This is a genomic window from Actinoplanes sp. KI2 (assembly GCF_025630775.1).
Lineage (GTDB): Bacteria > Actinomycetota > Actinomycetes > Mycobacteriales > Micromonosporaceae > Actinoplanes.
The window spans coordinates 56,613-114,283 of the sequence record NZ_JAOSZE010000028.1 but is presented as its reverse complement, the minus strand read 5'-3'; the positions used below and the strand labels follow the sequence as shown (position 1 = coordinate 114,283).

Sequence of the window (57,671 nt, the reverse complement as noted above, 5' to 3'; positions counted from 1 at the left end):
CACCCTGGTCGCCCGGGCGAGCTCGCCGATCCGCCATTCCTGCTGCTCGGTCATCTGTTCCCTCCCTTCGCGGTGCGTCTCGAACGCTAGGTCCTGACGTCGGGTCAGGTTCAAGGCCAACTTTCTTCGATTTCCGGGCAACCTTCCGGCCGCCTCGAACCACTAGATCACGTACACGTCGATCTGGAGGAGAGCACGCATGAAGCACGCGAAGGCCGGCCGCCTCGGCGGCCGGCGGGCGGCGCTGGCCGGCGGTTTCGCGATCGCCGTGGCGGCTGCGGCCGGGATCACGGCAAGCGCGTTTGCCGGCAGCAGCGGCTCAGTCTCAGCTGGCGGCTCGTTTTCCGGACCGCCTGCGGCTTCGGCGTCGCCCGCCGCCTCGTTGTCCACGGCTTCGGCGTCGCCCGCCGCCTCGTTGTCCACGGCTTCGGCGTCGCCCGCCGCTTCTTCGTCTCCCAGCGCCACCGCGACTGCGGCGCCCACCGCCGTCGCGACCGTCTGGCCGAAGGCGACCGGCACCACCACGCTGACGGCGACCAGGAAGGTCAGCGGGACGTTCGACGGCGCGAACACGGAGTTCATCGGCGGGGGAAACCTCGGCGACGGCAGCCAGGACGAAAACCAGGACCCCCTGTTCGAGTTGTCCGACGGCGCCACGCTGGCCGACGTCATCATCGGCGCGCCGGCCGCGGACGGCGTGCACTGCCTCGGCAGCTGCACGCTGCGCAACGTGTGGTGGCTGGACGTGGGCGAGGACGCCGCGACCTTCAAGGGCACCTCGGCGTCGCAGACCATGACGGTCGTCGGCGGCGGCGCGATGCACGCGTCGGACAAGGTGTTCCAGCACAACGGCCCCGGCACGTTCATCATCAAGGACTTCCAGGCCACCGACGTCGGCAAGCTCTACCGGTCGTGCGGCAACTGCAAGACGCAGTTCGCCCGGCACGTCCAGGTGTCGAACGTGACCGTCACCGCGCCGCTGAAGACCCTGGTCGGCATCAACCCGAACCTCGGCGACACCGCGACGATCACCGGCGCCACCCTCGTCGGCGGTACCGCGAAGAACGTGTGTGCCCTGTTCAAGGGCGTGACGAGCGGCGAGCCCACGCAGACGAGCAACGTCCCGGACGGCGTCGCCTGCCTGGCCACCGGCATCACGTTCGAGTAGACCGGCCGTGGGGCGCGGCGGCGCCCCACGACCCCGGCCCGCCGGCCCAGAGCCATCAGCCCAGCTCTGGGCCGGCGGGCCGAACCGAGCGAGCGGGCTACCGCGTGCCGAACCCAAGCGAGCGGGCTGCAGCGTGCCGAAGCCAAGCGAGCGGGCTGCAGCGTGCCGTTACAGGCGGAGGGCGCCTGGCGCCGTCGCCGGTACCACGGGATGCGCCGGGGCGACCGCGTCCACCCGCCGATACGGTTCGCCAATTTTCGGTCGCGGATCGTTCTCGCCCGCGTTCGGCCACATGCCGATCGCCCGCTCGGCGAGCGCCGTGATGGTGAGCGACGGATTCACGCCGAGGTTGGCCGCCACCGCCGAACCGTCGACGACATGCACCCCCGGATGCCCGTAGAGCCGGTGATACGGATCGATCACGCCGTGCTCGGGATCGGCCCCGATCGCGCACCCGCCGATGAAGTGACCGGTAGCCGGCCGCCCGATCAGCTCGGTCATCGACCCGAGCGGCACCCCGTCAATCTTGTCGGCCACCCGCCGAGCCACGTCGTGCGCCGCCGGCACCCAGACCGGATTCGGCTCGCCGATCCCTTCCCGGCTGCGGAGCCGCCCCCGCTTCCGATACAAAGTGATCGAGTTGTCCAGCGGTTGCATCCCGAGCAGCACAATGGTCTGTTCCGACCAATGCCGCGGCGACAGAACAAGCCGCAGGTCCTTACCCGATCGCAGCAGCTGCTTCGCCCCCGCGACCAATCGTGACCGCCCACCCGTGTCATCCACGAGCACGGTGCCGAGCAACGCCAGCAGGTTGCTGCCACGGCCATAACGCACCGGCTCGACGTGCGTGCTCGCATCCGGATGAATCGACGAGGTGATCGCCACTCCGCGGCTGTAGTCCCGATCCCGGCGCCGGGTTCGCGCCCCGAGGATCGATTCCGAGTTGGTCCGGCTGAGTTCCCCGAGCCGCTCGGAAATGCTCGGCAGGCTGCCCCGGTCCCGCAGGCGATGCAGCAACCGCTGGGTGCCGAGCGCCCCCGCCGCGAAAATGACCTGCCCGGCGCTGAGCTGACCCTTCGCGATCCCACCCGTCTTGCGGGTACGCACGGAGAAGCCCCCGCCGTCCAGCGGCCGCACATCGGTCACCGTGGTGAGCGGTTTGACCACGGCGCCGGCCCGTTCCGCGAGATACAGATAGTTCTTGACCAGCGTGTTCTTCGCCCCCACCCGGCATCCCGTCATGCACGAGCCGCAGAGGGTGCAGGCCCGCCGCTCCGGCCCGACCCCGCCGAAGTACGGATCGGCGATCGCCCGTCCCGCGCCGCCTTCGGTTCGCTCTCCGCTTTCCGAGTCGGCAAGCGCGGCTGTCTTTTTCTGATCACTTGCGGTGTCGGCGGCGAAGAGCACCCCCACCGGCGTACGGCGGTAGGTGTGGCCCACGCCCAGGTCGTCGGCCACCTCGCGCAGGGCGCGATCGGCGGCGGTCTCGACCGGGTTGGTCGTCACGCCCAGCATCCGCTTGGCCTGGTCGTAGGCGCCGGCGAGCTCGGCCTTCCAGTCGGTGATCGCCGACCATTGGGGATCGGCGAAGAACGCGTCCGGCGGCTCGTACAGGGTGTTGGCGTAGCCGAGCGAGCCGCCGCCCACCCCCGCGCCCGACATGATGAGCGCGTGTTTGAGCAGGGTCAGGCGGAGGATGCCGAAGCAGCCGAGCGCCGGGGCGTACACGTAGCGGCGCAGCCGCCACGAGGTCTGAGCGAACTCGTCGTCGGCAAAACGGCGCCCGGCCTCCAGCACCGCGACCCGATAACCCTTCTCGGTCAGGCGTAGCGCACTGACGCTGCCGCCGAAGCCCGAGCCGATGATGACGACGTCAAAGTCATACGTCATGGCGTACGGTGGCACCGTTGTTGGCGACATGTCAATAAGTGGAGGAGCGGTGAACCATCATCGACGCGGCACCGGCAGCCCGATCGTGCTGATCCATGGCATCGGCAGCCGCTGGCAGGTCTGGAACCCGATCCTCGCCCGGCTCGCCGAGCACCACGAGGTGATCGCCCTCGACCTGCCCGGCTTCGGCGCCAGCGCCCCCGACGACGCAATTGCCGACATAAGCGATGCCGGATTCGCCGTCCCCTCTGACGCTGGCATGGCTGTCACCTCCGACCCCGGCATGGCTGTCACCTCCGACCCCGGCATGGCTGTCACCTCCGACCCCGGCATGGCTGTCACCTCCGACCCCGGCATGGCTGTCACCTCCGACCCCGGCATGGCTGTCACCACCGACGGCGGCATGGCTGCTGCTTCCGGCGCCGGCATCGCCGGTGCCGACGGGCGGCCGGAGCGAGTCTCCGGCGGTGGGCTGAGCGGGACGGGATCGGTTCCGCAGCTGGCTGATCGGGTGGGCGAGTTCCTGACCGAGCTGGGCGTGGAGCGACCGACGATCGGCGGCAGCTCGCTGGGTGGCGGGGTCGCGCTCGAACTGGCTCGCCGTGGCGTGGCAAGGTCGGTGGTCGCGTTCTCGCCGGTCGGCTTCTTCGGTGCGGTTGGTGCCGCCTGGTGCCGTACCGTCGTGTCGGCCGCACGTGCCGGCGGCACGACGCTGAGCCCGGCCCTTCCGCGTCTCTTCGCCACCCGCGCCGGGCGGGTGGCGTTGTGCGGAGTCTTCTACGGTCACCCCGCCGCCCTCGCGCCGGAGGACTGCCTCGCCGACGCCCGCGCGTTGGTGACCGCGCCCGGCTTCGCGACGGCCCGGCGTCGGCTGGGGGAGTGGCGGGTGACCTCGGCGATCACCGGCGTGCCGATCACGATCGCGTGGGGCGACCGCGATCTCGTCCTGCCCAGGCGGCAGGCGCGCCGGGCACGACAGGTGCTCCCGAACGCGAGGCACGTTCGGCTGCCCGGTTGCGGACACCTGCCGTTCGCGGACGACCCGGAGGCGTGCGCGCGCCTGCTCCTGGAAGCGGCCTGACCCCGCCCGGGGCGCTATTGGCAGGGTGCCAACAGGCTGCTACGTTCGGCGCAAGAATCGTGCCGCCGCCCTGGCGCGCGGAGAGGGGGACGCGATGAGCCAGCCCCGCGACACCGCTCTGAATGAGCCAGTTGCCGTCGACAGCCGGCAGACATGACACAACCTCGGGTAGTGATCATCGGAGCCGGGTTCGGGGGAATTGCGGCGGCCGACGCGCTCCTCAAGGCCGGCTATCGCGATGTCGTGGTGCTGGAGAAGGCCTCCCGGATCGGCGGCGTGTGGCGGGACAACGCGTATCCGGGATGCGCCTGCGACATTCCGGCGCCGCTCTACTCGTACTCGTTCGCGCTGAATCCGGAATGGTCGCGTCGCTTCCCGCCGCACGGCGAGATCCTCGAGTATCTGCGGCGGACCGCGGATCGGCTCGGCGTCAGCGAGAAGGTGCGGCTCGGCGTCGAGGTCACCGAGGCCTGCTGGGACGAAAAGGACGGTTGCTGGCGGCTGCGTACAAATACCGGCGAGGAAATCGAGGCCGATGTGCTGGTGCCGGCCGTCGGCCAGTTGAGCCGGCCCGTCGTGCCGTCGTTGCCGGGCGCCGAAACCTTCGCCGGTCCCACCCTGCACACCGCCCAATGGGATTCGAGCCGGCCGGTCGAAGGCAAACGGGTCGCGGTCGTCGGCACCGGGGCGAGCGCCATTCAACTCGTCCCGGCGATAGCCGGCTCCGCCGAAAGCGTCACCGTTTTCCAGCGCAGCGCGCCGTGGACGCTGCCGAAACCCAATCGGCGGTACGGGGCCGGGCGGCGCGCTGCGTACCGGATGATGCCGCGCCTGATGCGCCTGCCGCGCGCCGGCACCTGGGCAATGACGGTGGTCACCGGGAAGGCGGTGACCGGGAATCGAGCGGCCGGCCTGCTGTTGCGTGGGATATCCACGGCGCAACGGCGATGGCAGGTGCGGGATCGCGCGCTCCGGGCGCGGGTCACGCCGGCCGAGCCGATGGGCTGCAAACGGGTTCTGTTCACCAGCGACTGGCTACCGACCCTCGCGCGCGAGGACGTTCGTCTGGTCACCGAGAAAATCGTCGAGGTGACCGCCGACGGCATTCGCACCGCCGACGGCGAACTGCACGGCTGCGACCTCATCGTGTACGCGACGGGCTTCGCGGCCACCGAGTTCCTGGCGCCGATGCGCATCACGGGGCGGGGCGGCAGCTTATTGCAGGACGAGTGGCGCGACGGGGCGTACGCGTATCTGGGTGTCGCCGTTCCGGGCTTTCCCAACCTGTTCCTGATGTACGGCCCGAACACGAACACGGGAAACACCTCGGTTATCTACTTCCACGAGTCCCAGGCCCGGTATCTGGCGCAGGCGGTGCGCCGGATCGCCGAGACCGGCAGGCCGTTGGAGGTGCGGCGGGAACGGGCGCTGGCGTACGACGACGAGATGCAGCGGCGGCTGGCCGGCAGCGTGTGGACCGGCTGCCAGAGCTGGTACCGGACCGCGACCGGCCGGGTCGTCACGAACTGGCCGGGAATGGCGTCCGAATACCGCCGCCGCACCGCCCGGCTCGACGTCGCTGACTACGCTCCGATAACGAACGAGTCCGTTCCGTATTGACGGCTGTTAGCGTGACAGCCATGCGACGGGGAGCCGCGGTGCTGCTGTTGCTGGTCTGCGCGCTGGTCGCGGCCTGCTCCGGCGACGAGGATTGGCTGACCGCCCAACTGGTCGACGGCAGGGTGGTGCTGACCATCGGCGGCCAATGCGACGAGGACAGCTATCTGAGTCGGGTGGACGTCGCCGTTTCGGGAGTCGCGCCGAGGCAGACACTGTGGGCCGCCTCGGCCGGCACGAAACCGGCCGCGGCGACCCCGACGGTGACCGTGGGGGTCAGCCCGCCGGGCTTCCGGGAATTGACCCGGCTCGACACTCTCACCTGGCCCATCAGCGTCGACGTGTGGACCAATTTCCGCTACGTCGTCGACATTCCCTACGACGACCTTTCGGCCGGGCACGTCGTGAAGTACTCACCTCAACCGGTCTTCAACGAGTTGTCCCCGGTGCATCCGGCCCGCTGCTAGCCCTCCGCGGTGGCGACGTACCGCCCGCCCGGGCGAGTGCCGAAGGTGACGCTTTCCCCGGAGCCGGAGCCGGAGCCGGAGCCGGAGCCGGACCCGGAGCCGGAGCCGGGCCCGGACCCGGAGCCGGACCAGGGCGCGGGCCCGGAGCCGGAGCCGGTGGCCGCGACCGTGCGATGCGAATCGGCGTCGGTCAATCGGAAAGCCGCACCGAACAACGGGCTGCGCAGCGTGACTCGGCCGGCCCGACCGGCGGTCACCGTGATTTCGCGGGCCGCGCCGGCCGCCCACGCGATGTCGACGGTCAGATCGCCGCGGGCGCGCAATCCGCTCACCCGCCCGTCCGGCCACCGCGCCGGCAGCGCGGGCAGGATGTGCACCTCGTCGCCGTGACTCTGCAGCAGCATCTCGATGATGCCGGAGGTTGCGCCGAAATTGCCGTCGATCTGGAACGGCGGGTGGGTGTCCCAGAGATTGGCGAGCGTGCTCGTCCTCAGCTGTTCGCTGAGCATCTGGTGAGCGTGGTCGCCGTCGAGCAGCCGCGCCCAGAAGTTGATTTTCCAGGCCTTGCTCCAGCCGGTGCCGCCGTCGCCGCGGGCCCGCAGAGAAACCTCGGCGGCCGCGGCGAGTGCGGGCGTCGTGGCCGGCGAGATCTGGCGGCCGGGATGCAGCGCGAACAGATGCGAGACGTGGCGGTGGTCGTCGGCCGGGTCGTCCCAGTCGCCCTTCCATTCCTGCAACTGACCCCACGAGCCGATCCGGGTGCCGGGGTCCAGGCGGTGCAGGGCGGCGGCCACCTCTTTGCCGAATCGGGTGTCCCCGACGAGCGCGGCCGCCTCGACCACGCTGGTGAACAGATCGAAGACGATCTGCTGGGACATCGAGGCGCCGGCCGTGAAGTCGCCGTGCTCGGGCGAGTAGCTGGGGGAGGCGACCAGGGTGCCGTCGCGCGGGTCGACGATGAGCACGTCCAGCCAGAAACGGGTCACCTCACGCATGACCGGGTAGGCGCGTTCCCGCAGGAAACGGTGGTCCAGCGTGAACCGGTAATGGTCGTAGAGGTGCCGGCAGAGCCAGGCGGGCGCCTCCGGGAACCAGAACGCGGTCGGCCAGTCGTGGACGCCGGTGAACCCGTACGGGTTGGTCTCGTTGTGCAGTACGAAGCCCGGTGCGCCGAACATCTGCCGGGCGGTCACCGCGCCCGGCTCGCGTTCCGCGTCGATGAACGCGAACAGCGGCCCGGCGGTGTCGCCCAGGTTCGCCGGATCGGCGAGCCAGTAGTTCATCTGGACGTTGATGTTGGTGTGGTAATCGGCGCTCCACGGCGCGGCGTCGTATCGGTTCCACACGCCCTGCAGGTTGGCCGGCAGTTGCGCATCCTCCCGGGAGGAGCTGGAGGAGCGGGAGGAACCGATCAGCAGGTACCGCCCGTATTGGAAGAACAGCGCCTCGAGCGCCCGGTCCGCCGGGCTGCCCGCCCCCTGATAGCCGGCAAGCAACTCGTCGGTCGGCGCGTCCGGCATGCGCTGGCCGAGGTCCAGACTCACCCGGCCGAACAATGCCCGATGGTCGCGGACGTGGGCGGCCAGCAGTTTCTCGTACGGCTGGGCGGCCGCCCGGTCGAGATCGGCGGTGACTCGGCGATGCGGGTCGGTTCCGCGGTACTGCGGGTATCTGCCGGAGTAGTCGGTGCCGGCCGCGATCAGGATCGTCGCCGCGTCGGCGCCGGCGACGCTGACCGAGCCGTCCGGGTTGTCGGTCCGGGTGCCGCCCCGGGTCAGGACCTGGATCTGACCCTCGAAGCGAAGACCGTTGTCGGTGAGCGCGCCCGCCACGGAGATGCGGCCGTTCGCGGCGGTCGTCATCGCGGTGCGGTTGGCGGGTACCACGATGCCGGCGGTGAAGTTCACCTCGCCCGGGCGGGAGGCGCCGAGCCGGACGACGATCACCCGGTCCGGGTGGCTGACGAAGTGCTCGCGAACGTGCCGTACGCCATCGGCGAGGTAGGAAACCCGGGCCACCGCCGTGGTCAGATCGAGCTCGCGCCGATACCCGGTTGCGGTCGCCTCCGGCATGGCGAGCGTGAGATCTCCGAAGCTCTGATAGCTGCCGTAGCCGTACCGGGCCTGCCCGAGCGCCGCCGCGACCTCTTCCGGCGGCACCCGCTCCCGCTCGTTGATCTGCCGCTGCATCTGGGCGATCGCACCCGGTCGCGGCGTCCGCCAGTTCCCGAAGTCGTAGCCCTCCGACCCGGGTCCGCCCGTCCACAGTGTCTTCTCGTTGAACTGGATCGTTTCCGACCCGATCTGACCGAACACCATCGCGCCGAGCGTTCCGTTGCCGATCGGAAGTGCCTGACTCTCCCAGTCCGTGGCCGGCTCGTCGTACCAGAGCGTGAGGCCCGGCGCGGCATTCTCCGCGGCCTCGGCCCAGCCGGGCGACCCGGCCGCGACCCCTGCGACCGCCGCGCCCGTACCCGCCAGCACCGCCCGCCGCGAAACCGTCCGGTCAGTCAGTGGTTGCACGTCCCCTCCTCGCATGGATCGGCAGACATCGATATCCATGGAGGGTATGGCGACGCAGCGGCCAAGGAAAGGCCTTTCCTCGAGCTGGCGGCCGTGCCCACCCTCGATCACCGCGAGGTGGTCGCGGTGATCGAGGGACTGTCGTCAGGGGACGTCTACGAGCAGGCCGGGGCGACGAAGTACGGGTGAGTGCCCCGAGTGAAGCGGCACCCGAACTCGGGCGACGCCACCACCTTCGGGTTGAGGATGGCGTCCCCGGCCGGCCGGTGACCGGTGTGGATCCAGGTCGTCAGGTCGTCGAAGCCCTCGGTCAGTTCCTGCTGGTTGAAGTCGCAGTGTCCGACACCGCGGATGGCGCGGGAAACGAACAGGCTCGACTGGCGGTGGACGGCGACGCGCTGGGCGTACACCTGCTCCATGGAGAACGGCACGAAGAGGTCGCCGACGTCGTGCAGCGACAGGACCGGGATGCGCGGGTTGCCGTCGACGCGCGGGATGCCGGACAGGCCCGGGTCCGCGTCGGCGGTGTGCCGGACGCGCAGGACCGACGCGTTCAGCTGCCATTCGGCCGCGGTCGGCCACCACCGGTCGGTGCTGCGGTAGAGCGTGAACCGGTTGTCGGTCACGTTCCCGGGTGCGATGTTCGACGTGCCGCCGGTCAGGCCGGGGTAGAGGCCGAACAGGAACGGCAGGTCGTTCAGCGGAGCCAGCGACGTCGCGGTGTTCCAGTAGGCGAACGCGCCGTCGAAGCCGGGCCGCGGGCCGCCGGTGCGGCGCTCGACCACATCGGACCAGGTTTGACCGGCCGCGGTCAGCGCGGGCGGCTGGCCGGTCTTGACGCCGAGCGCGGGCAGGATCGCGGCGACCTTGGCCCGCCACTGGTCCTGGTAGTCGGCCGGCGGGTTGAGCGGGAAGTCGATCGGCACCTTGGCCAGCGCGGCGGCGGTGACGTTCGCGTCCAGGAAGTAATCGAACAGCCGCACGTCGCCGAGCACGCCGCAGTAGGGCATCGCGCCCGCGAACGTCCGGGGATAGGTTTCGATCGCGACCGCGGTGATCTGGCCGCCCATCGACTCGCCGCTCATGATGACGCTCTTCGGCGCGTGACCGGTCGCCTGGCGGAAAAGACCGATCGTCGCGTACGAGTCACGGACGCCCTGCCCCACGTCGTATCCGTTGGTCGCGTAGCTCGAGGCGGCCCAGGCGTAGCCCGCGTCGATGTAGTGCGCCCGCAGCTCGGGGCTGTTCACGAAGACGGTCTTGCCGGCGCCGCGGTAGCCGTGCGCCCAGACGACCAGGGTCCCGTTCCAGTTGGCCGGAACCTCGATCCGGTACGCCGCGCCCGCGCTGATCCCGGTGTAGGCCCGGGCGTTCGGCAGGGCGACGAACGGCGTCCCGTTGGTGTCACAATTCGGATCGAAAACCGTGTAGCCCGGCTGCGTGCTGCTCGGCACCGGAGCGACGCAGGTCGGAGTATCTGCAGCAAATGACGGTTCGCCCACCGCGGCGAGCGGGAGCACCAGAGTCAGGACGAGAGCAGCACGCTTCCAGCTGGTTATCATCGCGTTACCTCCCGGTAACATCCAAAGCTTGCCATTAATGACTGTCAAGGCTCCGAACGGCTTGAGCGGCAATACGGCCACAGGGCGGCCACAACGCTGTTGAAGTCCCCACCGATGTCGTGTACTACCTCGTCAGGCCCAACGGCCGGACGGAACGGGATCGCGATGACACCCGATGGTGAGACGGCGGCGGGAGGGCCGGTGAACGTGGCGCACTGGGCCGAGACGCTGGCGTTCGTCGACGAGCGTCGCCGGGCGGTGCTCGACCGTGATCCGACCGGCCGGGACGGCGTCGATCTGCTCGAGATCGAGCTGGTGCGAGCGTGTCTGACCGCGGCGCTCGGCGATCACCGGCTGCGCGACGAAGCGTTGGCGTCGGCGGGTGCGGCCGCCACGGCCGCGGCCATCGCGTGGGTACGCGACCGCGGGCGGGTCGAGCTTCCCGTGCCCGGCGGTGCGCGGCTCGTCCCGGCTCGCGGCGTCTCGATCGGCCCGAGCACCTGGCTGGCGGCCGTCGGGGCGTGCCGGGTGCTGCGCGACGAGGCCGGACTCACCGCGCTCGGCCATCCGCCGCTGCTCGAACTGCTCGGCGAGATCGCCGACGACTTCTGGACACCGGTCGGCCGGGCGCTGACCGGGCCGACCGCGGAATCGATCGCAACCGCTCGCGCGGCGGTGGCCGAGCACGGCGCGACGGCGGCCGAACCGGAGTTCGTCTCCCTTCGCGTACGGCCGCTGCTGGAGATCTTGAACGCCGGAGACCAGGCGGCGTTCGACGCCGCGCTCGCCGCGGCCGTGCGGTGTCACGACGAGTTCTACCTGTACGACGAGTGGGAGTACGACTCGCTGGGCCTGCTCGCGCTCCCCGTGCTCGGCCTGGCCGCGCACGGCCACGATCGCGGGTTCCACATCGGGCACGCTTCCGATCGGTTGCCGCCGGATCTGATCCGTGGCGGACTCCGCGCGCTCGGCCCGGTGCGATACCACTTCCCGCCGGCCCGCCTGCACCGCCGCGAAGAGGCCCAGTGGTTCCTCGATCTGGAGGGCTTTCCGCGCCAGGGCCGCGGTCACGATCGCCGGGAGGAGGCGGGCAGGATGATGGGGACCTACACGGCGCGCAACGGACCCGGCATCCTGGACGCCATTCTCGTGGCCGACGAGGAGTTCGCGCCCGGGCTGGAGGACCTGCTGGACGTGGGCGAGCTCGTCCTGGTCGCCGACCTCCTGGCCGGCCGAGGCGGGGACGATCGGCGGCGGCGGGCCTGGCTCACCGAGGCCGCGGACTGTCTCGCCGCCGCTCGCGACCGATCGGAACCGCGCTTCGTGCACGAGCGGGGCTGGGCCGCGTACCGCGCGGAACCGAGCCGATTCGATCCCGACCGACTCGCCGCCGTGGAGAGCGCGTGGCGCGAGATGGCCGACTCGGCGGCCGATGTGTCCACCACCGTGCTGCGGCTGCGGCTCGAGCCGATGCTGCAAGCGATCGCGTCCGATCGCACGGGGGTGGCGCTGCGCGAGCTACGCCCGCGGGACGACGACTACGCCAAGACGTTCGCCGCGGCCGTTGTCGATCGGGCGCGGCGACACTACGAGTCGCTGTGGGCGGGACCGCTCGATTTCCGGCACCCCGACTCCGGCGCCCACGTCGAGATCCACGTGGCGCCGCTCGGTGACGACCAGGAGCTGTTCCCGGGCGGACGCGGCGAGATCGCCGGTCTGCTGCTGCCGGGCCGGGTCTGGGCGTCCTGGCGCTACGTCACCCCGGGCCGCACGGCCGGCCTGTCCTACGACGGCCTGGCCTGGTGCGACGACCATTGGGCCTGGTTCCCCAAGCCCTACCGCCTGCTCCCCGGCTAGGTGGCCGGCGAAGACTGAGCGGGCGGCGAGGGCGGGGCCGCCGTGCTCTCCCGCACCACCGGCGCGGGCGGCGAGGGCGGGGCCGCCGTGCTCTCCCGCACCACCAGCGTGGTCGGCACCAGAACCGTCCCCGGCTCGGCCCGCTCGTCCCGGATCTGTGCGAGCAACCCGTGCACACACCGCCGCCCCACCTCGGCGAAATCCTGGTGCACGGTCGTGAGCGGCGGCAGGTACGACGTAGCGTCCGGGATGTCGTCGAAACCGACCACGCTCACCTCGGACGGCACCCGCCGCCCCGTCTCGTGCAGCGCCCGCAACACCCCCAGCGCCATCTGGTCGTTGGCCGCGAAGATCGCCGTGCACGTGGGCTCCGAGGCGAGCCGGAGACCGGCGCGATAGCCGGAGGCGGCCGACCAGTCGCCCCGCTCGACCGGCGGCACGACACGCCCCGCCTCCTCGAGCGTGGTCCGCCAGGCCTGGGCCCGCCGCTCCGACGAGAACGACTCGGCCGGGCCGGTGACGTGCCAGACCGTCTCGTGTCCGAGGTCCAGCAGATGCCGTACGGCCTGCCGGGCCCCGTCCGCCTGATCGGTGTCGACCACCGGATACCGATCGCCGGCGTCCGAGTCGACCACCACCACCTGTACGCCCGGGGGCAGGGTCAGATCGACCGCGTCGAGCAGGTGCACCTCCATGATCACGATGATGCCGTCGACGGCCAGCTCGCCGAGGCGGGTGAACGCCCCGAGCACGCCGTCCTGGGTCGGCGCCGCCACCGGGAACAGCGTGATCGCGTACCCCTCCTGGGCGGCCTGGGTGGCGATCGCCTCGACCGTCCGGCTGTTGCCGGTGGTGGACAACGTAAACAAAATGACGCCAATAGTATGAAATGTGCCCCGTTTCAGGGCACGTGCGGCGCTGTTCGGTCGGTACCCGAGCTCGCGCATCGCCGCGAGCACCTGCCGGCGGGTCGACTCGACCACGCCGGGGTGCCCGGTGGAGACCCGGGAAACGGTCTGCGAAGACACTCCGGCCAGGCGTGCGACGTCGGCCATCGACGCTCCGCGGGTGCGGCGCGGCGATGCAGAGTCGCTCCTTGACGATCCGTGCACGTGGTGAAACTATCACCACGATGTTTACGTAAACATCACAGGGGCCAACGCCATGAAACACAAAGCAACACGAGCGAACGGGGCGCCCCATCGGTACCGATGTTTGCGTAAACATTCTCGTGCGATCGGAAGGGTGAGGGCATGGCAGTTCCTCAGGTCGTGGCGCCGCCGGGCGTCCGCCGGCGCCGTCGCTCGTGGAAGGGCTGGCAGTTCGTCGGGCCGTTCATGCTGGTCTTCGCCCTGGTGTTCCTCGCGCCGATCGGGTACTCGATCTACCTGAGCCTGTTCAAGAACCGGCTGATCGGCGGGAACTCGTTCGTCGGGCTGGACAACTACCGGCAGGCGCTGCACGACTCCGAGTTCTGGTCGGCGTTCGGCCGGGTGGCGCTGTTCCTGGTGGTCCAGGTGCCGATCATGCTGCTGCTCGCGCTGCTGGTGGCGCTCGCCATCGACAGCGGCCGGCTGCACGGCAAGGCGTTCTTCCGGGTGACGATCTTCCTGCCGTACGCGGTGCCGGCCGTCGTCGCGACGCTGATGTGGGGCTTCATGTACGGCTCCCAGTTCGGCCTGGTCGGCAACATCAACGACGCGCTGAACGTCTCGCTGCCCGACCCGCTCGGCTCGCACCTGGTGCTCGCGTCCATCGGCAACATCGTGACCTGGGAGTTCGTCGGCTACAACATGCTGATCTTCTACTCCGCGCTGCGCGTCGTGCCGGCCTCGCTCTACGAGTCCGCGGAGATCGACGGCGCCGGCCAGTTCCGGGTCGTCACGGCGATCAAGCTGCCGGCCATCCGCGGTGCCCTGGTGATCGCCACGATCTTCTCGGTGATCGGCAGCTTCCAGCTGTTCAACGAGCCGGCCATCCTCCGCCCGCTGGCCAAGAACGTGCTGACCACGAGCTACACCCCCAACCTGTACGCCTACTCGCTGTCCTTCTCCGGCCAGCAGTACAACTACGCCGCCACCGTGGCGATCATCATGGGCGTCATCACCATGGTCATCGCGTACGTCGTGCAGCTCCGCGGCACGAGGGAGAAGTGATGACCGCCGCGGTGCAGTCGTCCGGCCGTACGCGGAAAGCCGCTCCCGTCGCCCACCGGCCCTACCGCCGCAACTCCAAGCGCAGCCTCACCCTTACGGTGCTCACCTCGATCGTCGCGATCTACAGCCTGATCCCGCTGGTCTGGCTGCTGATCAACTCGACCAAGACGCAGGAGGGCCTGCTCAGCTCGTTCGGCCTGTGGTTCGACGACGGGAAGTTCGCGCTCTGGGAGAACATCCGGCAGACCCTCACGTACGACAATGGGGTGTTCCTGCGCTGGCTGGGCAACACGGTGCTGTACGTGGTGGTCGGCGCCGGCGGTGCGACGTTCCTGGCCACGCTGGCCGGCTACGGGCTGGCCAAGTTCGACTTCGTCGGCCGGCGCGGGGTCTTCGCCGTGGTCATCGGCGCGGTCGCGGTGCCCGGCACCGCCCTCGCGGTGCCCACGTTCCTCATGTTCAGCAAGATGGGCATCACCAACACGCCGTGGTCGGTGATCATCCCGTCGCTGATCACCCCGTTCGGGCTCTACCTGATGTGGACCTTCTCCGGTCAGGCGGTCCCGGACGAGATGCTCGAGGCCGCCCGGATCGACGGCGCCGGCGAGTTCCGCACCTTCTTCCGCATCTCCGTGCCGCTGCTGGCACCCGGCATCGTCACGGTCCTGCTCTTCAGCATGGTGGCCACCTGGAACAACTACTTCCTGCCGCTGATCATGCTGAAGGACCCGGACTGGTACCCGCTGACCATCGGCCTGAACTCCTGGAACGACCAGGCGGCGACGGCGGGCAGCCAGGCCGTGTTCAACCTCGTCATCACCGGATCGCTCCTCACGATCCTGCCGTTGCTCGCGGCCTTCCTGCTTCTCCAGCGCTACTGGCAGTCCGGCCTCGCCGTCGGCAGCGTCAAAGAATGAATTCCCCCCGAAAGGAAGCTCATGTCCAGATTCCTCAAGGTGGCCGCCGCCGCCACGGCCGCCATGCTGGCGCTCGCCGCCTGCGGCGGCAATGATGACAAATCCACCGGCGGTTCCTCGGGCTCCGCGTCCGGCTCCGAGGCCGACGTCACCGCCGCGCTCGCCAAGGGCGGGAACCTCACGGTGTGGGCCTGGGACCAGACGATCAAGGACGTCAAGGCGGGCTTCGAGAAGAAGTACCCGAACGTCAAGGTCAACCTCGTCAATGCGGGTACGGGCGACAAGCAGTACACGGCCCTGCAGAACGCGGTCGCGGCCGGCAACGGTGTGCCGGACGTAGCGCAGGTCGAGTACTACGCCGTGCTGCAGTTCGCGCTGTCCAAGTCGCTGGCCAACGTCGCCGGCTACGGCGCCACCAGCCTGAAGAGCGACTTCACCCCGGGCCCGTGGAACGCGGTGACCCCCGGCGGCGGCGTCTACGGCCTCCCGCTGGACTCCGGCCCGATGGCCCTGTTCTACAACAAGGAGGTCTTCGACAAGTACGGGATAACCGTGCCGACCACCTGGACCCAGTACGTCGACGCCGCCCGCAAGCTGCACAAGGCCAACCCGAAGGTCTACCTCACCGGCGACACCGGTGACGCCGGCTTCACCACCAGCATGATCTGGCAGGCCGGCGGCAAGCCGTACACGGTCGACGGCACCAACGTGACGATCAACTTCGCCGACGCCGGGTCCAGCAAGTACGCCACCACCTGGCAGCCGATGATCACCGAGAAGCTGGTCGCGTCGATCCCGCCGTGGACCGACCAGTGGTTCAAGGCCCTCGGCGACGGCACCATCGCCAGCCTGCCCACCGGCGCCTGGATGCCGGGCAACCTCTCCACCGGCGCGGCCGCGGCGTCCGGCAAGTGGCGGGTCGCGCCGATGCCGCAGTGGGACGCCGGCGGCAGCGCCAGCGCCGAGAACGGCGGCAGCTCGCTCGGCGTCCTGGACAAGTCGGCCAACAAGGCCCTCGCGTACGCCTTCGTGAAGTACGCGTCGGTCGAAGAGGGCAAGGACCTGCGGATCAAGGGCGGCGCGTTCCCGTCCACCACGGCCGACCTCACCTCGCCGGCGTTCCTCGACACGCCGTTCCCGTACTTCGGCGGCCAGAAGGCCAACCAGATCTTCGCGAAGTCCGCGCAGAACGTCGTAACCGGCTGGTCGTACCTGCCGTTCCAGGTCTACGCGAACAGCATCTTCAACGACACCGTCGGCAAGGCGTACGTGTCCAGCACCTCGCTCGCCGACGGCCTCAAGGCGTGGCAGGACCAGTCCGCCAAGTACGGCACCGAGCAGGGCTTTACCGTCAAGTGAGATCGGGGGCCCGCCTCCCCGCGGGCCCCGTCAGAAGGAGATCGTGTGAGTTCCACCCGTTGGTTGCGCCGCAGCGGCCCGCCGCGCCTCGAGTTCGGCGCCGACTACAACCCCGACCAGTGGCCGCGCGAGGTGTGGGACGACGACGTCCGGCACATGCGCGAGGCCGGCGTCACCATCGTGTCGCTCGCGATCTTCTCCTGGGCCCGGATCGAACCCGCCGACGGCGAGTTCGACTTCGCGTGGCTCGACGACGCCATGGATCTGCTGCACGCCAACGGGATCCTGGTCGACCTGGCGACCGCGACCGCCTCGCCGCCGCCGTGGCTGGCCGCCGCGCACCCGGAGATCCTGCCGGTCGACCGGGTCGGCAACACCATCTCGCCGGGCGGCCGGCAGCACTGGCGGCCGACCTCGCCGGTGTTCCGCAGGTACGCCCTGCGCCTGGTCCGGGCGCTGGCCGAGCGCTACCGGGACCACCCCGCACTGGCCGCCTGGCACGTCAACAACGAGCTCGGCTGCCACAACGTGCACGACTACTCCGACGACGCGGCGCGCGCCTTCCGATCGTGGCTCCGGATCCGCTACGAGACGATCGAAGCGCTCAACGACGCCTGGGCCACCGCCTTCTGGTCGCAGCGCTACACCTCGTGGGCCGAGATCCTGCCGCCGCGGCTGGCCGCCACGTTCCCGAATCCCGGGCAGCAGCTCGATTTCAAGCGGTTCTCCTCGGATGCGCTCAAGGACTACCTGATCGCCGAGCGGGACGTGCTGCGCGAGATCACCCCCGAGGTGCCGGTCACCACCAACTTCATGGTGATGGGCGAGCAGAGCTCGATGAACTACGCCGACTGGGCCGCGGAGGTCGACTTCGTCGCCAACGACCACTACCGTCAGCGCGGCGTGCGGTCCGCCGACGAGCTCTCCTTCTCCGCCAACCTGACCGGGAACATCGCCGGCGGCCGGCCCTGGTTCCTGATGGAGCACTCGACCAGCGCGGTCAACTGGCAGCCGGTCAACCTGCCCAAGCGCCCCGGCGAGCTCGAACGCGACTCCCTGCTGCACGTGGCGCACGGCGCCGACGCGGTCTGCTTCTTCCAGTGGCGTCAGTCCCGGGGCGGCGCCGAGAAGTACCACTCGGCGATGCTCCCGCACGCCGGCCCCGACAGCGACCTGTTCCGATCGGTCGTGGCGCTCGGCTCCCGCCTGCACGAGCTCGCCCCGCTCGCCGGCACCCCGCGCACCCGGGCCCGGGCCGCGATCGTTTTCGACTGGCAGTCGTGGTGGGTCGCCGAGCTCGACTCCCACCCGACCAACCGCCTGCGCTACCGGCGGGAGGCGTTCGACTGGTACCTCGCCTTCCTCGACCTGGGCATCCGCGCCGACGTGGTCCCGCTCGACACCGACCTGTCCGGGTACGAGCTGGTGATCGCCCCGATCCTGCACGTCGTCCCGGCCGCCCTCACGACGCGGTTGACCACCTATGTGGACAGTGGTGGCCATCTGGTCACCACGTACTTCTCCGGGATCGTGGACGAGAACGACCACGTATGGCTCGGCGGCTACCCGGGCGCGCTGCGCGACCTGCTCGGCATCCGGATCGAGGAGTTCGCCCCGCTGCCCGACGACGGCCGGGCCGAGCTCGACAACGGCCTGACCGGGTCGCTCTGGACCGACCGGATCGACCTGACCGCCACCGACGTCGAGGTGCTGGCCACCTACAAGTCCGGCGACGTCGCCGGCCGCCCGGCCGTGACCCGGCGACCGGTAGGAGCCGGCTCCGCCTCGTACGTGTCAACGCGTCTGGGCCCCGAGGGGCTCCGGGTGCTCCTGGCCGATCTGGCCGCCCGCGCCGGCGTGACCAGCGACCTGCCAGACGACCTGCGCGGCCGCGTCGAACTGACCCGCCGAGGCGGCTTCCAGTTCGTCATCAACCGCACCGACGAGCCGGTGGACATCTCCACACTCTCCCCGGCGCACCCCGTTCTAGCCGCCAGGGGAGTGGCGGTGCTGAGCTAGCTGGCTCCGCTTCGCTCCGCGGGCGATCGCCCCTTTCAGGCCGGTGAGCGGACAGCCGATTCCGACACCGCAAAACCGGCGGCGGCGGAATCGGCTGTCCGCTCACCGGCGGGGCAATCGCGGGCCGTTCCCTGATACGGGGCACCCCGGAAATACATGGTCGTGGTGCGGTGCGCGGGAGTCGTGTGGACGGCCGCGCGTAGCGGTGCGGTGGGGTGCGCGGGAGCCGTGTGGACGGCGTCCGGCGCGGCCACGCGGGACAACCCGGCGGGCGCGCGCGGAGGGTGACCAACGACGGCGTGCGGCGCTGCACCGGGGACTTTGTCGTCGCGTACCGGAAAAGGTTTTGGATCTCGTTGCCCCCGGCACCGGGGGCAGCGAGACGTCTGGTCAGAACGGGAACTGCGCGGGCTGGCTGCGGACCGTCAGCCAGCGGGTGTCGGTGAAGGCGTCGATGTTGGCCTGGGCGCCGCCGAAGCGGGAGCCGGTGCCGGATGCGCCCGTGCCGCCGAAGGGGGCGTTGGCCTCGTCGTTGACGGTCTGGTCGTTGATGTGGACGATGCCGGTCGGGATGCGGTCGGCCAGTTCGACGGCGCGCATCGCGTCGCGGGTGACGATGCCCAGGGACAGGCCGTACTCGGTGGCGGTGGCCAGCGCCAAGGCCTCGTCGATGCTGCCGTAGCGGGCGACCGGCGCCACCGGGCCGAAGATCTCCTGGGCGAAGGCGGGCGTCGCGGTGGTCACGCCGGCGATCACGGTGGGCTGATAGAACAGGCTCTCGTAGGAGCCGCCGGCGGCCAGGCGCACGCCGTCGCCGACCGAGGACGTCACCAGGTCGTGGATTTTGTCGCGCTGGCCGGCGTCGATGACCGGGCCGAGGGCGACCTGGTCGCGGGCCGGGTCGCCGACCGGGAGCTTGGCCGCCTTGTCGGCGAGCCGGTCGACGAAGTCGTCGTAGAGGCGCTCGGGCACCAGGTGGCGGCCGGTGGTCATGCAGATCTGGCCCTGGTGGAAGAAGCTGCCCCAGGCGGCCAGGTTGACCGCGGCGTCCACATCGGCGTCGTCCAGCACGAGCATCGCCGAGTTGCCGCCCAGCTCGAGATGGGCGCGCTTGAGGTGGCTGCCGGCCAGCGCGCCGACCCGGCGGCCGGCCTCGGTGGAGCCGGTGAACGAGATGACCGGGACCCGCGGGTCGGTGAGCAGGGCCTCGCCGACGTCGGCGCCGCCGATCAGTACCTGCAGCAGGCCGTCGGGCAGGCCGGCCTCCTGGAAGATGCGGGCCAGCACCAGGCCGCCGGTGACCGCGGTGCGCGGGTCGGGTTTGAGCAGTACGGCGTTGCCGAGGGCGAGCGCCGGCGCGACCGAGCGGATGCCCAGGATGATCGGCACGTTGAACGGTGAGATCACGCCGACCACGCCGACCGGGTAGCGCCGGACCATCGACAGCCGGGGCTCCTCGCTCGGGATCAGCGACCCGTACGGCAGGCTGGGCAGCGCCGCGGCCTCCCAGCACTCCTGCTCGGCGACGTGCAGGGCGAAGCCGGCCAGGCCGGGGATCGCGCCCACCTCGCGGATGTTCCACCAGCTGATCTCGTCGGCGTGCTCGGACCACAACGCCGCGGCCTTGCGGAGGACGGCGGCGCGCGCCGGATGGGGGAGCGCGGCCCATTCGCGCTGGGCCTCGGCCGCAACCTTGGCGGCCCGGGCCACATCGTCGGGGGTGGACAGGGTGACCCGGCCGAGCGACTCGCCGGTGGCCGGCTCGATCACGTCGGTGGTGGCGCCGCTTCCGGGGCGCCAGGCCCCGCCCTCGAAGATCTGGTCGTTCCATCGGGATTGATCGAGCAAAGCCATGACGGGCCTCCATCGCACCAGGGTGCGCCGAACCTAGGCCCGAAACATTCGCGAGACAACGTCGTGTTTCACATGTTCGAACGGTAGCCCAGTTGGTGCGAGATGTCGGCCGCCGTGCGCCGCAGCGGGCCGCCGAGCCGGCTGACCACCGACTCGACCGAGGTCGTGAAGGTGGTCAGATGCACGGCCACGTTGATGGCGGCGACCACGTGGCCGGAGCGGTCCCGGATCGGGGCGGCGATCGAGCGCAGGCCGGGCGCCAGTTCCTCGTCGTTGACCGCGAAACCGGCCTGCCGCACCTTTCCCAGGGCGGCGACCAGCTGTTCCCGTACGGTGATCGTCTTGGGTCCGCGGCGGGCGAGGTCCATCCGGTCGAGCAGCGCGCGCAGCGCGGCCGGCTCGCGGTAGGCGAGTAGCACCTTGCCCATCGAGGTGCAGTACGCCGGCAGCCGCGAACCGACGTGCAGGTTGAGGTCGACCGCGACCCCGGCGGTGCGGCGCGAGCGGCGGCGCTCGACGTAGACGATGTCGGCGCCGTCGAGGACCGCCATGCTGGCCGCGCAGCCGGTCTCGTCGGAGAGTGCCTGGAGGTGGCTCGCCGCCACGCCGGTGATCTCCATCGAGCTGATCGCGGCGAAGCCGAGGTCGACCACGCGCGGGCCGAGCGAGTACTTGCGGGTGTCCGGGTCCTGCTGGAGGAAGCCGAGGGTGGCGAGGGTGGCCACGTACCGGTGCGTGGTGCTGCGGTTGAGGTCGACCGCGCGGGCCAGGTCGGCGATGCCGAGGACCGGGCCGTTGGCGGCGAACTCGCTCAGGATGCGCAGACCGCGTTCGAGGGACTGGGAGAACGACGGCTGCGTCACGGTTGCATCCTTTCGACAAGTGTTCCGGATATTTGAACATGCGATTGACGTGTGACGCGGCCCACTCCTACCTTCCTCGGCACCAGTCCTCGCCCAGGAGGCGTACATGGAAAGCAAGACTGGAACGACCCGGCGCGATCTGCTCCGCGCGGCCGGCCTCGGACTGACCTTCCCTCTTCTCAGCGCCTGCGGCGGCCTCGCCGGCGGCGGCAATAGCTCGAAAAACCAAGCCAAATCGGCTCTGAAGATCGGCTTCGTGAGCCCCCGGACGGGCGCGGCCGCCGGCTTCGGCGAGCCCGACGCGTACGTCCTCGACCTCGCGAAGAAGTCGCTGACCAGTCTGACGGTCAACGGCACCGAGTACGCGGTGCAGATCCTCGACCGGGACAGCCAGTCGAACCCGCAGCGATCCGCGCAGGTGGCCAACGACCTGATCAACAGTGATCAGGTCGATCTGATGCTGACCACGAGCACGCCCGAGACCGTCAACCCGGTCAGCGACGCCTGCGAGGCCGCGGGCGTGCCCTGTGTGTCCACAGTGGTGCCGTGGGAGGCCTGGTACTTCGGCCGGGGCGCGAAGCCGGACCAGAAGGACGCGTACAAGTTCACGTATCACTTCTGCTTCGGCGTCGATCAGTTCCACAACATGTACACCCACGAGTGGCCTCAGGTGCCGACCAACAAGAAGGTCGGCGTGATGTGGCCGAACGACTCGGACGGCAACGCGATCCGGGCCGCGCTCGGGCCGCTGCTCAAGCAGTCCGGCTACACGATCGTCGACCCCGGCGCGTACACCGACGGGACCAACGACTTCTCCGCGCAGATCGCCAAGTTCAAGGCCGAGGACTGCCAGATCTTCAACGCCTTCCCGATCCCGCCGGACTTCGCCACCTTCTGGCGGCAGGCCGCGCAGCAGGGGTACGTCCCGAAGATCGCGCAGATCGCCAAGACCGGGCTGTTCCCGTCCCAGGTGGAGGCGCTCGGCGACATCGGCATCGGGATCGCCGGCGGCGCGTACTGGACCCCCACGTTCCCGTACAAGTCGTCGCTGACCGGCGTCGACAGCAAGGCCCTCGGCGACGGCTACCAGGCGACCGGCAAGCAGTGGAACCAGCAGCTCGGCCCGAGCCTCGCCCTGTTCGACGTGGCCGCCGCCGTGCTCAAGGCGGCCGGCAACCCCAAGGACAAGCTGGGCGTCGCGAACGCCATGAAGACGCTGTCGGTGGACACCCCGATCGGCAAGCTGGAGTGGGGCAAGGGCCCGAACGCGAACGTGGTCGCCACCCCGATCCTCGGCGGCCAGTGGATCAAGTCGACCGACCCGAAGTACAAGGTGGACTTCGTGCTGGTCGAGAACTCGTCCGACCCGAACGTGCCGGTCGCCGCGAAGCTCCAGGAATATAAGCCTTGAGCCCGATCCTCGAGGGCACGGGCCTGTCGATGCGCTACGGGGATCTGCGGGTGCTGACCGGGGTCGACTTCGCGGTCGCCGAGGGCGAGGCGGTCGGCATCGTCGGCCCGAACGGCGCCGGCAAGACCACCCTGCTCAACGTCCTGGCCGGGGCGGTCCGCCCGACGGCCGGGACGGTGCGCTTCGCGGGGCGCGAGGTCACCCGGACGCGCCCCGACCAGCGATGCCGGATGGGCGTGGGCCGGGCGTTCCAGGTCCCGCGCCCGTTCGGCGGGATGACCGTGCTGGAGAACGTGGTGGTCGCGGCCGGATACGGCGCCGGGCTGAGCGGCGCCACGCTGAACCGGACGGCGGCCGACGTCCTCGACGAGTGCGGGCTGGCCGAGCTGGCCAACCGGCGCGCCGAGAGTCTGGGCCTGCTGCACCGCAAGCGCCTGGAACTGGCCCGCTGCCTGGCGACCGGGCCACGGGTGGTGCTGCTCGACGAGATCGGCGCGGGCCTGACCGACGCCGAGGCGGCCGAGCTGGTCGCCGCGATCCGGCAGATCCGCGTCCGCGACGTCGCGATCGTCTGGATCGAACACATCGTGCACGTCCTGGTGCAGGTGGTCGACCGCCTGGTCTGCATGGACACCGGGCGGGTCATCGCCGACGGCGAGCCGCAGGCGGTGCTGGGCGACGCGGTCGTCATCGACGCGTACCTCGGGAAGGCGGCCTCATGACGCTGCTGCGCGCGGAGAGCGTTTTCGCCCGCCACGGACTGCTGCCGGCCGTCCGGGACGTCTCGTTCGGCATCGCCGAGGGCGAGGTGCTGGCGCTGATCGGCGCCAACGGCGCCGGCAAAACCACGTTGCTGCGCACGCTGGCCGGCGCACATCCGCTTTCCGACGGCCGGTTCGTGTACGACGGAAGCGACCTCGCCGGTGTGCCCGCCCACCAGCGGGTGCGCCGCGGCATCGCTTACGTCCCCGAGGGCCGGCGCCTGTTCCCCGAGCTCACCGTCGAGGAGAACCTGCTGGTGGCGGGCCGCCGCGCCCGGCCCGGCCGGTGGAATCTCCGGTCGGTGCTCGCCGCGTTCCCGGCGCTCGAGCCGCTGCGCGACCGCCCGGCGGCCAAACTCTCCGGCGGTCAGCAACAGGCCACCGCGATCGCGCGGGCGCTGATGACCAACCCGCGGCTCCTGCTGATCGACGAGGTCTCGCTGGGTCTTTCCCCCAAGGCCGTCGAGGAGGTGTACGCCTGCATGACCGTGCTACGCGACAGCGGCGCCACGGTGGTTCTCGTGGAGCAGGATCTCGGCCGCGCCCTGAGCACGTCCGACCGAGTGATCTGCCTGCTCGAGGGCCGGATCGTGCTGGACGCGACGACCGACGGCCTGAGCCGCGAGGAAGTGGTCACCGCGTACTTCGGCTTCCACCAGGCGAGGCGGCCGTGAACTGGGTGAACGCGATCGTGCAGGGCATCCTGCTCGGCGGCCTCTACGCGCTGTTCGCCTGCGGGCTCTCGCTGATGTTCGGCGTCATGCGCATCATCAACCTGGCCCATGGGGACCTTGCCGTCCTCGGTGCGTTCCTGATCTGGTCGATCACCACGCGTACCGGGATCGGACCGTTCTGGGCGTTGATCCCGGCGTTGCCGGTGATGCTCGTGCTCGGCTACGCGCTGCACCGCACGGTGCTCGCCCGCAGCCTGCGCGGCGGGCCGCTCACCCCGCTGCTGACCACCTTCGGCCTGGCGATCGTCATCCAGAACGCGCTGCTGCAGGCGTACAACCCGGACGTGCGCTCGCTCGGCGGAGCGGCCGGCGGGATCGCGACCGGCAGCTGGCGGATCACCGGTCAGTTGTCGCTGTCCTATCTCGGCGTGCTGATCCTGGTGACCGCGGTGCTGGTGCTCGGCGGCCTGCAGCTCATGCTGCGCCGCACCGCGTTCGGCCGGGAGATGCGGGCGACCGCCCAGGACGCGGACACCGCCACGCTGGTCGGCGTGCCGGCCTCGTCCGTGTACGCCCGGGCCACGGCGATCGCGGTGGCCACCGCGACGCTGGCCGGCATGTTCCTCGCGGTTCGCTCGATCTTCGACGCGTCCAGCGGGCCGACCCAGCTCATCTTCGCCTTCGAGGCGGTGGTGATCGGCGGGCTCGGCTCGCTGTGGGGGACCCTCTGGGGTGGCATGGTGCTCGGCGTCGCGCAGACGATCGGCGCCACGATCGACCCGCAGTACTCGATCCTCGCCGGCCACCTGGTCTTCCTGATCGTGCTGGCCAGCCCGCACGGACGATCTTTGCTGGGGATCCGGCGGGAAGGACGGATGGCATGAGCCAGCGATGGACGGTGAAGCGATCGGGGCGCGCCACCCGGATCTCCTCCGGGGTGCTGATCCTGATCGGGATCGCGCTGTTCGCCGTGCCGCTCGGCCTGCGGGCCGACGTGGTGCAGCAGCTCACCACGCTGTGCACGCTGGTCATCATGGCGGTGATGTGGAACGTCCTGGCCGGGTACGGCGGGCTGGTGTCGGTCGGGCAGCAGGCGTTCATCGGCTTCGGCGCGTACGGGACGGTCTTCATCTCCCAGCGCGGCGTGCCCGCCTACCTCGCGGTCGTGCTGGCCGCCCTGGCCTCGGCCGTGCTCGCGGTCGCGGTCGCCCCGCTGCTGCTGCGGCTGCGCGGCGGCCAGTTCGCGGTCGGCACCTGGGTGGTCGCCGAGACCCTCGCGCTGCTCGTGGCGCTCGACCACGACCTCGGCGGCGGCACCGGCGTGTCGCTGCGCGGGTTGAACACTTTCGCGCCGGACTGGCGTCGTGCGTACACCTATTGGTTGACCTTGGCGTTCACGCTCTTGCTGTTGGTGCTGGTCTTCCTGTTGCTGCGCCGGCGCAGCGGCGCGGCGATCCAGGCGATCCGCGACGACGAGGAGGCGGCGGCGTCGCTCGGCGTCCGGATCATGCCGCTGAAGTTCATGCTCTTCGTGCTGGCCGGCTTCGGCTGCGGCGCGGCCGGCGCGCTGACCCTGGCCAACACGCTGTTCATCCAGCCGCAGTCGATCTTCGGCGTGCAGTGGTCGGCGTACATGCTGTTCATGGTCCTGGTCGGCGGGATCGGCACCTACGAGGGCCCGATCCTCGGTGCGATCCTGTTCTTCCTGCTGCAGGACTGGTTCGCGCAGTACGGCGCCTGGTACCTGATCGGGCTGGGCGCGGTGGCGATCGCGTTCGCTCTCTTCCTGCCCCGCGGGCTGTGGAGCCTCGCCGACGACCGGCTGCCGTTCCGGTTGCTTCCGGTCGGCTACGCGTTGCGCCCGGCCGGTTAGCATCGCGACATGATCAAGCCGGTTCTCCACCACATCGGCGGCCGCCAGGTCGCGTCGATCAGCGGACGCCGGCACCCCGACTACGACCCGTGGAGCCGGACGGTCCTCGCCGAGGTGGCCTCGGGCGACGATGAGGACACCCGGCGGGCGATCGAGGCCGCGCACGCCGCGTTCCCGGCGTGGTCGGCGATGGCGCCCAGCGATCGGCAACTGGTCTTCATCCGGGCCGCGGACGCGCTCGAGCGGCGGCGACCGGAAGTGATCGGCCTGCTCGCCGCCGAGACCGGCTGCGGTCCGTACTTCGCGGCCGTCCAGGTCGACTTCTGCCTGGCCATGCTGCGGCAGGCGGCCGGGCTCGCGCACGCACCGACCGGTCAGATCCTGCCCACCGACCTGCCCGGGTCGCGGGCCCTGGCGGTGCGCCGCCCGGTCGGCGTGGTCGCCGCGATCGCGCCGTGGAACGCGGCGCTCACCCTGGCCGGCCGGGCGATCGTGGGGCCGCTGGCACTGGGCAACACGGTGGTGCTCAAGCCCAGCGAGGAGTCGCCGATCACCGGCGGCACGCTGTGGGCGGAGGTGTTCGCCGAGGCCGGCCTGCCGGCCGGGGCGCTCGACGTGGTCACGCACGCGCCCGGCGACGCCGGGATGATCGCCGAGGAGCTGGTCACCCATCCGCTGGTGCGGCGGATCAGCTTCACCGGCTCGACCGTCACCGGGCGGCGGCTGGCCGAGCTCGCGGCCCGCCACCTCAAGCGGCCGGTGCTCCAGCTGAGCGGCCACAACGCGCTGATCGTGCTGGCCGACGCCGACCTGTCGCTCGCGGTCGACGCGGCCGCCTACGGCGCGTTCGTGCACCAGGGCGAGATCTGCATGTGCGTGCGGCGCATCTTCGTCGACCGGGAGGTGGCCGGGGAGTTCACCGACCGGTTCGTGGCGAAGGTCGCGCAGCTGCCGGTCGGTGACCCGCGCGATCCGGCCACCGTGGTCGGGCCGCTGATCAACGAGTGGGCGCTGAGCCTGGTCTCCCGGCGGGTCGACGAGGCGGTCTCGCTCGGGGCGCGGCTGCTCACCGGCGGTGCGGCCGAGCCGCCGTGCTATCCGCCGACGATCCTCACCGACGTGCCGGCCGAGGCCGAGATCGCGTTCGAGGAGACGTTCGGGCCGGTGGCGCTGCTGGAGACGGTCGACGGCGCGGACGAGGCGATCCGGCGGGCGAACGCGTCCCGCTTCGGGCTGACCGCCGGGATCATCTCGGCCGACACGTACGCGGCGCTGGATCTGGCCCGGCGGCTCGAGGTCGGGATCGTGCACATCAACGATCAGACGGTCAACGACGAGCCGCAGATGCCGTTCGGCGGCCTGAAGGAGAGCGGCTGGGGCCGGTTCGGGTTGCCGTTCGCGAGCGAGGACTTCACCGAGCTGCAATGGATCACGATGCGCGACACCGCCCGCGAGTTCCCGTTCTGAGCCTCATCCGCAGCGGGTGATGGCGTCGGTGGCCTCGGCGGGCAGCGTCGGGCGGATGGAGAACACCGCGAAAGCCGCCGACCCGGTCGTCGCGCAGCACGGCCAGGCGCTCAAGTCGCTGCCCTTTCACGACGAGCAGGACTTCGCCGACGCGCGGCGGGGTCTGCTCGGCACCCTCGACGACCCCCGGATCCGGGACGACGCCGGCCGGGTGGTCTGGGACCCCGGCGCGTACGCGTTCCTGAGCGGTCCCGCGCCGGTCACCGTCCACCCGAGCCTGTGGCGGCAGTCCACGCTCACCGCGATGCACGGCCTGTTCGAGGTCGTCCCCGGCATCTACCAGGCCCGCGGGCTCGACCTGTCGAACGTGACGTTCGTCGAGGGCGACCGGGGCGTGCTGGTCATCGACCCGCTCATCTCGGCGGAGACCGCGGCCGCGGCCCTCGCCCTCTACCGGCGGCACCGCGGCGACCGCCCGGTCACCGGCCTGATCTACACGCACAGCCACGTCGACCACTTCGGCGGGGCGCGCGGGGTGCTGCCCCGCCACGCGGCCGCGGTGCCGGTGCTCGCGCCGGCCGGTTTCGCGGCCCACGCGGTCAGCGAGAACGTCTACGCCGGGACGGCCATGGGCCGCCGCGCGGTCTACATGTACGGCGCGACGCTGCCCCGCGGCGCCGCCGGGCAGGTCGGCACCGGGCTCGGGGCCGGCACCTCGGCCGGCACCGTGACCCTGATCCCGCCCACGGTCGACATCACCCGGACCGGCCAGGAGGAGACCGTCGACGGCGTCCGGATGGTCTTCCAGATGGCGCCGGCCAGCGAAGCCCCGGCCGAGATGCACCTCTGGTTCCCCGGCTTCCGGGCGCTCTGCATGGCCGAGAACGCCACCCACAACCTGCACAACATCCTGACCCTGCGCGGCGCCGAGGTCCGCGACCCGCACGCCTGGTCGGGCTACCTGACCGAGGCGATCGACCTGTTCGGCGGCGAGGCGGAGGTCGTCTTCGCGTCGCACCACTGGCCGACCTGGGGCAACGAGCGCGTGGTCGAGTTCCTGTCGGTGCAGCGGGACCTCTACGCCTACCTGCACGACCAGACGGTCCGGCTGCTCAACCAGGGGCTGACCGGCCCCGAGATCGCCGAGGCCGTCGCGTTGCCGCCGGCGCTCGAGCAGGCCTGGCACGCGCGCGGCAACTACGGCTCGGTCAGCCACAACGTGCGCGCGGTCTACCAGCGCTACCTGGGCTTCTACGACGGCAACCCGGCGCACCTCTGGCCGCATCCGCCGGTCGAGGCCGGGCGTCGTTACGTCCGGGCGATGGGCGGGCCGGACGCGGTGGTTGCGATCGGCCGCGACGCGTACCGGCAGGGCGACTACCGGTGGGCGGCGGAGGTGCTCAACCACCTGGTCTTCGCCGAGCCGGGCCACACGGCCGCGCGGCAGCTGCTCGCGGACGTGTACGACCAGCTCGGCTACGGCGCCGAGAACGGCACCTGGCGGTGCGAGTTCCTGACCGCGGCGCTGGAGCTGCGGCACGGCGTCGTGCCGACCCCGATCACCACCGGGTCGCCCGACCTGATCGCCCAGCTCACCCCGCAGCAGCTGTTCGACACCCTGGCCATCCGGGTGAACGGGCCGCGCTGCTGGGGCGAGCACCTGACCGTCGACGTCGACCTGATCGACGCGAAGGAGCGGTGGCGGCTGACGTTGCGCAACGGTGTCCTCACGTACACGAGGAAGGCGCAACCCGATCCGGCCGGGGTGACCCTGCACCTGCCGCTGGCGGCCCTGCCGGCGCTCGCCGCCGGGGCGCCGGACCCGGCCGTGACCATCGAGGGCGATCGGAGCGTTCTCGGCCGGTTGCGTGCCGCCCTGGACGACCCCGAGCCGAATTTCCCGATTGTCACGCCGTAGGAGGTGAACCGCGGAGCGGCTTCGGGACGTACCCAACTGTGACGGGTTGTCTCAGCGAAGGACGTTTCTCTTGTTGCTCCGCCGAACCCGCACCGTTGCCGGCTGGGTGCTCACCATCCTGGCCGCGGTGTTCGTGTACGTCGCGCTGGTCATTCCGGACACCATCGGCCGGCCCAAGGACGGCTCGTACGTCGAGGCCGCGTTCGTGCGCCTGCCGCTCGAACTGATCGTCGGCGGGGCCGTGCTGCTCGCCCTCGCCCCGCGCTGGCGCCGGTGGGCCGCGATGGTCGCCGGGCTCGGCCTCGGCGTGGTGCTCATCCTCAAGGTCGCCAACATCGGCTTCCGGATCGTGCTCGGCCGGGCCTTCAACCCGGTGCTCGACTGGCCGCTGTTCCGGGACGGCTACAACGCGCTGACCGAGACCGACGGGCGGTCAACAGCGGTCGGGGCGGTGATCGGCGCCGTCCTGGCGGCCGTGCTCGCGCTGGTCGTATGCACGCTCGCGGTGATGCGGCTGACCAAGCTGACCGCCCGCTACCCCGGCCCGGCCCGGCGCTCCCTGGTCGCGTTGAGTGCGGCCTGGATCGCGCTGGCGATCAGCGGGATCACCTGGTTCCCGGGCGCGCCGGCCGCGTCGGACTCGGCGGCCGCCCTGCTCAAGCACACCGTCACCCAGGTGCCGGCGGCCATCCGGGACCAGCGCCAGTTCGCGTACGCGTCCTCGCACGACCCCTACCGCAACGTGCCGCCGCAGAACCTGATCAGCGGTCTGACCGGCAAGGACGTCGTGATCGGCGTGGTGGAGAGCTACGGCCGCTCCGCGCTGACCGACCCCGGCATGAAGGCGATCGTCGACCCGGTGCTCCAGTCGGACGAGCAGAAGCTGGCCGCGGCCGGGTTCGGGGCCAGGACGGGCTGGCTGACGTCGTCCACCTACGGCGGCGGCAGCTGGTTCGCCCACGCGACCTTCCAGTCCGGGCTGTGGATCACCAATCAGCAGCGGTACAAGCAACTGGCCGCCAGCGATCGGGTCACCCTGACCAGCACCTTCCACAAGGCCGGCTGGCACACGGTGGGCATGGAACCGGGCAACACGGTGGACTGGCCGGAGGCGTCGTTCTACGGCTACGACCAGGTCTACGACTCCCGGAACCTCGGCTACATGGGCCCGCGTTTCGGCTGGTCGAGCATGCCCGACCAGTACACGCTCGCGGCCTTCCAGAACAACGTGTACGCCAAGAAGACCGGCCCGCTGATGGCCGAGATCACGCTGACCTCCAGCCACGAGCCGTGGACCCCGATCCCGCAGACGGTCGACTGGAACTCGATCGGCGACGGCAGCATCTACCGGTCGATGGTGAAGGGCGCCGAGAGCCGCACCTCGCTGTGGGGCTCGTCGGCCCGCACCCAGGCCCAGTACGCGAGGTCGATCGGTTACTCGGTGGACAGCCTGATCAGCTGGGCGCAGAAGTACGGCGACAAGAACCTGGTGCTCATCATGTTCGGCGACCACCAGCCGATGTCGATCGTGAGCGGGGCCGGGGCGGTGCACGACATCCCGGTTACCGTGATCGCGCGGGACAGGTCGGTGCTGGAGCGGATCTCCGACTGGAACTGGGCGGACGGTCTGCGGCCGGGCGCGAGCACCCCGGTCTGGCGGATGGACCAGTTCCGCGATCGGTTCTTCCAGGCGTTCGGGAAGCAGGACTCGATGGCACTGTCCGCGCCGCACCGGCCGTCGTAGTCCGTATCGTCTGTCTGTCCATATCGGACACAGGGGCTTGTCCCCGGGCGTCTCGACGGGCTTCGATGCCTATCGAGACAACCCACGGGGGATGCCACCATGCGCAGGATCAGACTGTCCGCCGGGGCCGCCGTCATCGCGCTGGCCCTGACCACGGCGTTCGCGCCCGCTGCCGCCGCCGCGGCGACCGGGCCGAACGCCGTCGTCGTCTGGAACGCCAACGCTCAGACCGCCATCTACGAGGTCGCCCGGCAGCCACCGTACGTCGCGCCGCGGAGCTTCGCGATGGTGCAGGGCGCCGTCTACGACGCGGTGAACGCGATCGCCGGAACGCCGTACCAGCCATACCTGATCGCGCCGCGCGCCCACCGGGGCGACTCGGCGGACGCGGCCGTGGCCGCCGCAGCCCACCGGGTGCTCGTCTCGCTCTTCCCCGAGCAGACGGCCGCGCTCGACGACATGTACGCGGACTCGCTCGCCGCGATCCCGGACGGCCGGGGCAAGACCGGCGGCATCGCGATCGGCACAGCGACCGCCGACGCGATGATCGCCGCCCGGCGGAACGACGGCGTTTTCGGCCCGCAGACCTGGACCGTCGGCACGGCGCCCGGCCAGTGGCGGCCCACCCCGCCGACGAACGCCGCGGACGCCGCCTGGGTCGGCGACCTGAAGCCGTTCGTGATCCCGCGCAACGACATGTTCCGGACGGCCGGCCCGCCGGCGCTGACCAGCGCCCGCTACGCCCGCGACCTGAACGAGGTCAAGGCGATCGGCGGCGCGAACAGCACGGTCCGCACCCAGGACCAGACCGAGGCCGCGAAGTGGTGGCACGACCGGCGGCTGACCGAGTGGGAGATCAAACGCCAGCTGGCGGTCACGCAGCGGCTGACCACGCTGCAGACCGCCCGGATGTTCGCGATGGCCGACGTGGCGAACGCCGACTCGCTGATCGCGTGCTTCAACGAGAAGCGGTACTGGAGCTTCTGGCGCCCGGTCACCGCCGTGCAGGAGGCCGACAACGACGGCAACCCGGCCACCACCGGCGACCCGGCCTGGATGCCACTGCTGGTCACGCCGCCGTTCCCGGACTACACCTCCGGCCACACCTGCTCGACCGCGACCGTGATGGACGCGTTGCGCGTGTTCTTCGGCCGCGACGACATCCCGTTCAGCGCGTACAGCGCCGACTCCGGCACGACCCGATCGTTCGGCAGCTTCTCGGCGGCGGTCGACGAGGTGGTCGAGGCCCGCATCTGGGGCGGCGTCCACTTCCGCACCGCGGACCAGCGCGGCGTCCAGGTCGGCGACGGCGTGGCCCGCTACGTGCTGACCCACGAGTTCCGCCGCCGCTGATGCGAGTGCGGGCGCCGGGATCGGCCCTTCCCTCGCGGGCGCCGACGATCTCCGTTACGGTCCCCCGATGGTCGCCAGGATCTCGATAACTCTCAACGCGCGTGTGACGCCGGCGCGCCGGCAGCAGATCTTCGAGGACGATCTGGAGGCGGCGCTGCGGCACGGCTTTCCCGGCGTCTCGGCCACCGGCGGCGGCACACTCGCAAGCCCGGAGGGCGAGCCGCTGTGGTGCGACGTCGAGTTCGAGGCCGGCGACGACGCGCCGGCGGTGATGGGGCTCGCGATGGCCATGCTCGAGGACACCCACGCACCGAAGGGGTCCTGGGCCCGGCTCGACGACGGCGAGCCGGTGCCGTTCGGCCGGGCCGAGGGGCTGGCGATCTACCTGAACGGGGTCGACCTGCCGCGCTGGGTCTACTGGGCCAACCCGAACAAGCTGGTCGCCGCCCTGATCGACGCGCTCGGCGCGGAGGGCGAGCTGCTGTCGACCTGGCACGGCCCCCGGGAGACCGCGCTCTACCTGTACGGGCCGTCCGCCGCCCGGATGCGCGAGCTCACCGCCGGCCCGCTCTCCCGGTTCCGGCTGGCGCGTCGGTGCCGCGTCGTCGACCTGCCGGCGGAGCTGCCCGCGTAGGACCGATCCTGGTCAGCACCCCTGGCGGAGCGCCTGGCGGGAGATGATGTCGGCCTGGCGGGTCGGCTCGGGGATGCGGTAGCGCGTGCTCAGCCGCACGGTCAGGGCGGTCGCGTCGGCCAGGCCGATCCGGTGGCCGGCCGAGACGTAGACCGGTTTCACCCCGGTCCGGGTGCGGACCGCCCGGCCGAGCACCTCGTCGCCGTCGTGCAGCGCCGACCATTCGCCCCGGCTCGGGCCGGGCTCGGCGTGCTCGCCGACGAACGCGTTCTTGGCGACCCCGAACGCCGGGAGGTCGAGCAGCACCCCGAGGTGGCTGGCCAGGCCGAACCGGCGCGGGTGCGCGATGCCGTAGCCGTCGCAGACCAGCACCTCGGGCCGCCCGTCCAGGCGGTCGAGGGCCGCCAGCAGCAGCGGAATCTCGCGGAAGGCGAGCAGGCCGGGCACGTACGGGAAATGCACGGTGCCCGGCGCGGTCGCCACCTCGCGCACCCGCAGGCTGCCCACCTCGACGGTGACCGCGGCGGCGACCGCGCGATCGCTGCCGATCGCATAGGAGATGTCCAGGCCGGTGACGGTCGCGGGCGGCTCGATCGGGTCGTCGGGGAGCACCAGCCGATCGCGCAGCTCGGCCTGGATCCGCTCGGCGTCCGCCACATCCGCCGGCACCCGGTGCGGCACTGCCGTCCGTTTATCCGTCATCGCCCGTGCATCTCACCACACGGGCGCGGCTCGTGTCTCAGCGCATCTGGGCGCGCAGGGCCTCCATGTCCATGCTCGTCCAGTGCTCCACGATCTTCCCGTCGCGGACGCGCATGATGTCGATGAACGACCACTCGACCCGGTTGCCGGACGGCGGCAGGCCGAACAGCTCGCCGGTGTGCGTGCCACGGAACGTCTTGCGGGTCGCCACCAGGTCACGCTCGGCCACCTGCTCGTCGACCCGCATGGTGGCGTCCGGGAAGCCGCCCAGCAACCGGCCGTAGAACCGCTGGAAGCCGGCGGCCGGCCGGCCCGGCGTCTCCACGATCGGCTGACCCTCGGGGCGGTAATGGTTGACGAACTCCGGGTGGAAGATCTCATCGGCGTACGCGAGATCGTGCTGGTTCTGGCACCTCTCCACGAAGTTCGCCACCACCCGCTTGTTCTCCACCGCCGCCATACCGGTCACGCTAGACCCGCTCCTCGAGCAGGTCGACGACCAGTTCGCGCGGCAGGCCGTACGTGTCGTGCAGGTACCGCAGGTCGTCGTCGGTGAGCGGCCCGCGGGATCGTCGCCGGGAGACGACCGGCCGGCCGCGCTTCACGAGCTCGCGGAACCGGTCCTCCTCGTTCAGCAGCACGTCGCGTACCCGCTCGACGTCCGTCCGCTGCCCGAACTGATCGATCGTGGACATCAGGGGTGTGGTTGGCAGGTCGCCGAGCGTCCGGTCGGGGTCGACCCGCCATAGCCGGGTCAGCACCCGGCGGATCAGCCGGCGCAGCACGTACCCGCGCCCGTTCGGCGACGGCCGGACCCCGTCACCGATCACCACCACGCTCGATCGGAGGTGATCGGTCACGACCCGCTGCGACGGTTCGTCCAGCGGCCACAGACCGGTGAGCGACCAGGGCCGAAACACGTCGGTGTCGAAGACCGACCGGGTGCCCTGCAGAACGGTGAGCATGCGTTCCAGGCCCATGCCGGTGTCGATCCGCTCGGGCTCGACCGGTTCGAGGCGGCCGTCCTCGTGCCGCAGGTAGCGCATCATCACGTGGTTCCACACCTCGGTCCACCGCGGGTCGGTGGTCGGCGTGCCCTCCGGCGGGGTGTCCGGAGTCCACACAAAGATCTCCGAGTCCGGCCCGCACGGTCCGGTCGGCCCGTTCGACCACCAGTTCTCGTCCTCGGTGAGCTCCACCGGCACGCCGATCCGCTCCCACGTGCGCAGCGACTCGACGTCCTGCTCGTGCACGGTGACGTGCAGCCGATCGGATCCGATCCGGAAGCCGTCCCGCATCAGCTCGTAGCCCCAGACCAGGCTCTGCACCCCGGAGTACGAGCCGAGCGACCACGAGCCGAGCATCTGGAACACGGTCAGGTGGGTGTCGTCGCCGACCTCGTCCAGGTCGGTGGTGCGCAGACAGCGCTGCCGATTGACCAGCCGCGGCCCCCGCGGGTGCGGCCGCCCGGACAGGTACGGCGTGAGCGGGTGCATGCCCGAGGTGGTGAACAGCACCGGATCGCCGGGCGGCGGGACGAGCGAGTGTTCGTCGACGAGCAGATGGCCGCGCTCGCGATAGAAGTCGAGGAAGGTGGTGACGGTCTGGTCGACGTTCATGGTCGTGCACCTTTCGGATCGGAGCGACCGGAAAGGGCACCGCGCACACGGATGCCGGCGTGACCGTTTCCGGTCGCCGGCGGAGGGGAGGAGAGACTCAGGCAGCGGCAACCGACGAGCGGATAGCTCGCGCGGTTGCGATCGGTCGGAGGCTGCCGTGCATGCCGCCATGGTAGGGACCGCGCCCGGCAACGGCCACCGAAATAGGCCCGGATCAGATCTCCTGGAAGTGCGCGAGCTCGTTGCGCCGCGTGTTCAGGTCCAGCGCCAGCGACCCGGCGGTCAGCCCGACGAACAGCAGACCGGACACCTCGAGACAGGCCAGCACCGGGTGGTGCACCGGGATGATCAGCGCCGGCGATCGGGTGGTCAGATCCCACACCCGGACGGTCCGGTCGCGGCTGCCCGAGGCGAGCATCGACCGATCGTCGACGGTCACCGGGCACACCGCGTCGACCCCGTCCAGGTGACCGGTCAGGGTCGCCACGCACTCCCGGGTGGCCGGGTCCCACAGCCGTACGGTCTGGTCGTCGCTGCCGCTCGCGAGGAGCGGCCGCCCGTCCACCGTGACCCGGGTCAGCGATCGCACCGGCCGCCGATGCCCGTGCAGCGTGCCGGCCAGCCGCCCGCCGGGGCTCCACAGCATGATCGCCTCGTCGTCGCCGGCGGTGGCCAGCAGGGTGGCCGGCGGCCCGAGCGCCTGACACGCGAGGTGGATGGTGTGCAGGTGGCCGAAGACGTCGTCGGCCGGCAGGAAACCGCCCATCCGGTGCCGGGCGAGAACGCGGTCGGTGTCCGGCCGGTAGTAGTAGATGCGCCGGTTGCCGACGATCGCGAGCAGCTCCGCTCCGGCGCCGTCGCGGAACGGGCAGATCGCCTGCAGGGTCTCGAAGCGGCGCGACTTGTTCTGCTGGCCCGGGCCGGACATCGGGTTCCACGTGTGCAGCGTGCCGCTGCCGCTCGCCGTGGCGATCAGTCCGGCGGCGGTGCACATCCCGGTCACCGTGTCGACGACCCCGCGCAGCGTGCGGGTCTCCGTGCCGGTCTCCACGTCCTGCACCCGGATCTGCCCGCTGTTGCCGTCCACCGCCGCGACCAGCTGCCGGTTGCCGGCCCGCACCGGGCAGGCCGCGCTGACCCGGCCGCCGCGCTCGTCCGGGACGTTGCGCATGCCGTCGGCGGTCAGGTCCCAGAGCCGGGCGGTCCGGTCGCGGCTGCCGGTCGCGAGCAGGTCGTGCCCGTCCATGGTGACCCGGCAGATCGCGTTGACCGCGTCGGTGTGCCCGCTCAGCACCCGCAGGCACTGCCCGTCGATCGGGTCCCAGATCCGCACGTCGCCGTCCGCGCCCGCGGTGGCCAGCAGCGTCTTCCCGCCGACCCCGATGGTGACCATGCCGCGGATCGCCTTGCGGTGTCCGGTGAGCGTCTCGGCGTGCGGTCGTCCCGGACCGAGACTCCAGAGGCGCGCGTCGGTGTAGTTGGCGGTCGCGATCAGCCGCTGCCCGTCCGTGGTGAGCGCGCACGCGGCCCGCACCGCGTCGATGTGCCGGTTGAGCGTGTGCATCGGCCGGCCGGTGACCGGGTCCCAGACCCGGGCAGCGTAGTCGTCGCCCGCGGTCAGCAGCAGCTGCCGGCCGCCGCTGCACACCGCGCTCAGCGACCGCACCGCGCCGACGTGCCCGTGGAACGACCGGGACCGGCCGTCGGCGAGGCTCCACATCCGCACCATGCCGTCGTCGCCGCCCGCGACCAGGTGCGCCTGCCCGCCGACGGCGATCGTGCACAGCGCCCGCACCGGCACCGCGGGGCCGGTCAGCATCCCGGCCGGCCGCCGCTCGACCGGATCGACGAAGCAGATCCGGCCGCTCATCGCGCCGGCCGCGAGCAGGGTGCGGCCGTCGACCTGGACCGCGCACAGCGACAGGAACCGCTCGTCCGCGGCGGCCCGCATCGGCAGCTCCCAGTGCCGCCCGCTCGCCGGGTTCCAGAGCCGTACGTGCGGATAGTCCCCGGCGGTGGCCAGGTGCGGACTCCGATCGATCGCGACCGCGCAGATCGCCCGGACCGCGCCGGCGTGCCCCTCCAGCGCGGTCCGCTCGGCCCGGCTGGGCACCGACGCCCAGCGGATCCGGTACGGCAGCCCGCGCCAGGTGGGGAACGTGGTGGCGAGCCGCTCGACCTCGGTGGTGACGCCGAACATCGCGGCCCGCTCGGCCGGCCCGGCCCGGATCGCGTGCGGGGTCAGGCGCAGCAGCCGGGCGCGGGCGCGGCCCTCCTCGGTGGTCGCGTGCTCGGCGAGCTGGGTCAGCCGGGGCAGGTCGCCGTGCAGCAGGTACCGGTCGTCGGTGAGCAGCGCGTCGACCATCCCGGCCCGCGCGGCGAAGAGCGGGAGCGATCGCACCAGATACGGATCCGATCGGGCCCAGCCGGTGCTCCGGCCGAACTCGATCAGGTGCTTGGCCAGCGTCCGCTCGTCGCCCTGGCGCAACCCGCCGCTCTCCCGCCCGCGCAGCAGGGCGTCGTTGAGCGCCTGGTGGAACAGCCGGTACCGGGAGGTGCCGGCGTCGGTGCTGGACTCGACCAGGAAGTTCGCGGCCGACGACACCACGAAGCCGGCGAGCGCCTCGCGCGAGATGGTCACGCCGAGCGCGTCCAGCGCCACCTGCCACACCTCGGTGGAGAGGCCGGGCGCCTGCGCATACGCGAGCGCGGTCAGCACCGAGGTGGCGGGCACGCCTTCGACGGCGTGCAGCCGCTTGAGGTACGCGGCCAGTGCCTCGTCGACGGTCGCCGTGAATGACAGGTCCGTCGGCGAGACCGCGACCGTGTCGTAGAGCCCGTGCGAGCGGGCGATCAGGCCGGCGATCAGGAAGTTGCGGTCGGCGAGCGCGGCGATCCGGCGGGCCACCGGGGCGGCGACCGCGTGCTCGGCGTACGGGTTGCCGGGCCGTTCCGCGCCGAGCAGCGCGAGCGTCGCCTCCGCGTACGCCTCCAGGTCCTCCGGCGCGAAGTACTCCTGCCGATCGAGATCGATCAGCTGGATGGCCCGGCCGAACACCCGGAGCAGGTCGCCGAGGTCGTCGACCCGCCGGCTGCCGACGATCACCTGGGCGCCGAACCGGGAGCACTGCCGGGCGATCGGCAGCAGCAGCGAGGAGACCACGAGCCGGGCCTGGCGGGGGTTGGCCGCCTCGTCGAGCGCGTCGAAGACCAGGTTGAAGTGGCGCCGGCCGTGCTCGCGGGCCAGCCGGTCGCGCAGCGCGGGGACCAGTTCGTCCACCGTGTGCGGGATGCGCACGGACGCGGCCCGGGCGACCTCGACCGCCACGTCCAGCGCGGTCTTGCCCTTGACGTGCACCGCGCAGGCGACCGTGCCGATCGGCGCCGACACGTTGCGGTCGTCGGCGGGCAGGGCCGCCCGCACGTCCTTGTCGGCGGTGGTCACGATCCGGCCGAGCACCGCCGACTTGCCGACGCCGGGGGAGCCGGTCACGATCAGCACCCGGGCATCCGGTCGCGCCCGCTCCAGCCAGTCGACGATCTCGGCCAGCGCCGTGCTGCGGCCGCGGAACCGGTAGCCGCCCTCGGTGTCGATGGAGACGCCGCGTGCCCGGGGCCGCCAGTGGCGTACCGCCTCGACGTCCTCGCGCAGCGACCAGCCCCACGCCTCCAGCGCGGTGTCGCCGGCCGCCGCGACCGACCAGGCGGTCAGCTCACGCAGCTTCTCCTCGGGCAGGTCCTGATCGATCTGGTGCACGGTGATCGCCTGTGCGTCCCCGGCGTGCGCGCCGCCCGCGCGGGCCTGACCGACCAGCCCGACCACCGCGCCGAAGTCCCGCGACCACAGGCCGGCGCCGCTGAAGCCGGGCTTCACCACGTACCGCGATCGGGTTTCCAGTCCGACCCAGCCGTAGGCGAGCGGGCCGCCGATCCGGCCGTGCGCCTCGGCGCCCAGCGGCGAGTCGCGCGGGAAGCCGAACGCCCACCACTGGTCGCCGTGCAGCGCGCGGGGGAGGGGGCTGCGCAACGGCGCCGGCGTCGCCTCCGGCGGCGCGAGCTCGTCGAGCTCCAGGATCGCCACGTCCGAGTCGGCGTTCCCGCGTACGTCGATCACCCGGCGACGCACCTGGCGCGAGACGCCCGCCTTGGGGAAGGTGACGACCAGCCCGCCCTTGCCGTCGGCGACGTGCCAGCAGGTCAGTACCCGACGCCGGTCGATCAGGACGCCGCAGCCGACGGCCACGCGCGGGTCGGCCGCGGCGAACAGCGCCACGGTCCAGGGGTCGTGCCCCGGCCCGGCGAGCGGCACATCAGCCATCGGCGGCTACCATACGTCGATACTTACATCACTCTGTGCAACCGTCCAGACCTGCTGGACGCCCGCTTTGTGCCTCCCCGGGGTTGACCGGCCGCTCGCTGTGGCCGCGCTGAATGTGTGAGGATTTTCATCGTCGTTTGTTGCGCGGTCGTGTGATCATGCTCCGAGCAATCCGGCGGGAGCGGTGGAGGAACCGGTGGGCATGACGTCGATGGTGTCCGCGGTGCGGTCACAGGTGGTGGGGCTGGTCGCGCGCCGGTTCTCGCTCTCCATGCTGCCCGACAAGATCTTGTGGCCGCTGCACCGCGAGGGGCTCGATCCGGTCCCCCGGATGGCGGAGTTCCGGGCGAACCGGCCGGTCGCCCGGATGCCGCTGCCGTTCGGCATGCGCGCCTGGCTGGTGACCGGGTACGAGCCGGTCCGGCAGGTGCTGGGCAGCGTCGACGGCTACAGCAACGACTTCGGCAAGTTCGCCGGCCGGGTCGGCATCAGCGTCGGGCAGGACCCGGGCGGTCTCGGGTTCGCCGACCCGCCGGTGCACACCCGGCTGCGCAAGGTGCTCACCCCCGAGTTCACCATGCGCCGACTGGCCCGGCTGCAGCCGCGGATCGACGCGATCGTGGCCGACCGGCTGGACGCGATGGCCGCCGGCGGGGGAACGGCCGATCTGTGGCACGACTTCGCGTTGCCGATCCCCGCGCTGACCATTTGCGAGCTTCTCGGCGTTCCGTACGCCGATCGCGACCACTTCCAGAAGCTGAGCACGGCCCGCTTCGACCTGGCCGAGGGCGGCGGGGCGGCGCTCGGCGCGATCGGCGACGCGCTGAGCTACTTCCGCGCGCTGGTCGACGAGCAGCGGCGTAACCCCGGCGACGGGCTGCTCGGCTCACTGATCCGCGCGCACGGCGACGAGATCGACGACCGGGAGCTGACCGGCCTCGCCGACGGGGTGCTCACCGGCGGCCTCGAGACGTCGGCGAGCATGCTGGCGCTGGGCGCGCTGGTGCTGATGACCCACCCCCAGATGGCCGATCAGATGCGCAACGGCGAGGGCGTCGACCAGATCGTGGAGGAGCTGCTGCGCTACCTCACGGTCGTGCAGGTGGCCTTCCCGCGGGTGGCGGTCAAGGATGTCCGGGTCGACGGGGTCGAGATCCGCGCCGGTGACGTGGTGATGTGCTCGCTGAGCGGCGCCGACCGGGACGACCTGATCGGACCCGACCCGCATCGCATCGACCCGTCCCGCACGCCGAACCGATCGCACCTGGCCTTCGGCTACGGCATGCACCGGTGCATCGGTGCGGAGCTGGCCCGGATGGAGCTGCGCACGGCGTACCCCGCGCTGGTCCGTCGCTTCCCGAAGATGGCGCCGGCGGTGCCGCCGGCCGAGCTGACCTTCCGGCGCGCATCGATCGTCTTCGGCCTCGACACCCTGCCGGTGACGCTCGACTGATCTCGTTCCGCCATGATGGCCGCATGACGAGCGAACATGTGGTCGGTTACGACGGGATGTGGGCGAAACCGGGCGAGGACCCGCGGACGGACGCCTCGCCGGTCGGCGAGCTGGCGACCATCCGCGACTATCTGAGCAACTACCGCCTGACCCTGGGCATGAAGTGCGAGGATCTGTCGCCCGAGCAGCTGGCCACCCGGTCGGTGCCACCGTCCACGATGAGCCTGCTCGGCCTGATCCGGCACATGGCCCGGGTCGAGCACAACTGGTTCCAGCGATCGCTGCAGGGTCGTCGGGACCTCGACCGGCTCTACTGGTCCCCGGAGGACAACGACCTCGACTTCACCGGCGCGGTGGGGGACCGGGCGGTGGTCGACGACGCGTTCGCCACCTGGAAGGCGCAGATCGCGGCCGCCGACGAGTGGCTCGACGGTCCGATCGACCTCGACGCGATGGTGCTCGTCCCGCGTGGCGACGACGAGGCGAGCGTCCGCGAGGTCCTGATCCACATGGTCGAGGAGTACGCCCGGCACTGCGGGCACGCGGACCTGCTCCGGGAGTGCATCGACGGCCGCACGGGGCAGTAGACGGTCGGCCGACCCCCGATCGGACGGTGGCGGGTTGAGGGTTCCCTCGCTCGCCTACAGGATGTAGGAGTAAGGCTCCGGCGTGCTCCTTGCCCCCAAGGCGCGCGTCCGTGGGCCCGGAGGGGCGGTTCGGTCTCTCTCACACCCTCCGGACCGTCCCGCCGGTGCACTCAGGTGGCCGAGCCGAGCCATTCCCGGACGCCCGCCAGCACGCCGGGGCCGTGCTCGCCGGTCACCTGAGCCGCCAGGTCGGCGATCGTGACCGATCGCAACGATGCCCGCCACGCCTCGTCGGCCGCCGTCATCGCGCGGTGGATCGCGCACGGCGTGCGGCACGCCTCCGGCGAGGCGGCGAGCGGGCCCCGCGCGCGGACGTCGGTGCACAGGAACGCCGGCGTCGGCCCGTCGATCGCCTCGACCACGTCCAGCACGGTGATCTCCGACGGCGGCCGGGTCAGCTCGTACCCCCCGGCGTGCCCCTGCGCGGAGCGCACCAGGCCGGCCCGGGACATCGCCTGCAACTGCTTGGCCAGGTAACTCGCCGAGACGTCGTGCATCTCGGCGAGCCGGGCCGCCGACGCCGGACGATCCGCCGCGGTGAGCGCGAACGCGCAGTGCAGGGCCCACTCGACCCCGCCGGACATCTTCATGGTCACAGGGTACTTGACTCGGACAGATTGTGTCCGAGTAGAGTTCCGGACAAGTGTTGTCCGAGTTGTGGAGGCATACGCCATGAAGATCGTCGTTGTCGGAGGCACCGGTCAGGTCGGACGGCAGCTCATCCGGCTGCTGACCGCCGAGGGGCACGAGGCGGTCGCCGCCTCGCCGTCGACCGGGATCAACACGATCACCGGGGAGGGGCTGGCCGGGGCGCTCGCCGGGGCGCAGACGGTGGTCGACGTGACCAACGCGCCGGTCTGGGGCGACGACGAGGTGCTCGCGTTCTTCACCGCCTCGACCGGCAACCTGCTCGAGGCGGGCCGGGCGGCGGGGGTGCGCCACCACATCGCGCTCACCATCGTCGGCGCCGACCGCAACCCGGGCAGCGGCTACCAGCGGGCCAAGGTCGCGCAGGAGCAGCTGATCGTGGCGTCCGGCGTGCCGTACACGATCCTGCGGGCCACCCAGTTCTACTCGTTCCTCGGCACGATCGCGGATGCGGCGACCGTGGACGGCGCCGTGCACGCACCGGCCGCCGCGTTCCAGCCCGTCGCGGTCGAGGACGTGGCCGCCGCCCTCGCCGAGGCCGCGACCGGTGCCCCCGCGAACGCCGTCGTCGACCTGGCCGGCCCCGAGAAGCTGCCGATGACCGAGTTCCTGAGCCGCTTCCTGGACGCCACCGGTGACACCCGCAAGGTGATCGAGGATGCGGCGGCCACCTACTTCGGTGCGCCGCTCACCGACGAGTCGCTGGTTCCCACCGGCAACCACGCCGAGCGCATCGGCGCGCTGTCCTTCGCCGGCTGGCTGAGCCGCCCGGAAGGTGCGCGGTAGGACATCGGTGCGCTGTCCTTCGCCGGCAGGCTGAGCCGCCCGGTAAAACGAAGCCCCGAGGGGCGGCGCGACCTGGCACCGATGCGTTACGGTGCCCTCCAAGATTACGAAGGGCGGGCGCATGGTCGACATCGAGGTGGGCGAGTTGACCGAACGGCGCCGGTTCGACCCGATCACGGCGGCCAGCGTCGTGCTGACCGTGGACGCGGCGCTCTTCCTGGTGATCGCCGTGGTCGGCGCGCCGTTCCTGATGTTCGTCTTCGCCGACGACTACACCGGCACCTGGCCGCAGATGGCCCCGCTGGTCATCGGGTGGGTGGCGGCGGCCCTGCTCGGCGCGGCCTGCGCCACCGCGGTCGTCCGATCGTTCGGCAGCGGCGGCGTCTGGGCCCGCCGGCTCGGCGCCGCCTCGGCGATCGTCATCGTGCTCGCGGTGGCCGTTCTGATCGCCACGACGTACCAGGGCACGCCGCTGCTCGCGCTGTCCGGCGCGCCGCTGGCGATCGCGAACCTGGCCGCCGCCGTGGTGCTGACCCGCCCCGGCGTCGTCGACCCGGCCGACGAAGAGCCCGAGATCGTCTTCATCGAAGAGCCCGAGGCCGAGTTCGAAGAGCCCGAGCCCGAGCCCGACTTCGACGAGGCAGAGTTCGAAGAGCCCGAGCCCGACGTCGAAGAGCCCGGGGCCGAGTTCGAAGAGCCCGGAGCCGAGTTCGAAGAGCCCGGCCTCGAAGAGCCTGAGTTCGAGGAGGACGGCGAGCCGGCCGAGCCCCGGATCACGGTCGACCTGGCGCACACCGGCCCGGGCCGGGCCGTGCCGTCCGCGGCGCGTCGTCGTCTCCGCGGACGGGCGGCACTGCAGACCCATGCCGGCGTACGCCTGAGGCGCCGCCCGCGCCGGTAGTTATCCTCTGTCTGGTGGAGAACACGACGGGCGCCCTCAGGTCACTTCGCTGGTATGCCGTGCTGGCCCTGACCATCTTCGGCGTCCTGCCGACCGTGATGGTCACCCTGCTCGTCGCGCAGGGCCGCACGCCCGGCGCGGTCGGCCTCCTGCTGATCGGCGGCATCCCGCTGATCCTGGCCGCCGCGTTTTACGCGTTCCGGGGCCTGACCGGCGACGATCCCGAGGTCGCGGCGCGCCATCTGCACCTGAGCATGGCCCTGGTGGCCGGGGCCGACGTGCTGCTGCTGGGCGGCAACGCGCTGATCCGGATGGCCGCGAACTAGCGCGAGCTACAGCCCGAAGACGTGACCGAGCCCGGTCACCTCGATCGCCTTGCGCACCGGCGGTGACGGCTCGGCCAGGGTCATCGTCACGCCCTTCGCGGCGGCGCTGTTGCGGGCGCTGACCAGCGCTCCGAGCCCGTACGAGTCGATGAAGCCCAGGTCGCTCACGTCGATCCGCAGGTACCGGCAGCCCGGGGCGCCGGCCGCGGCGGCCAGGCTGTCGCGGACGGCGTCGGCGCGGTCCAGGTCGAGCTCCCCGCCGAGCGCGCCGACCACCAGACCGTCGGGATCGGCCGGTTCATACCGGATCGTAGGGTCGTTCGGCATTCGCCAGATGCTACCCGCAGCCGCCCGCGGCCGCAGTCACCCGGTCGTGAGCTGGGCGAGCGGAGGGTGCACCCGATCGCACCGCGGTCCGATCGGTCGGTCGCCTTACCCGGTCGGGCGCAGGGCGAGCGCCTGATGCACCGAGCGGACCGCGCTCGCGCCCTCGCCGACCGCCGCCGCCACCCGCTTCATCGAGCCGAGCCGCACGTCGCCGGCCGCGAACACGCCCGGCACGCTGGTCTCGAACGGCAACGGTCCACGGTCCGCGGCGGTCCACCGGTCGCCCAGCTGCACGTCGGTCGGGACGAACCCGGCCGGGCAGAGGGCCACCTCGGTCAGCCAATCGGTGGCCGGGGTGGCGCCGATGAAGCAGAACAGCCCGAAGCATCCACAAGGGTCGGATCCGCCGGACGACCGCGAGGTGAGCGTGACCTGTTCCAGGCGGGCGCCGCCCTGCAGGGCGGTGACCTCGGTCGCGGTCTGCACCTCGATCGCCGGATCGGCGAGGATACGGTCCACCAGATAGCTAGACATCTTCGCGTACAGATCGTCGCCGCGGACCACCAGCGTGACCTTCCCGGCCCGCCGGGCCAGGTAGAGCGCCGCCTGACCGGCCGAGTTCGCGCCGCCGACCACGGTGACCGGCAGGCCCGCGACGGCCTGCGCCTCGAGCTCGGTCGCCGCGTAGTAGATGCCCGAGCCGACGAAATCCGGCCAGCGTTTCAACGGCAGGTTCCGGTACGCCGCGCCGGTCGCGATCAGCACCGTGCGCGTCTCGATCTCGGTGCCGTCGACCAGGGTGACCACGTGCTCGCCGCCGTACGACCGCAGCCCCTGCACCCCGCACGGGCTGGCCAGATGCGCGCCGAACTTGAGCGCCTGCACGGCCGCGCGACCGGTCAGCGCCTTGCCGCTGAGCCCGAACGGGAACCCCAGGTAGTTCTCGATCCGGGAGCTCGCCGCCGCCTGCCCGCCGGTGGCGACCGCGTCCAGCAGGACCGTCTCCAGGCCCTCGGAGGCGCCGTAGACCGCGGCGGCCAGGCCGGCCGGACCGGCGCCCACGATCGTGAGGTCGGCAACCCCCTTGGGCGTACGCCGGTAGGTGAGCCCCAGATGCTGGCTGAGGATGCCCGGGTTGACCTGCCGCAACGTCTCCCTCGGCGTGACCACCGCGGGGAGGTCGGCGGCCGTCAGCCCGGCCCCGGCCATCGCCTGGCGGCCCGCCTCCGACGTCTCGGACAGCCACAGATGCGGCTGCTCCTGCCGGGACAGGAACGTCTGGAGCGCCAGGCCCGCGCCGGTCGACGCGTCGCCGATCACCTCGAGGTTGCGGCCCGATCGATCGGCGAGCAGCAGCCGGCGCGCCAGGAACGATCGCAGCAGCAGGTCGCTGATCTCGGTGTCCTGCGCCATCAGCCGGCGGAACTGCTCGCCGTCGATCCGGACGATGGTGCCCGGCGCGGCGACCCGCGCGGCGAGGATCCGGCTCTGCCCGGTGAGCAGGTTCATCTCGCCGAGGTACTGGCCCGGCCCGGCGGTCAGGAACAGCTCCTCCGGCGCGCTCGCGGTCGGCGTCCGGACCACCTCGGCGGTCGCCGACTCGATCAGGATCAGGTCGCAGTTCTCGTCGCCGACGTCGTACAGAATCTCGCCGGTCTCCACCGCGTGCCGCGTGCCGTAGGCCGCCGCGCGGGCGAACTGATCGGGGTCGAGCACGTGGAACGCGGCGGCGCTCAGCTCGCCGGGCTCCTCGCCGAGTTCGGGAAAGGACGACACCACCGGTGAATCGTCGCAGGGGGTGCGCGCCGACCTCAACACCGGTCCGGTATGGTCTACCTCAACGCGGACGTAGCGCAGCTGGTAGCGCATCACCTTGCCAAGGTGAGGGTCGCGGGTTCGAATCCCGTCGTCCGCTCTTTCCCCCTTTCGCCCCCCGGGCTATGCGGGCACGGTCGAGTCGCGGATCACCAGCTTCGCCGGGTGGGCGTGGACGCCGGGGGAGTAATTGCCCTCGATCGCCCTCAGCAGCAGTTCGGCCGCTGCCCGGCCCAGCCCCTCCAGGTCCATGTCGATGCTGGTCAACGGCGGCCGGCTGGCGAGCGCGATCACGTCCCAGTTGTCGAAGCCGACCAGGGCCACGTCCTGCGGCACCCGCCGGCCGGCCTCGCGCAGGGTGTCGGCGGCGCCGCGGGCGATCTGATCGCTTCCGCACATGACCGCGTCGAACTCGATCTTCCGCGCCAGCAGCACCCCGACCGCCTGGCGGCCCCACGCCTCGCTCCACTCGCCGTGCAGCGGAGCGGCCACCGGGTCCAGGCCGGCCTCGGCCAGCCGCGCGATCGTGGCGGCGGACCGCACCCGGGCGGACTGATGGTGTTCGGGTCCGGTCACCACGGCGATCCGGCGGCGGCCGACCGTGAGCAGGTGGTCGGCGGCCAGGCGGGCGCCGCCGGTCTCGTCCGGCACGACCGAGCAGTCGCTCTGCGAGGACGACGCGAGGAAGGCGTAGACGACCGGGACCGTGGCGGCCAACGGCTGGCGCGTGCCCGCCCGCCGGCCGGTGACGATGATGCCGTCCACGCGACGGCCCAGCAGCGTACGCAAATGGTGTTGTTCCCGGATCGGATCGTCCCGGGCGTCGCACAGCAGCACCGACATCTCGCCGGCGCCCAGGGTGTCCTCGGCGCCGATCAGCAGCGGGATGCTGAAGCGGCCGATCGTGTCGGTGGTGATCATCCCGACCGTGTAGGTGCGGCCGGCGTGCAGGCTGCGGGCGGCCGGGTTGGGGTGGAAATCCAGCTGATCGGCGGCCTGGCGGACCCGGGCCACGGTGTCGGCACGCAGCGAGCCGCGGCCGTTGAGGGCCTTCGACGCGGTGCCCACCGAGACGCCCGCCAGAGCGGCGACGTCGCGGATGGTGGCGGTGCGCGGCCGGTACATCCCTGCAACGTACCGTGCCGGCCGATCACGGCCGTGCGGGCGGTCGGAAATGGGTGAGCGGCCGGAATCCCGGCCGCTCACCAACCGGAAGGATCAGGTCAGCTGGATGTAGTCCAGCTCGGCGTAACCCGTGCCGCCGGCGAAGTACGGCGCTCCCTTCGCCAGCCGGATCACGTTGTAGCCGGCCCTCAGGGAGACCGGGACGCTCACGGTCGATCCGAAGACGCCCCAGGCGGCCGTCGGCGGATAACTGATCGTCGACCAGGCACTCCCGTTGTACGCCAGCCCCTGGGTAGCGGTGGCGCCGGTCGCGTTCGCGTAGCCGATCGTCATCGTGTACGACCGGGCGGCCGGCACGTTCACCACGAAGTCGACGTAGCTGTCCGACCGCGGGTCACCGGTGTTGTCGATCCGCCCCACATACCCGCCGTTGGACGCGCTCGACGCCGACAGCCGCGACGCCCGGTACACCGACGCGTTCTCCGCCTCGTACCGCTGCTGGTACGACGGCACCCCGCTGGTCGGCTGGATCACCAGGTGGTAGGCCCGCCCGGCGTCCATCGTGGGCACGGTCACGGTGATCGCCCCGCCGCTCACCGCGTACGTCGAGGTGGAGATCGCGGTCGGCGCGGTGACCGCCGTGAACCGCCCCGAGCTGGGCGCCGACTCCAGGGTGACCGACACCGAGCTGCCCAGCGCCGAGAGCCCGGTGACCCGCACGTAGTTGGTGCCCGACTCGTTGCCCACCACCGCGTTCACGATTTTCCGGGTGCCGTCGTAGGCGGCGAACCCGTCCAGCCCGGTCTGCGTCGCCGGCACCGTCTGCACCATGTTTCCGGCCATGTCGCCGTACCACTTGTACGGCCACCACGTGCCGGTCGGCTGGTTGTTGTTCACGACCAGGCCGTTGACCGTGCCGTACTCGTACCAGAAGGCACGCTGCGCCGACTGGATACCGGCCCGCTCGAACTTGGCGATGTAGCTGGTCACCGCCCCGGGGACGTCCACCTCGCCGGTCGTCGCGTACTCGTTGATGACGATCGGCCGGGCGCTGATCCCGAGCGAGCTCTCCAGTGATCGGTAGGCCGCCACGTGCGCGGCGATACCGGAGGCGCCGGACAGCTCGTGCCAGACCACGATGTCCGGCAGCGCGTTGTTCGCCTTGGCGTTGGACAGGAACGAGCTCATCAGGCTCTGGTTCCAGGTGGAGAAGCCGGGCCCGGCGATCGGGGTCACCGTGTCCAGGGTCCGGATCCGCTGGTACGTGCGGACCCAGCCCGCGTTCCAGGTGCCGGCCGCCGAGGTGTTCCAGGTCCAGTCCGGCTCGTTCCAGATCTCCCAGGCCTGGACGTTGCTGACCGCGGTCGCCGCCAGCCGGGCCTTGACCATGGTGTCCACCTTGGACAGCCAGTCGGCCCAGCTCACCCACTTGTAGGGGAAGTCCGGGTAGATGTCCGGCATCCGGATGATCTCGGCGGCGCCGACCCGGTCGGCCTGCGGTGCGACCAGCAGCGCGTCGCCGCCGGGCGGCTGCCCGTTCGGCTTCTGCCCGACGCCCGGCGCCGGCTGGGTGAGGGTGTTCATCCTGATCGGGAGCAGGGTCGAGTCGGCCGGCCTGCTGTTCTCGGCGAGGGCGTACAGCCCGCCGGACGCGACGTGGGTGACGGGACGGATGGCCGTCCCGGCGTTGATGGTGAGGGTGGTGCCTGCCGCCTGTGCCGGGCTGGGGAGCGCACCGGCGGTGATGAAGGTGAGGACGGTCAGGGTCGCCGCGGCCGCGGCTCTTCGCTGATTCTTCACTGGGCACCTTTGGGGGGAAGGGGAGGTGGATGGGTTCATTCCTCCCGTGCGGCGAGCGGGATCCAGACCCGCATCGGTCCGGGGTCCCGGTTCGCCCACAGGAAGTAGGGGATGGCCGGCGCGGTCACCGCCGTCGTGCCCGGCCCGCCGGAGGTGAGTGGCCGGTAGAGCGTGTCCGAGATGTCCGGGCGGACCCGCAGCGTGGCCAGGATGGCAACCGGGGCGAGCGAGTGCTCGACCTCGGAGAGCGGCGCCGAGGGGTCGAGCTCCAGGTCCTCGAAGGGCAGATCGGGCAGGTCCGAGTGTTCGAGGCAGTAGACGACCGGGCCGCGGGCGAGCGCCGCGCTGCCCCGGACCGCGTCGACGCGCGGGTGCGCGGCGAGGGCCTGCGGCGGCATCGCGAGCACCAGCGAGACCGTGTCGCCGGCTTTCCAGTTACGCGTGATTCGCAGGTATCCGTCGTCGGCGGCGTCCCGCACGACGCTGCCGTTGACCGTGAGCCGGGCGTCGTGACACCAGGCCGGCACCCGCAGGGCGAGGGTCCACGGCTCGGCACCGGCGGTCGTCAGGCGAATGTCGATTCGCTCGTCCCACGGGTACGAGGTACGCACGTCGAGCGTGAAGTCGCCGGACGAGTAGACCCCGGCCGCATAGAGGTGCAGCTCCAGCGACGACGACGATCCGGTTGCCGCATAACCGTGCAGCGACGCCATCAGCCGGGCCAGGTTCGGCGGGCAGCACGCGCACGAGTACCAGGTGAGCCGCTGCGACGGCGTGTCCTCGTGGGACCCGTCGTGACCCGCACGCAACTGCAGGGGGTTGGAGTAGAAGAACGAGCGCCCGTCCAGCGCCGTGCTCGCCGCGATCCCGTTGTAGAGCAGGCGCTCCATCTCGTCGGCGTAGCGGGCCTTCCCGGTGGCCAGCAGCAGCCGCCAGGCCAGCTGGAAGCTGCCGATCGCCGCGCAGGTCTCCGCGTAGGCGCGGTCCGGCGGCAGCTCGTACGGGTCGCCGAAGCTCTCGTCCTTGTGCCGCGACCCCTGACCGCCGGTAAGGTAGGTCTTGCTCGCCAGCGCCGACTCCCACAGCCGCTCGGCCGCCGCCAGCAGCTGCGCCGAGTGCGTCTCGACCGCCACGTCCACCGCGCCGGCCAGCAGATACACCTGCCGGACCGCGTGCCCGGTCGCCTCCTGCGCCTCGGCCAGCGGCTGGTGGTCCTGCCAGTACCGGGGCCCGAACCGGCCCTGGCCGAGCCGTCCGTGCCCCCGGAGATCCAAGAACCGCTGCGCGAGCTCCAGGTACGGCCGATGCCCGGTCAGCCGGTAGAGCTCGACCAGCGCCGTCTCCACCTCGGGATGGCCGTCGATCACTTCCGCTCCGTCCGGCCCGAACCGGCGTACCAGAAGGTCGGCGAACCGGCGCGCCACGGTGACCAACTGCGGCGCGTCGGCGGCGCGCGCGGCGGCGACCGCCGCCTGGATCAGGTGCCCGGCGCTGTACATCTCGTGGCTGAAGCCCAGGTCCGTCCACTGCTCGGCACGGTGGTCGACCTGGTAGTACGAATTCACGTAGCCGTCCGCGTCCTGTGCCTTCTCGACCAGCGCCGCAGTGTCCGCAAAGAACTCGGGATTCGCGCCGGTCCGCCCGGCCTCCCAGGCGATTGCTTCGAGCGTCTTGTAGACGTCGGTGTCGGCGAACCACATGCCGCGGAACGCAGCGTCCGTGTCGCCGGTGACCCGGCGCAGGTTGGCGAGGTTGCCGTAGGCGGTCAACTGCTCGATGCAGTGCGGCAGCGTGGCCGACGCGTTGCGCTCCTGCCAGCCGCCGAGCAGGCCGGCGGGGTCGAGCCGGACGGCCGTGAGCGGAAGCGGGCGCAGCGCGGCGAGCGCCGACGGGGTGGGCGCGGCGGGGCCGTTCATGATGGTCCTCAATCTTTCACGGCGCCGGCGGTGACACCGGCGGCCACATAGCGCTGAGCCAGGATGAGCAGCAGCGTCGCGGGGATGGAGGCGATCACGGCGGTGGCCATGATGGCGTTCCATTGCTGGTTGTTGTTGCCGATGTAGTGGTAGATGCCGAGCGTGATGGGCTGCCGGGTGCCGCCGCCGTCGAGCGTGGTGGCGAAGACGAAGTCGGACCACGCCCAGAGGAACGCGAACAGGCTCACCGTCACGATCGCGTTTCGGCTCACCGGAAGCACCACCGACCAGAAGGTTCGAAACGGTCCCGCGCCATCGATCTCCGCCGCGTTCAGCAGTTCGCCCGGCAACCCGGACATGAACGCCGTGAAGATCAGGACGCCGAACGGCACGGCGATGGTCGAGTCGGCCAGCACCAGGCCCGGGGCGCTGTTGAGCACGCCGAGGCGCAGATAGATGGCGTAAAAGCCCATCGCCATGATGATCCCCGGGATCATCTGTGCCATGAGCAGCACGAACGAGAGGACACCGCCGCCGCGCGGCCGCAGCTTGGCGAGGGAGTAGCCGGCCGGCGCCGAGATGATCAGCGTAAGCGCGACCGTGCCGAGACCGACGAAGAAACTCGTACCCAGATAAGGCATCTGCTGGTGCAGAACGGCCGAATAGCCCTCGAGCGTGCCGTGCACCGGGAACAGGTAGGGCGGATCGTGGCGCATGTCGGTGTCCCTGGTGAAGGACACGTTGATCATCCAGTAGACGGGGAAGAGCATGACCGCCGTGAGCAGGATGGCAACGCCCGTCTTGACGCGACTTTTCATGACATGGCCTTCCGCTGCGTCCGGATGTACAGCAGCCCGAAGACCAGCGCGATGACGATCAGCAGGTTCCCCACCGCCGCGCCCGGCCCGAACTGTGGCAGCAGGTTCCCGAAACTCAGCTTGTACGACCAGGTGGCGAACGTGGTGGACGAGTCGGTCGGCCCGCCCTTCGTCATGATCCAGATGAGGTCGAAGACCTTGACGGTGTAGACCAGCCCGAGCAGCAAGGTGATCGCCGAGACCGGCCGCAGCAGCGGGAAGGTGACCCGCCAGAACCGCTGCCAGCCGCTCGCGCCGTCCAGCGCGGCCGCCTCGTGGAGGTCGGCCGGGATCGCCTGCAGCCCGCTGTAGAGCACCACCAGGTTGAACGGAATGCCGATCCAGACGTTCGCGATGATCACGCTGGTCAGGGCCCAGGACGGCGAGGTCAGCCAGTTGACCGGATCGATGCCCAGGCCCTGGAGCAGCGAGTTGATCACGCCGGAGTCGCTGTTCATCATCCAGCTCCAGGTCGAGGAGCTGACGATCAACGGCAGCAGCCACGGTACGAGGAACAGCGCGCGCAGCGTCGCCGAGAGCCGGAAGTTCTGGGCGAAGAACACCGCCAGTGCCATCCCGATCGTGAACTGGAACAGCAGCGAGACGGCGGTGAACACCACGGTGTGGGTCAGCGCCGGCCAGAACGTCGGGTTGGCGATCACGGCCCGGTAGTTGTCCAGCCCGCTGAACGGCGCCCCGCCCTGCACGAACGATCGGACCGTGTACTTGTGCAGGCTCAGGTCGAGGTTGCGGTAGAGCGGCCAGGCGTAGAACGCGGCCAGGTAGATCACGACCGGGGTGAGGAAGCCCCAGGCCGTCCACTGTCCCGACCGGCGGCGGGGTGCCCGCGCCGGGGCGGCGTTCGCCACCTCGGCGCGGGTCATCACGTCGGTCACTTGGTCGCCGCGGCGGCGGCGGACTGGGCGGCCTTGAGCGCTTCCTCCGGGGACTTGGAGCCGGAGAGAGCGGCCTGGAACGCGGTCCACATCTGCTCGGAGATCTTCGGGTACTTGGTGCCGAGGTTGTCGCTGGTGCGGCCCTTCGCGGCGCCGACCGCCTCGACCCACACCTTCAGCTCCGGGTTGGCGGCGACCTGCTTGTCCTGCACCGCCTTGGTGGCGGCCACGTAGGAGAGCGTGGTGTCCGTGGTCAGCGCGTTGTCCGCACTGGTCAGGCACTTGATGATTTTCTCGGACGTGGCGTAGCGGCCCTTGTCGTTCTGCACCGGGGCGGTGACGAACTCGCCGCCGGTGGGTGCCGGTGCCGTGCCGCCGGCCTGCGACGGGATGGGGATGATCCCGTACTCGAAACCGGTTTTCTTGGCGTTCGCCAGCTGCCAGGTGCCGTTCTCGCTGAACGCGAAGTTGCCGGTGGCGAACTCCTGCCAGCTGGTGGTCTGGGTGTTGTTGAGCACCGAGTTGGGCGCGTAGCCCTTCTTGAGCCAGTCGGTCCACAGCTGCAGCGAGGCGACGCCCTGCGGCGAGTCGAGCTGGGTGAGGTTCGCGCCGGCGCCCCAGAACCAGGGCAGGAACTGGAACGAGCCCTCCTCGGTGCCGATCGCCGAGAACGTGATGCCCTTCTTGCCGGCCGCCTTGACCTTCTCCAGCGCGGCGGTCAGCGACGTCCAGTCCTTGACCGTGGCCGGGTCGACCTTTGCCGCGTCGAGCACCTTCTTGTTGTAGTAGAGCGCGAGCGTGTTGGCGCCGATCGGGATGCCGTAGGTCTTGCCGTCGAGCTGCCCGGCGGCGAGCAGGTTGGGTTCGATCGCCGAGGTGTCGATTTTGGTGTCGTCGGTGGTGGTGAGCACGCCGGCCTCGGCGAGCGTGGAGACCACCGGGTTGTCCACGATCAGGACGTCGGCGGAGTTGCCCTGCTGGGCCGCGAGCAGCGCCTTGTTGGTGAGGTCGGTGGTGTCGAAGCCGGTGCGCTTGACGGTGACGCCGGCGTCGGTGCCGCACTTGGTCAGCAGCTTCACCCAGTCCGACGAGTCGTCGAACTGCGGGTACGGGTCCCAGATGTTGTACGTGCCTCCGCCGCTCGAGCCGCTCGTGTTGTCCGACGAGTTGTCATTCGAGCAGGCGGTCACGCCGACGGCGAGGGAGAGGGCGGCGACGGCGCCCAAGCCGCGCCACATCCGGCGGGAGAGGGTCATATTCGGTACCCCTGGTTTCCGAGGAGGAAGAAACGGAAGGAAAACGATTGCCCTGACGCTAGGGAGGCTCTTGCGGCCATGTCAATAGGCAAGTTACGGTTCGCGGGGGAAGCAGGGAAACGGGGAGGAAACACTGGGAACCAACGATCGCCCCGCCACCATCAGCGAGGTCGCGGCCCTTGCCGGAGTTTCCCCCGGGACGGCCTCGAAGGCCCTCAACGGACGGGGAGCACTGCGTCCGGAGACCCGGCAGCGCGTCCAGGCGGCGGCGGAGCAGCTGGGGTTCGTGGCCAACGCCGCGGCGCGCAGCCTGCAGGCCGGCCGCACGTACACGGTAGGCATGATCACTACGGACAGTATCGGCCGGTTCAGCATCCCGCTGCTGATCGGCGCGGAGGACGCCCTCGGCGCCGGCCAGGTCTCGGTCTTCCTCTGCGACGCCCGCGACGACCCGATCCGCGAGCAGTACTACCTGCGCACGCTGCTGGGCCGCCAGGTCGACGGCATCATCGTGACCGGCCGCCGCACCCAGGCGCGCCCGCCGATCGGCCCGTCGCTGCCGGTGCCGGTCGTCTACGCGTTCATCAGCTCGACCGACCCGGCGGACTGCTCGGTGGTGCCCGACGAGGCCGACGGCGCCCGCCGCGCGATCGAGCACCTGCTCGCCATCGGCCGCCGCCGGGTAGCCCACGTGACCGGCCCGGAGCACCACCATTCCGCCACGGTCCGCGCGGCCGCCGCGATGAGCACCCTCGCCGCCGCCGGCCTGGAGCCCGCGGCGCCGGTCCTCTTCGGCGAGTGGAGCGAGGCCTGGGGCCGCCAGGCCGCCGGCATCCTGCTGTCCACCGAGGCCCCGATCGACGCGGTCTTCTGCGGCAGCGATCAGATCGCCCGCGGCCTGGCCGAGGCGCTGCAGGAAGCCGGCCGCCGCGTGCCGGCCGACGTGGCGCTGATCGGCTTCGACAACTGGGACGTCATGGTCGACGGCTGCCGCCCGGCCCTGACCAGCATCGACATGGACCTGGAGGGCATCGGCCGCACCGCCGCCGAACTCCTGCTGGCGGCCATCAACGGAGATCCGGCGCACGGCCGCCGCGCGCTACCGGGCCGTCTGATCCCGCGCGCGTCGACCGCCGTCCATCCGGCCCTGTAGGCAGGCTTTCCGTCCGAGACCTGAGCGTTTTCCTTCCGCCGCCTTTACCGTACGAGCGTTTGCCGAGTCCCCTGCGTGCCAGGGCCGCTACCTGCAACAACAGCCCCGACCCCGGCCGCCGGGTGGGCCCGGCCCAAGCTCCGCCGAACCCACCCTTTGCTCGCCATGGCGAGCCGCGTCGCCCCGCGAGCCGCGTCTGCCCCCCGCGAGCCGCGTCTGCCCCCCGCGAGCCGCGTCTGCCCCCCGCGAGCCGCGTCTGCCCCCCGCGAGCCGCGTCTGCCCCCGCGAGCCGCGTCTGCCCCCCGCGAGCCGCGTCTGCCCCTAGAAGACGCGGATCGCGGCCTCGGCGGGCGCGTTGAGCAACGCCTCGATCTCGTCGTCGAGGCGGACCAGGGTCAGCGAGGCGCCGGCCATGTCGAGCGATGTGCAGTATTCGTTCACGTAGCTGCGGCCGACGGTGATGCCGCGCTCGGCGAGCTTCTGGTGGGCGCGGCGATAACAGATGTACAGCTCGCTGATCGGTGTGCCGCCCAGCCCGTTGAGCATCAGCGCGACCCGGTCGCCGGAGGCGTACGGCAGGTCGGTGACCACGGCTTCGAGCATGTCGTCGACGATCTCGTCGGCCGCCTTGAGCTTGCGGCGCTCGCGGCCGGGCTCGCCGTGGATGCCGACGCCGAACTCCATCTCGTCCGCGCCCAGCTCGAACAGCGGCGAGCCCTTGGCCGGCGGGGTGCACGCGGTCAGCGCGACGCCCATGGTGCGGGTGACGTCGTTGACCTGGCGACCGATTCTGAGCAGCTCGTCGAGCTCGGCGCCCTGTTCGGAGGCCGCGCCGACCGCCTTGATGACGAAGAAGTTGCCGGCCACGCCGCGGCGGCCGACCGTGTAGAGCGAGTCCTGCACGGCGACGTCGTCGTTGACGGTCAGAATCTCGCAGCGGACGCCGTCCGCCTCGGCCATCTCCTTGCCCATGTCGAAGGCCATCCGGTCGCCGGTGTAGTTGTTCACCAGCAGCAGGACGCCCTTGGGCGAGGCGAGCAGCTTCGCGGTCTCGTAGACGTAGTCCATCGGCGGCGCCGCGAACACGTCGCCCGGGCAGGCCGCGTCGAGCATGCCCTTGCCGACCGCCATCACGTGCGCCGGTTCGTGCCCGGAGCCGGAGCCCTGCACGATGGACACCTTCCGGTCGTCGGGGGCGTCGGACCGCATGATCAGGTTGTAGGCGGGGACGTACGTCAGCGTGTCCGGGTTGGCGAGGGCGATGCCCTCGAGCATCTCGGGGACGTAGCTCTTCGGATCGTTCACGAACTTCTTCACGCCGCCGCTCCTTGCTTGAAGGTCTCGCTGATTCGTTCGGCGATGACCGCCACCGCCGTGGCGCCGGCGTCGACCGAGCCTCTGCTGCGCTCGCCGGTGTACGCAGCGCGTCCGCGCTTGGCGACCATGTCGCTGGTGGCGTCGGCCGCCGCCCGGGCGGTGACCGCGGCGGCCCGGATCGCCTCCTGCGCGCTCACGCCCCGGCCGAGCTCGGCCTCGAGCCGGTCGGTCATCGGGACCAGCGCGTCCAGCAGCGTCTTGTCGCCGACGTCGGATTGGCCGCGCGCCTTGATGCCGTCGATCGCCGCGCGCAGCATCGCCACGACCTGCGCGCCGCCGACCTCGGCGTCGCCCGCGGCGGTGCCGGCCCGGATGAAGGCGGTGCCCCAGATCGGCCCCGAGGTGCCGCCGATCCGGGAGGCGATCACCATCCCGGTCCGTTTGAGAAACGTCCCGGGGTTGCTCCGGTCCAGGTCGTCCCAGCCGTCGAGGAGCTTCTCGAAACCGCGGGCGAGCGAGTAGCCGAAGTCTCCGTCGCCGACCACCGCGTCCAGGTCGCCGAAGTACTTCTCGTTCTCGATCGCGGTCTCGGCGATCGTCCTTACCACCTGTTCGGTCGCTTCGGTGCTCACTGTGGTCCCT

At 71.1% G+C, this 57,671-nt stretch carries 49 protein-coding genes and 1 tRNA gene (2 of these 50 cut by a window edge); 26 read left to right on the top strand and 24 right to left on the bottom strand.

Features of this window, described 5'->3' with window-relative positions:
- Positions 1–54 carry the 5' portion of a MerR family transcriptional regulator gene (locus tag ODJ79_RS28425; RefSeq protein WP_263026658.1) on the bottom strand. It extends 525 nt beyond the left edge of the window, so 54 of the gene's 579 nt are visible here — the first part of the coding sequence; its start codon is at positions 52–54; its stop codon lies beyond the left edge, outside the window.
- A gap of 108 nt (positions 55–162) precedes the next feature.
- Positions 163–582, bottom strand: coding sequence for a hypothetical protein (locus ODJ79_RS28420; protein WP_263026698.1), 420 nt, complete (start codon positions 580–582; stop codon positions 163–165).
- Here ODJ79_RS28420 and ODJ79_RS28415 point away from each other — a divergent pair.
- Positions 527–1,168 (top strand): pectate lyase, encoded by a 642-nt coding sequence (locus ODJ79_RS28415; protein WP_263026696.1) that lies wholly within the window; start codon positions 527–529, stop codon positions 1,166–1,168. The two genes, ODJ79_RS28420 and ODJ79_RS28415, sit on opposite strands and share 56 nt — an antisense overlap.
- A gap of 168 nt (positions 1,169–1,336) precedes the next feature.
- On the opposite strand, the gene ODJ79_RS28410 is transcribed toward ODJ79_RS28415, so the two are convergent.
- Positions 1,337–3,058, bottom strand: a complete 1,722-nt coding sequence (locus tag ODJ79_RS28410) for a GMC family oxidoreductase (protein ID WP_263026657.1) — start codon at positions 3,056–3,058, stop codon at positions 1,337–1,339.
- 49 nt (positions 3,059–3,107) lie between these two features.
- Here ODJ79_RS28410 and ODJ79_RS28405 point away from each other — a divergent pair, with 49 nt between their 5' ends.
- The 3 genes from ODJ79_RS28405 to ODJ79_RS28395 all read left to right on the top strand — a co-directional run bounded on the left by ODJ79_RS28405 (position 3,108) and on the right by ODJ79_RS28395 (position 6,223).
- Positions 3,108–4,139, top strand: coding sequence for an alpha/beta fold hydrolase (locus ODJ79_RS28405; RefSeq protein ID WP_263026656.1), 1,032 nt, complete (start codon positions 3,108–3,110; stop codon positions 4,137–4,139).
- Positions 4,140–4,310: 171 nt separating this feature from the next.
- Complete coding sequence (locus tag ODJ79_RS28400; RefSeq protein WP_263026655.1) at positions 4,311–5,759, top strand: flavin-containing monooxygenase; 1,449 nt, start codon at positions 4,311–4,313, stop codon at positions 5,757–5,759.
- Positions 5,760–5,779: 20 nt separating this feature from the next.
- Positions 5,780–6,223 (top strand): hypothetical protein, encoded by a 444-nt coding sequence (locus tag ODJ79_RS28395; protein WP_263026654.1) that lies wholly within the window; start codon positions 5,780–5,782, stop codon positions 6,221–6,223.
- Here ODJ79_RS28395 and ODJ79_RS28390 read toward each other — a convergent pair.
- A complete protein-coding gene (locus ODJ79_RS28390; protein WP_263026653.1) occupies positions 6,220–8,745 on the bottom strand; it encodes a glycoside hydrolase family 95 protein in 2,526 nt (841 codons plus the stop codon). The genes ODJ79_RS28395 and ODJ79_RS28390 overlap by 4 nt on opposite strands.
- A gap of 155 nt (positions 8,746–8,900) precedes the next feature.
- Entirely contained in the window at positions 8,901–10,199 is a 1,299-nt protein-coding gene (locus ODJ79_RS28385) for a lysophospholipase (RefSeq protein WP_263026652.1), read from the bottom strand.
- Between the two features lie 309 nt (positions 10,200–10,508).
- Between ODJ79_RS28385 and ODJ79_RS28380 the strand changes: the two genes are divergently transcribed.
- Complete coding sequence (locus ODJ79_RS28380) at positions 10,509–12,164, top strand: immunity 49 family protein (protein ID WP_263026651.1); 1,656 nt, start codon at positions 10,509–10,511, stop codon at positions 12,162–12,164.
- Here the strand turns inward: ODJ79_RS28380 and ODJ79_RS28375 are convergent.
- Entirely contained in the window at positions 12,161–13,219 is a 1,059-nt protein-coding gene (locus ODJ79_RS28375) for a LacI family DNA-binding transcriptional regulator (RefSeq protein WP_263026650.1), read from the bottom strand. The two genes, ODJ79_RS28380 and ODJ79_RS28375, sit on opposite strands and share 4 nt — an antisense overlap.
- Before the next feature lie 198 nt (positions 13,220–13,417).
- Here ODJ79_RS28375 and ODJ79_RS28370 point away from each other — a divergent pair, with 198 nt between their 5' ends.
- Genes ODJ79_RS28370 through ODJ79_RS28355 form a run of 4 tightly spaced genes read left to right on the top strand, consistent with a single transcriptional unit; the run spans position 13,418 to position 18,615 of the window.
- The gene (locus tag ODJ79_RS28370; protein WP_263026649.1) at positions 13,418–14,320 is read left to right on the top strand and encodes a carbohydrate ABC transporter permease; all 903 of its coding nucleotides are present in this window, start codon (positions 13,418–13,420) and stop codon (positions 14,318–14,320) included.
- Positions 14,320–15,237: a carbohydrate ABC transporter permease gene (locus tag ODJ79_RS28365; RefSeq protein WP_263026648.1), complete on the top strand. Its 918-nt coding sequence runs from the start codon at positions 14,320–14,322 to the stop codon at positions 15,235–15,237. The genes ODJ79_RS28370 and ODJ79_RS28365 overlap by 1 nt, the downstream gene beginning before the upstream one ends.
- 21 nt (positions 15,238–15,258) lie before the next feature.
- Positions 15,259–16,596 (top strand): ABC transporter substrate-binding protein, encoded by a 1,338-nt coding sequence (locus ODJ79_RS28360; protein ID WP_263026647.1) that lies wholly within the window; start codon positions 15,259–15,261, stop codon positions 16,594–16,596.
- A 45-nt stretch (positions 16,597–16,641) separates the two neighbouring features.
- Positions 16,642–18,615 (top strand): beta-galactosidase, encoded by a 1,974-nt coding sequence (locus ODJ79_RS28355; RefSeq protein WP_263026646.1) that lies wholly within the window; start codon positions 16,642–16,644, stop codon positions 18,613–18,615.
- Positions 18,616–19,005: 390 nt separating this feature from the next.
- On the opposite strand, the gene ODJ79_RS28350 is transcribed toward ODJ79_RS28355, so the two are convergent.
- Complete coding sequence (locus ODJ79_RS28350; protein WP_263026645.1) at positions 19,006–20,469, bottom strand: benzaldehyde dehydrogenase; 1,464 nt, start codon at positions 20,467–20,469, stop codon at positions 19,006–19,008.
- 68 nt (positions 20,470–20,537) lie between these two features.
- The gene (locus ODJ79_RS28345) at positions 20,538–21,332 is read right to left on the bottom strand and encodes an IclR family transcriptional regulator (RefSeq protein WP_263026644.1); all 795 of its coding nucleotides are present in this window, start codon (positions 21,330–21,332) and stop codon (positions 20,538–20,540) included.
- Between the two features lie 106 nt (positions 21,333–21,438).
- On the opposite strand from ODJ79_RS28345, the gene ODJ79_RS28340 reads away from it, so the two are divergent.
- The 10 genes from ODJ79_RS28340 to ODJ79_RS28295 all read left to right on the top strand — a co-directional run bounded on the left by ODJ79_RS28340 (position 21,439) and on the right by ODJ79_RS28295 (position 33,167).
- Positions 21,439–22,743, top strand: a complete 1,305-nt coding sequence (locus tag ODJ79_RS28340; protein WP_263026643.1) for an ABC transporter substrate-binding protein — start codon at positions 21,439–21,441, stop codon at positions 22,741–22,743.
- The gene (locus ODJ79_RS28335) at positions 22,740–23,465 is read left to right on the top strand and encodes an ABC transporter ATP-binding protein (RefSeq protein WP_263026642.1); all 726 of its coding nucleotides are present in this window, start codon (positions 22,740–22,742) and stop codon (positions 23,463–23,465) included. Before ODJ79_RS28340 ends, ODJ79_RS28335 begins: the two co-directional genes overlap by 4 nt.
- On the top strand, positions 23,462–24,178 hold the full coding sequence (locus tag ODJ79_RS28330) for an ABC transporter ATP-binding protein (protein ID WP_263026641.1): 717 nt from the start codon (positions 23,462–23,464) through the stop codon (positions 24,176–24,178). The genes ODJ79_RS28335 and ODJ79_RS28330 overlap by 4 nt, the downstream gene beginning before the upstream one ends.
- Complete coding sequence (locus ODJ79_RS28325; RefSeq protein ID WP_263026640.1) at positions 24,175–25,062, top strand: branched-chain amino acid ABC transporter permease; 888 nt, start codon at positions 24,175–24,177, stop codon at positions 25,060–25,062. The genes ODJ79_RS28330 and ODJ79_RS28325 overlap by 4 nt, the downstream gene beginning before the upstream one ends.
- On the top strand, positions 25,059–26,051 hold the full coding sequence (locus tag ODJ79_RS28320; RefSeq protein ID WP_263026639.1) for a branched-chain amino acid ABC transporter permease: 993 nt from the start codon (positions 25,059–25,061) through the stop codon (positions 26,049–26,051). The genes ODJ79_RS28325 and ODJ79_RS28320 overlap by 4 nt, the downstream gene beginning before the upstream one ends.
- Before the next feature lie 9 nt (positions 26,052–26,060).
- Entirely contained in the window at positions 26,061–27,518 is a 1,458-nt protein-coding gene (locus ODJ79_RS28315; protein ID WP_263026638.1) for an aldehyde dehydrogenase family protein, read from the top strand.
- A gap of 55 nt (positions 27,519–27,573) precedes the next feature.
- Positions 27,574–29,436: an alkyl/aryl-sulfatase gene (locus tag ODJ79_RS28310; RefSeq protein ID WP_263026637.1), complete on the top strand. Its 1,863-nt coding sequence runs from the start codon at positions 27,574–27,576 to the stop codon at positions 29,434–29,436.
- A gap of 70 nt (positions 29,437–29,506) precedes the next feature.
- A complete protein-coding gene (locus tag ODJ79_RS28305) occupies positions 29,507–31,180 on the top strand; it encodes a sulfatase-like hydrolase/transferase (protein ID WP_263026636.1) in 1,674 nt (557 codons plus the stop codon).
- Between the two features lie 99 nt (positions 31,181–31,279).
- A complete protein-coding gene (locus ODJ79_RS28300) occupies positions 31,280–32,533 on the top strand; it encodes a vanadium-dependent haloperoxidase (RefSeq protein ID WP_263026635.1) in 1,254 nt (417 codons plus the stop codon).
- A gap of 67 nt (positions 32,534–32,600) precedes the next feature.
- Complete coding sequence (locus ODJ79_RS28295) at positions 32,601–33,167, top strand: hypothetical protein (RefSeq protein WP_263026634.1); 567 nt, start codon at positions 32,601–32,603, stop codon at positions 33,165–33,167.
- A 12-nt stretch (positions 33,168–33,179) separates the two neighbouring features.
- On the opposite strand, the gene ODJ79_RS28290 is transcribed toward ODJ79_RS28295, so the two are convergent.
- The 4 genes from ODJ79_RS28290 to ODJ79_RS28275 all read right to left on the bottom strand — a co-directional run bounded on the left by ODJ79_RS28290 (position 33,180) and on the right by ODJ79_RS28275 (position 39,806).
- Positions 33,180–33,869 carry an endonuclease V gene (locus ODJ79_RS28290; protein ID WP_263026633.1) on the bottom strand — a complete coding sequence of 230 codons (690 nt, stop codon included), beginning with the start codon at positions 33,867–33,869 and terminating at the stop codon, positions 33,180–33,182.
- A 37-nt stretch (positions 33,870–33,906) separates the two neighbouring features.
- Positions 33,907–34,329, bottom strand: a complete 423-nt coding sequence (locus tag ODJ79_RS28285) for an ester cyclase (RefSeq protein ID WP_263026632.1) — start codon at positions 34,327–34,329, stop codon at positions 33,907–33,909.
- A 10-nt stretch (positions 34,330–34,339) separates the two neighbouring features.
- Positions 34,340–35,488, bottom strand: coding sequence for an alanine--tRNA ligase-related protein (locus tag ODJ79_RS28280; RefSeq protein ID WP_263026631.1), 1,149 nt, complete (start codon positions 35,486–35,488; stop codon positions 34,340–34,342).
- 214 nt (positions 35,489–35,702) lie between these two features.
- Positions 35,703–39,806, bottom strand: coding sequence for a trypsin-like peptidase domain-containing protein (locus ODJ79_RS28275; RefSeq protein WP_263026630.1), 4,104 nt, complete (start codon positions 39,804–39,806; stop codon positions 35,703–35,705).
- 202 nt (positions 39,807–40,008) lie between these two features.
- On the opposite strand from ODJ79_RS28275, the gene ODJ79_RS28270 reads away from it, so the two are divergent.
- Together ODJ79_RS28270 and ODJ79_RS28265 are read left to right on the top strand one after the other, a co-directional pair.
- On the top strand, positions 40,009–41,259 hold the full coding sequence (locus ODJ79_RS28270; RefSeq protein WP_263026629.1) for a cytochrome P450: 1,251 nt from the start codon (positions 40,009–40,011) through the stop codon (positions 41,257–41,259).
- Between the two features lie 23 nt (positions 41,260–41,282).
- Complete coding sequence (locus ODJ79_RS28265) at positions 41,283–41,846, top strand: DinB family protein (RefSeq protein WP_263026628.1); 564 nt, start codon at positions 41,283–41,285, stop codon at positions 41,844–41,846.
- A 170-nt stretch (positions 41,847–42,016) separates the two neighbouring features.
- On the opposite strand, the gene ODJ79_RS28260 is transcribed toward ODJ79_RS28265, so the two are convergent.
- Positions 42,017–42,496: an RrF2 family transcriptional regulator gene (locus ODJ79_RS28260; protein ID WP_263026627.1), complete on the bottom strand. Its 480-nt coding sequence runs from the start codon at positions 42,494–42,496 to the stop codon at positions 42,017–42,019.
- A gap of 82 nt (positions 42,497–42,578) precedes the next feature.
- On the opposite strand from ODJ79_RS28260, the gene ODJ79_RS28255 reads away from it, so the two are divergent.
- From ODJ79_RS28255 to ODJ79_RS28245, 3 genes are all read left to right on the top strand, one after another.
- Positions 42,579–43,340: an SDR family oxidoreductase gene (locus ODJ79_RS28255; protein WP_263026626.1), complete on the top strand. Its 762-nt coding sequence runs from the start codon at positions 42,579–42,581 to the stop codon at positions 43,338–43,340.
- Positions 43,341–43,461: 121 nt separating this feature from the next.
- Positions 43,462–44,241: a hypothetical protein gene (locus ODJ79_RS28250; protein WP_263026625.1), complete on the top strand. Its 780-nt coding sequence runs from the start codon at positions 43,462–43,464 to the stop codon at positions 44,239–44,241.
- A gap of 14 nt (positions 44,242–44,255) precedes the next feature.
- Positions 44,256–44,567, top strand: a complete 312-nt coding sequence (locus ODJ79_RS28245) for a hypothetical protein (protein WP_263026624.1) — start codon at positions 44,256–44,258, stop codon at positions 44,565–44,567.
- 6 nt (positions 44,568–44,573) lie between these two features.
- Here the strand turns inward: ODJ79_RS28245 and ODJ79_RS28240 are convergent, their stop codons facing one another.
- Positions 44,574–44,894 (bottom strand): STAS domain-containing protein, encoded by a 321-nt coding sequence (locus ODJ79_RS28240; RefSeq protein WP_263026623.1) that lies wholly within the window; start codon positions 44,892–44,894, stop codon positions 44,574–44,576.
- Between the two features lie 105 nt (positions 44,895–44,999).
- Positions 45,000–46,673 carry an FAD-dependent oxidoreductase gene (locus tag ODJ79_RS28235; RefSeq protein WP_263026622.1) on the bottom strand — a complete coding sequence of 558 codons (1,674 nt, stop codon included), beginning with the start codon at positions 46,671–46,673 and terminating at the stop codon, positions 45,000–45,002.
- 63 nt (positions 46,674–46,736) lie between these two features.
- Here ODJ79_RS28235 and ODJ79_RS28230 point away from each other — a divergent pair.
- A tRNA-Gly gene (locus ODJ79_RS28230) sits at positions 46,737–46,809 on the top strand.
- 23 nt (positions 46,810–46,832) lie between these two features.
- Here ODJ79_RS28230 and ODJ79_RS28225 read toward each other — a convergent pair.
- From ODJ79_RS28225 to ODJ79_RS28200, 6 genes are all read right to left on the bottom strand, one after another.
- A complete protein-coding gene (locus tag ODJ79_RS28225) occupies positions 46,833–47,834 on the bottom strand; it encodes a LacI family DNA-binding transcriptional regulator (RefSeq protein ID WP_263026621.1) in 1,002 nt (333 codons plus the stop codon).
- Between the two features lie 93 nt (positions 47,835–47,927).
- Positions 47,928–49,634 (bottom strand): CBM35 domain-containing protein, encoded by a 1,707-nt coding sequence (locus ODJ79_RS28220; protein WP_263026620.1) that lies wholly within the window; start codon positions 49,632–49,634, stop codon positions 47,928–47,930.
- 35 nt (positions 49,635–49,669) lie between these two features.
- Positions 49,670–51,550 carry a glycoside hydrolase family 127 protein gene (locus ODJ79_RS28215; RefSeq protein ID WP_263026619.1) on the bottom strand — a complete coding sequence of 627 codons (1,881 nt, stop codon included), beginning with the start codon at positions 51,548–51,550 and terminating at the stop codon, positions 49,670–49,672.
- A gap of 8 nt (positions 51,551–51,558) precedes the next feature.
- Positions 51,559–52,368 carry a carbohydrate ABC transporter permease gene (locus tag ODJ79_RS28210; protein ID WP_263026618.1) on the bottom strand — a complete coding sequence of 270 codons (810 nt, stop codon included), beginning with the start codon at positions 52,366–52,368 and terminating at the stop codon, positions 51,559–51,561.
- Positions 52,365–53,291 (bottom strand): carbohydrate ABC transporter permease, encoded by a 927-nt coding sequence (locus tag ODJ79_RS28205; RefSeq protein ID WP_263026695.1) that lies wholly within the window; start codon positions 53,289–53,291, stop codon positions 52,365–52,367. The genes ODJ79_RS28210 and ODJ79_RS28205 overlap by 4 nt, the downstream gene beginning before the upstream one ends.
- 8 nt (positions 53,292–53,299) lie before the next feature.
- Positions 53,300–54,559 carry an extracellular solute-binding protein gene (locus tag ODJ79_RS28200; RefSeq protein ID WP_263026617.1) on the bottom strand — a complete coding sequence of 420 codons (1,260 nt, stop codon included), beginning with the start codon at positions 54,557–54,559 and terminating at the stop codon, positions 53,300–53,302.
- Positions 54,560–54,692: 133 nt separating this feature from the next.
- On the opposite strand from ODJ79_RS28200, the gene ODJ79_RS28195 reads away from it, so the two are divergent.
- Entirely contained in the window at positions 54,693–55,712 is a 1,020-nt protein-coding gene (locus ODJ79_RS28195) for a LacI family DNA-binding transcriptional regulator (protein WP_263026694.1), read from the top strand.
- Positions 55,713–56,033: 321 nt separating this feature from the next.
- Here ODJ79_RS28195 and dhaK read toward each other — a convergent pair whose 3' ends face one another.
- The 3 genes in view from dhaK to ODJ79_RS28180 are tightly spaced (each overlapping or abutting the next) and all read right to left on the bottom strand, a layout consistent with a single transcriptional unit that may run on beyond the window.
- Positions 56,034–57,029 (bottom strand): dihydroxyacetone kinase subunit DhaK, encoded by a 996-nt coding sequence (dhaK, locus tag ODJ79_RS28190; RefSeq protein ID WP_263026616.1) that lies wholly within the window; start codon positions 57,027–57,029, stop codon positions 56,034–56,036.
- Complete coding sequence (dhaL, locus tag ODJ79_RS28185; protein ID WP_263026615.1) at positions 57,026–57,661, bottom strand: dihydroxyacetone kinase subunit DhaL; 636 nt, start codon at positions 57,659–57,661, stop codon at positions 57,026–57,028. Before dhaL ends, dhaK begins: the two co-directional genes overlap by 4 nt.
- A protein-coding gene (locus tag ODJ79_RS28180; RefSeq protein ID WP_263026614.1) for an HAD-IA family hydrolase crosses the window boundary here: on the bottom strand, positions 57,658–57,671 show its 3' end. Its footprint extends 754 nt past the window's final position; only the last 14 of its 768 coding nucleotides appear in the window; its start codon lies off the right edge, out of view; it ends in the stop codon at positions 57,658–57,660. Before ODJ79_RS28180 ends, dhaL begins: the two co-directional genes overlap by 4 nt.

Coding starts and splice junctions, on each gene's coding strand:
- ODJ79_RS28250 (WP_263026625.1), top strand. CDS start 43,462: ATGGTCGACATCGAGGTGGGCGAGTTGACCGAACGGCGCCGGTTCGAC.
- ODJ79_RS28420 (WP_263026698.1), bottom strand. CDS start 582: ATGAACTCCGTGTTCGCGCCGTCGAACGTCCCGCTGACCTTCCTGGTC.
- ODJ79_RS28310 (WP_263026637.1), top strand. CDS start 27,574: ATGGAGAACACCGCGAAAGCCGCCGACCCGGTCGTCGCGCAGCACGGC.
- ODJ79_RS28200 (WP_263026617.1), bottom strand. CDS start 54,559: ATGACCCTCTCCCGCCGGATGTGGCGCGGCTTGGGCGCCGTCGCCGCC.
- ODJ79_RS28360 (WP_263026647.1), top strand. CDS start 15,259: ATGTCCAGATTCCTCAAGGTGGCCGCCGCCGCCACGGCCGCCATGCTG.
- ODJ79_RS28320 (WP_263026639.1), top strand. CDS start 25,059: ATGAGCCAGCGATGGACGGTGAAGCGATCGGGGCGCGCCACCCGGATC.
- ODJ79_RS28225 (WP_263026621.1), bottom strand. CDS start 47,834: ATGTACCGGCCGCGCACCGCCACCATCCGCGACGTCGCCGCTCTGGCG.
- ODJ79_RS28350 (WP_263026645.1), bottom strand. CDS start 20,469: ATGGCTTTGCTCGATCAATCCCGATGGAACGACCAGATCTTCGAGGGC.
- ODJ79_RS28290 (WP_263026633.1), bottom strand. CDS start 33,869: ATGACGGATAAACGGACGGCAGTGCCGCACCGGGTGCCGGCGGATGTG.
- ODJ79_RS28300 (WP_263026635.1), top strand. CDS start 31,280: ATGCGCAGGATCAGACTGTCCGCCGGGGCCGCCGTCATCGCGCTGGCC.
- ODJ79_RS28295 (WP_263026634.1), top strand. CDS start 32,601: ATGGTCGCCAGGATCTCGATAACTCTCAACGCGCGTGTGACGCCGGCG.
- ODJ79_RS28315 (WP_263026638.1), top strand. CDS start 26,061: ATGATCAAGCCGGTTCTCCACCACATCGGCGGCCGCCAGGTCGCGTCG.
- ODJ79_RS28375 (WP_263026650.1), bottom strand. CDS start 13,219: ATGGCCGACGTCGCACGCCTGGCCGGAGTGTCTTCGCAGACCGTTTCC.
- ODJ79_RS28330 (WP_263026641.1), top strand. CDS start 23,462: ATGACGCTGCTGCGCGCGGAGAGCGTTTTCGCCCGCCACGGACTGCTG.
- ODJ79_RS28370 (WP_263026649.1), top strand. CDS start 13,418: ATGGCAGTTCCTCAGGTCGTGGCGCCGCCGGGCGTCCGCCGGCGCCGT.
- ODJ79_RS28210 (WP_263026618.1), bottom strand. CDS start 52,368: ATGAAAAGTCGCGTCAAGACGGGCGTTGCCATCCTGCTCACGGCGGTC.
- ODJ79_RS28410 (WP_263026657.1), bottom strand. CDS start 3,058: ATGACGTATGACTTTGACGTCGTCATCATCGGCTCGGGCTTCGGCGGC.
- ODJ79_RS28395 (WP_263026654.1), top strand. CDS start 5,780: ATGCGACGGGGAGCCGCGGTGCTGCTGTTGCTGGTCTGCGCGCTGGTC.
- ODJ79_RS28205 (WP_263026695.1), bottom strand. CDS start 53,291: ATGACCCGCGCCGAGGTGGCGAACGCCGCCCCGGCGCGGGCACCCCGC.
- ODJ79_RS28275 (WP_263026630.1), bottom strand. CDS start 39,806: ATGGCTGATGTGCCGCTCGCCGGGCCGGGGCACGACCCCTGGACCGTG.
- ODJ79_RS28280 (WP_263026631.1), bottom strand. CDS start 35,488: ATGAACGTCGACCAGACCGTCACCACCTTCCTCGACTTCTATCGCGAG.
- ODJ79_RS28240 (WP_263026623.1), bottom strand. CDS start 44,894: ATGCCGAACGACCCTACGATCCGGTATGAACCGGCCGATCCCGACGGT.
- ODJ79_RS28215 (WP_263026619.1), bottom strand. CDS start 51,550: ATGAACGGCCCCGCCGCGCCCACCCCGTCGGCGCTCGCCGCGCTGCGC.
- ODJ79_RS28265 (WP_263026628.1), top strand. CDS start 41,283: ATGACGAGCGAACATGTGGTCGGTTACGACGGGATGTGGGCGAAACCG.
- ODJ79_RS28365 (WP_263026648.1), top strand. CDS start 14,320: ATGACCGCCGCGGTGCAGTCGTCCGGCCGTACGCGGAAAGCCGCTCCC.
- ODJ79_RS28285 (WP_263026632.1), bottom strand. CDS start 34,329: ATGGCGGCGGTGGAGAACAAGCGGGTGGTGGCGAACTTCGTGGAGAGG.
- ODJ79_RS28255 (WP_263026626.1), top strand. CDS start 42,579: ATGAAGATCGTCGTTGTCGGAGGCACCGGTCAGGTCGGACGGCAGCTC.
- ODJ79_RS28340 (WP_263026643.1), top strand. CDS start 21,439: ATGGAAAGCAAGACTGGAACGACCCGGCGCGATCTGCTCCGCGCGGCC.
- ODJ79_RS28270 (WP_263026629.1), top strand. CDS start 40,009: ATGACGTCGATGGTGTCCGCGGTGCGGTCACAGGTGGTGGGGCTGGTC.
- ODJ79_RS28260 (WP_263026627.1), bottom strand. CDS start 42,496: ATGAAGATGTCCGGCGGGGTCGAGTGGGCCCTGCACTGCGCGTTCGCG.